Origin of the sequence: Streptomyces sp. TSRI0107 (genome assembly GCF_001905845.1) — a bacterium.
Lineage (GTDB): Bacteria > Actinomycetota > Actinomycetes > Streptomycetales > Streptomycetaceae > Streptomyces.
In genome coordinates this window covers 676,314-731,359 of sequence record NZ_LIVZ01000004.1, presented here as the reverse complement: position 1 = coordinate 731,359, position 55,046 = coordinate 676,314, and the positions used below count along the sequence as shown (strand labels likewise).

Annotated in this window: 53 protein-coding genes (1 of these 53 only partly in view); 35 read left to right on the top strand and 18 right to left on the bottom strand. The window is 71.6% G+C overall.

Annotated elements, in window-relative coordinates; genetic code table 11:
* Positions 1-68 precede the first annotated feature (68 nt).
* From AMK31_RS13785 to AMK31_RS13750, 8 genes are all read left to right on the top strand, one after another.
* On the top strand, positions 69-719 hold the full coding sequence (locus AMK31_RS13785) for an HAD family hydrolase (protein WP_073940737.1): 651 nt from the start codon (positions 69-71) through the stop codon (positions 717-719).
* A gap of 60 nt (positions 720-779) precedes the next feature.
* On the top strand, positions 780-2,009 hold the full coding sequence (locus tag AMK31_RS13780; RefSeq protein WP_073940736.1) for an MFS transporter: 1,230 nt from the start codon (positions 780-782) through the stop codon (positions 2,007-2,009).
* On the top strand, positions 1,960-3,132 hold the full coding sequence (locus AMK31_RS13775; protein ID WP_073940795.1) for an acetoin utilization protein AcuC: 1,173 nt from the start codon (positions 1,960-1,962) through the stop codon (positions 3,130-3,132). The genes AMK31_RS13780 and AMK31_RS13775 overlap by 50 nt, the downstream gene beginning before the upstream one ends.
* A 374-nt stretch (positions 3,133-3,506) precedes the next feature.
* The gene (locus AMK31_RS13770; RefSeq protein WP_073940735.1) at positions 3,507-4,322 is read left to right on the top strand and encodes a phosphatase; all 816 of its coding nucleotides are present in this window, start codon (positions 3,507-3,509) and stop codon (positions 4,320-4,322) included.
* A gap of 129 nt (positions 4,323-4,451) precedes the next feature.
* Positions 4,452-4,664: a helix-turn-helix domain-containing protein gene (locus tag AMK31_RS13765; RefSeq protein ID WP_158074536.1), complete on the top strand. Its 213-nt coding sequence runs from the start codon at positions 4,452-4,454 to the stop codon at positions 4,662-4,664.
* Positions 4,665-4,817: 153 nt separating this feature from the next.
* Positions 4,818-4,916 carry a 30S ribosomal protein bS22 gene (locus AMK31_RS13760; protein WP_003948845.1) on the top strand — a complete coding sequence of 33 codons (99 nt, stop codon included), beginning with the start codon at positions 4,818-4,820 and terminating at the stop codon, positions 4,914-4,916.
* Between the two features lie 233 nt (positions 4,917-5,149).
* Positions 5,150-6,229: an NAD-dependent epimerase/dehydratase family protein gene (locus AMK31_RS13755; protein ID WP_073940733.1), complete on the top strand. Its 1,080-nt coding sequence runs from the start codon at positions 5,150-5,152 to the stop codon at positions 6,227-6,229.
* 14 nt (positions 6,230-6,243) lie between these two features.
* Positions 6,244-7,305 carry a lysophospholipid acyltransferase family protein gene (locus AMK31_RS13750; RefSeq protein ID WP_073940732.1) on the top strand — a complete coding sequence of 354 codons (1,062 nt, stop codon included), beginning with the start codon at positions 6,244-6,246 and terminating at the stop codon, positions 7,303-7,305.
* Between the two features lie 118 nt (positions 7,306-7,423).
* On the opposite strand, the gene AMK31_RS13745 is transcribed toward AMK31_RS13750, so the two are convergent.
* From AMK31_RS13745 to AMK31_RS13735, 3 genes are all read right to left on the bottom strand, one after another.
* Complete coding sequence (locus tag AMK31_RS13745; RefSeq protein ID WP_073940731.1) at positions 7,424-8,653, bottom strand: DUF5667 domain-containing protein; 1,230 nt, start codon at positions 8,651-8,653, stop codon at positions 7,424-7,426.
* Positions 8,654-8,896: 243 nt separating this feature from the next.
* The gene (locus AMK31_RS13740) at positions 8,897-9,667 is read right to left on the bottom strand and encodes an ECF subfamily RNA polymerase sigma factor, BldN family (RefSeq protein ID WP_073940730.1); all 771 of its coding nucleotides are present in this window, start codon (positions 9,665-9,667) and stop codon (positions 8,897-8,899) included.
* A gap of 416 nt (positions 9,668-10,083) precedes the next feature.
* Positions 10,084-11,010 (bottom strand): HAD family hydrolase, encoded by a 927-nt coding sequence (locus tag AMK31_RS13735; protein WP_073940729.1) that lies wholly within the window; start codon positions 11,008-11,010, stop codon positions 10,084-10,086.
* A 106-nt stretch (positions 11,011-11,116) separates the two neighbouring features.
* On the opposite strand from AMK31_RS13735, the gene AMK31_RS13730 reads away from it, so the two are divergent.
* The 6 genes from AMK31_RS13730 (at position 11,117) to hemB (ending at position 17,865) form a co-directional block, all read left to right on the top strand.
* The gene (locus AMK31_RS13730; protein ID WP_073940728.1) at positions 11,117-11,404 is read left to right on the top strand and encodes a glutaredoxin family protein; all 288 of its coding nucleotides are present in this window, start codon (positions 11,117-11,119) and stop codon (positions 11,402-11,404) included.
* A gap of 189 nt (positions 11,405-11,593) precedes the next feature.
* A complete protein-coding gene (locus AMK31_RS13725) occupies positions 11,594-12,355 on the top strand; it encodes a redox-sensing transcriptional repressor Rex (protein ID WP_073940727.1) in 762 nt (253 codons plus the stop codon).
* Positions 12,352-14,058, top strand: coding sequence for a glutamyl-tRNA reductase (locus AMK31_RS13720; RefSeq protein ID WP_073940726.1), 1,707 nt, complete (start codon positions 12,352-12,354; stop codon positions 14,056-14,058). Before AMK31_RS13725 ends, AMK31_RS13720 begins: the two co-directional genes overlap by 4 nt.
* Entirely contained in the window at positions 14,055-15,014 is a 960-nt protein-coding gene (hemC, locus tag AMK31_RS13715) for a hydroxymethylbilane synthase (RefSeq protein ID WP_073940725.1), read from the top strand. Before AMK31_RS13720 ends, hemC begins: the two co-directional genes overlap by 4 nt.
* Positions 15,011-16,726: a uroporphyrinogen-III synthase gene (locus tag AMK31_RS13710; RefSeq protein WP_073940724.1), complete on the top strand. Its 1,716-nt coding sequence runs from the start codon at positions 15,011-15,013 to the stop codon at positions 16,724-16,726. The genes hemC and AMK31_RS13710 overlap by 4 nt, the downstream gene beginning before the upstream one ends.
* 146 nt (positions 16,727-16,872) lie before the next feature.
* Entirely contained in the window at positions 16,873-17,865 is a 993-nt protein-coding gene (hemB, locus tag AMK31_RS13705; RefSeq protein ID WP_073940723.1) for a porphobilinogen synthase, read from the top strand.
* A 22-nt stretch (positions 17,866-17,887) separates the two neighbouring features.
* Here hemB and AMK31_RS13700 read toward each other — a convergent pair whose 3' ends face one another.
* A complete protein-coding gene (locus AMK31_RS13700) occupies positions 17,888-18,598 on the bottom strand; it encodes a DUF4232 domain-containing protein (RefSeq protein ID WP_073940722.1) in 711 nt (236 codons plus the stop codon).
* 214 nt (positions 18,599-18,812) lie between these two features.
* On the opposite strand from AMK31_RS13700, the gene AMK31_RS13695 reads away from it, so the two are divergent.
* Positions 18,813-20,198 carry a transcriptional regulator gene (locus AMK31_RS13695; RefSeq protein WP_073940721.1) on the top strand — a complete coding sequence of 462 codons (1,386 nt, stop codon included), beginning with the start codon at positions 18,813-18,815 and terminating at the stop codon, positions 20,196-20,198.
* A 102-nt stretch (positions 20,199-20,300) separates the two neighbouring features.
* Entirely contained in the window at positions 20,301-21,512 is a 1,212-nt protein-coding gene (locus AMK31_RS13690) for an aminotransferase-like domain-containing protein (protein ID WP_073940720.1), read from the top strand.
* Positions 21,513-21,519: 7 nt separating this feature from the next.
* Here AMK31_RS13690 and AMK31_RS13685 read toward each other — a convergent pair whose 3' ends face one another.
* Positions 21,520-22,347, bottom strand: coding sequence for a DUF4253 domain-containing protein (locus AMK31_RS13685; protein ID WP_073940719.1), 828 nt, complete (start codon positions 22,345-22,347; stop codon positions 21,520-21,522).
* Positions 22,348-22,451: 104 nt separating this feature from the next.
* Entirely contained in the window at positions 22,452-24,224 is a 1,773-nt protein-coding gene (gene argS / locus AMK31_RS13680; protein ID WP_073940718.1) for an arginine--tRNA ligase, read from the bottom strand.
* A 131-nt stretch (positions 24,225-24,355) separates the two neighbouring features.
* On the opposite strand from argS, the gene lysS reads away from it, so the two are divergent.
* Positions 24,356-26,098 carry a lysine--tRNA ligase gene (gene lysS / locus AMK31_RS13675; RefSeq protein ID WP_073940717.1) on the top strand — a complete coding sequence of 581 codons (1,743 nt, stop codon included), beginning with the start codon at positions 24,356-24,358 and terminating at the stop codon, positions 26,096-26,098.
* Positions 26,099-26,166: 68 nt separating this feature from the next.
* On the opposite strand, the gene AMK31_RS13670 is transcribed toward lysS, so the two are convergent.
* The 3 genes from AMK31_RS13670 to AMK31_RS13660 form a co-directional block, all read right to left on the bottom strand.
* Positions 26,167-27,420, bottom strand: a complete 1,254-nt coding sequence (locus tag AMK31_RS13670) for a DUF2637 domain-containing protein (RefSeq protein ID WP_241842635.1) — start codon at positions 27,418-27,420, stop codon at positions 26,167-26,169.
* 133 nt (positions 27,421-27,553) lie between these two features.
* Entirely contained in the window at positions 27,554-28,429 is an 876-nt protein-coding gene (locus tag AMK31_RS13665) for a DUF3558 family protein (RefSeq protein WP_073940715.1), read from the bottom strand.
* A gap of 105 nt (positions 28,430-28,534) precedes the next feature.
* Positions 28,535-29,365: a hypothetical protein gene (locus AMK31_RS13660; RefSeq protein ID WP_073940714.1), complete on the bottom strand. Its 831-nt coding sequence runs from the start codon at positions 29,363-29,365 to the stop codon at positions 28,535-28,537.
* Positions 29,366-29,546: 181 nt separating this feature from the next.
* Between AMK31_RS13660 and AMK31_RS13655 the strand changes: the two genes are divergently transcribed.
* Entirely contained in the window at positions 29,547-30,740 is a 1,194-nt protein-coding gene (locus AMK31_RS13655) for an RtcB family protein (protein WP_073940713.1), read from the top strand.
* Here AMK31_RS13655 and AMK31_RS13650 read toward each other — a convergent pair.
* The 4 genes from AMK31_RS13650 to AMK31_RS13640 form a co-directional block, all read right to left on the bottom strand.
* Positions 30,737-32,002 carry a GNAT family N-acetyltransferase gene (locus AMK31_RS13650; RefSeq protein ID WP_073940712.1) on the bottom strand — a complete coding sequence of 422 codons (1,266 nt, stop codon included), beginning with the start codon at positions 32,000-32,002 and terminating at the stop codon, positions 30,737-30,739. The two genes, AMK31_RS13655 and AMK31_RS13650, sit on opposite strands and share 4 nt — an antisense overlap.
* Positions 32,003-32,028: 26 nt before the next feature.
* A complete protein-coding gene (locus tag AMK31_RS40670; RefSeq protein ID WP_158074535.1) occupies positions 32,029-32,202 on the bottom strand; it encodes a hypothetical protein in 174 nt (57 codons plus the stop codon).
* Positions 32,199-32,969 carry an SDR family NAD(P)-dependent oxidoreductase gene (locus tag AMK31_RS13645; RefSeq protein ID WP_073940711.1) on the bottom strand — a complete coding sequence of 257 codons (771 nt, stop codon included), beginning with the start codon at positions 32,967-32,969 and terminating at the stop codon, positions 32,199-32,201. The genes AMK31_RS40670 and AMK31_RS13645 overlap by 4 nt, the downstream gene beginning before the upstream one ends.
* 129 nt (positions 32,970-33,098) lie before the next feature.
* The gene (locus AMK31_RS13640; protein ID WP_073940710.1) at positions 33,099-33,434 is read right to left on the bottom strand and encodes a YnfA family protein; all 336 of its coding nucleotides are present in this window, start codon (positions 33,432-33,434) and stop codon (positions 33,099-33,101) included.
* 143 nt (positions 33,435-33,577) lie between these two features.
* Between AMK31_RS13640 and AMK31_RS13635 the strand changes: the two genes are divergently transcribed.
* From AMK31_RS13635 to AMK31_RS40665, 8 genes are all read left to right on the top strand, one after another.
* Entirely contained in the window at positions 33,578-34,045 is a 468-nt protein-coding gene (locus AMK31_RS13635) for a hypothetical protein (RefSeq protein WP_241842634.1), read from the top strand.
* A gap of 87 nt (positions 34,046-34,132) precedes the next feature.
* Positions 34,133-35,158 (top strand): permease, encoded by a 1,026-nt coding sequence (locus tag AMK31_RS13630; protein WP_073940708.1) that lies wholly within the window; start codon positions 34,133-34,135, stop codon positions 35,156-35,158.
* A complete protein-coding gene (locus AMK31_RS13625) occupies positions 35,155-35,913 on the top strand; it encodes a TIGR03943 family putative permease subunit (RefSeq protein WP_073940707.1) in 759 nt (252 codons plus the stop codon). Before AMK31_RS13630 ends, AMK31_RS13625 begins: the two co-directional genes overlap by 4 nt.
* A 99-nt stretch (positions 35,914-36,012) precedes the next feature.
* Positions 36,013-37,098 (top strand): LLM class flavin-dependent oxidoreductase, encoded by a 1,086-nt coding sequence (locus AMK31_RS13620; RefSeq protein WP_073940706.1) that lies wholly within the window; start codon positions 36,013-36,015, stop codon positions 37,096-37,098.
* Positions 37,095-37,697, top strand: coding sequence for an FMN reductase (locus tag AMK31_RS13615; RefSeq protein ID WP_073940705.1), 603 nt, complete (start codon positions 37,095-37,097; stop codon positions 37,695-37,697). The genes AMK31_RS13620 and AMK31_RS13615 overlap by 4 nt, the downstream gene beginning before the upstream one ends.
* Before the next feature lie 145 nt (positions 37,698-37,842).
* Positions 37,843-38,577, top strand: coding sequence for a response regulator transcription factor (locus AMK31_RS13610; RefSeq protein WP_073940704.1), 735 nt, complete (start codon positions 37,843-37,845; stop codon positions 38,575-38,577).
* Positions 38,578-39,984 carry a HAMP domain-containing sensor histidine kinase gene (locus AMK31_RS13605; RefSeq protein ID WP_073940703.1) on the top strand — a complete coding sequence of 469 codons (1,407 nt, stop codon included), beginning with the start codon at positions 38,578-38,580 and terminating at the stop codon, positions 39,982-39,984.
* 25 nt (positions 39,985-40,009) lie between these two features.
* On the top strand, positions 40,010-40,156 hold the full coding sequence (locus AMK31_RS40665; protein WP_158074534.1) for a hypothetical protein: 147 nt from the start codon (positions 40,010-40,012) through the stop codon (positions 40,154-40,156).
* 6 nt (positions 40,157-40,162) lie between these two features.
* Here AMK31_RS40665 and AMK31_RS13600 read toward each other — a convergent pair whose 3' ends face one another.
* Positions 40,163-40,810, bottom strand: coding sequence for a peroxiredoxin-like family protein (locus AMK31_RS13600; protein ID WP_073940702.1), 648 nt, complete (start codon positions 40,808-40,810; stop codon positions 40,163-40,165).
* Positions 40,811-40,942: 132 nt separating this feature from the next.
* Between AMK31_RS13600 and AMK31_RS13595 the strand changes: the two genes are divergently transcribed.
* The gene (locus AMK31_RS13595) at positions 40,943-41,560 is read left to right on the top strand and encodes a TetR/AcrR family transcriptional regulator (RefSeq protein ID WP_073940701.1); all 618 of its coding nucleotides are present in this window, start codon (positions 40,943-40,945) and stop codon (positions 41,558-41,560) included.
* Between the two features lie 38 nt (positions 41,561-41,598).
* On the opposite strand, the gene AMK31_RS13590 is transcribed toward AMK31_RS13595, so the two are convergent.
* Together AMK31_RS13590 and AMK31_RS13585 are read right to left on the bottom strand one after the other, a co-directional pair.
* On the bottom strand, positions 41,599-42,444 hold the full coding sequence (locus AMK31_RS13590; protein ID WP_073940700.1) for a class II glutamine amidotransferase: 846 nt from the start codon (positions 42,442-42,444) through the stop codon (positions 41,599-41,601).
* A 196-nt stretch (positions 42,445-42,640) separates the two neighbouring features.
* Complete coding sequence (locus AMK31_RS13585) at positions 42,641-43,267, bottom strand: hypothetical protein (RefSeq protein ID WP_198948478.1); 627 nt, start codon at positions 43,265-43,267, stop codon at positions 42,641-42,643.
* A 262-nt stretch (positions 43,268-43,529) separates the two neighbouring features.
* Here AMK31_RS13585 and hemL point away from each other — a divergent pair, with 262 nt between their 5' ends.
* From hemL to AMK31_RS13545, 8 genes are all read left to right on the top strand, one after another.
* Positions 43,530-44,846 (top strand): glutamate-1-semialdehyde 2,1-aminomutase, encoded by a 1,317-nt coding sequence (hemL, locus tag AMK31_RS13580; RefSeq protein WP_073940699.1) that lies wholly within the window; start codon positions 43,530-43,532, stop codon positions 44,844-44,846.
* Complete coding sequence (locus AMK31_RS13575; RefSeq protein WP_073940698.1) at positions 44,843-45,529, top strand: histidine phosphatase family protein; 687 nt, start codon at positions 44,843-44,845, stop codon at positions 45,527-45,529. Before hemL ends, AMK31_RS13575 begins: the two co-directional genes overlap by 4 nt.
* Positions 45,530-45,868: 339 nt before the next feature.
* The gene (locus AMK31_RS13570) at positions 45,869-47,095 is read left to right on the top strand and encodes a polysaccharide deacetylase family protein (RefSeq protein ID WP_073940697.1); all 1,227 of its coding nucleotides are present in this window, start codon (positions 45,869-45,871) and stop codon (positions 47,093-47,095) included.
* Between the two features lie 66 nt (positions 47,096-47,161).
* Positions 47,162-47,761: a TlpA family protein disulfide reductase gene (locus tag AMK31_RS13565; protein WP_073940696.1), complete on the top strand. Its 600-nt coding sequence runs from the start codon at positions 47,162-47,164 to the stop codon at positions 47,759-47,761.
* 1 nt (position 47,762) lies between these two features.
* Complete coding sequence (locus tag AMK31_RS13560) at positions 47,763-48,530, top strand: cytochrome c biogenesis CcdA family protein (RefSeq protein WP_073940695.1); 768 nt, start codon at positions 47,763-47,765, stop codon at positions 48,528-48,530.
* A 4-nt stretch (positions 48,531-48,534) separates the two neighbouring features.
* Entirely contained in the window at positions 48,535-50,235 is a 1,701-nt protein-coding gene (gene resB / locus AMK31_RS13555) for a cytochrome c biogenesis protein ResB (RefSeq protein WP_073940694.1), read from the top strand.
* Entirely contained in the window at positions 50,232-51,344 is a 1,113-nt protein-coding gene (ccsB, locus tag AMK31_RS13550; protein WP_073940693.1) for a c-type cytochrome biogenesis protein CcsB, read from the top strand. The genes resB and ccsB overlap by 4 nt, the downstream gene beginning before the upstream one ends.
* A 75-nt stretch (positions 51,345-51,419) precedes the next feature.
* A complete protein-coding gene (locus AMK31_RS13545) occupies positions 51,420-51,839 on the top strand; it encodes an SRPBCC domain-containing protein (RefSeq protein ID WP_073940692.1) in 420 nt (139 codons plus the stop codon).
* A 4-nt stretch (positions 51,840-51,843) separates the two neighbouring features.
* Here AMK31_RS13545 and AMK31_RS13540 read toward each other — a convergent pair whose 3' ends face one another.
* Complete coding sequence (locus AMK31_RS13540) at positions 51,844-53,385, bottom strand: hypothetical protein (protein WP_073940691.1); 1,542 nt, start codon at positions 53,383-53,385, stop codon at positions 51,844-51,846.
* Positions 53,385-55,046, bottom strand: the 3' portion of a protein-coding gene (locus AMK31_RS13535; RefSeq protein WP_073940690.1) for a hypothetical protein. Its footprint extends 432 nt past the window's final position; 1,662 of the gene's 2,094 nt are visible here — the last part of the coding sequence; its start codon lies beyond the right edge, outside the window — the gene reads right to left on this strand; its stop codon occupies positions 53,385-53,387. Before AMK31_RS13535 ends, AMK31_RS13540 begins: the two co-directional genes overlap by 1 nt.

Genomic DNA, 55,046 nt, shown 5'->3' with positions numbered 1-55,046 from the left:
CCGAACAATTTTTGGGAAAACCCCCGTGCCATTCGGCACGGGGGTTTTCTGCGTTTAGGGTCTAGAGCATGCGCTATGACCTTGTCATCTTCGACAACGACGGTGTTCTCGTCGACAGTGAGCCGATCTCCAACCGGCACCTGGCGGCCTATCTCACCGAACTGGGACATCCGACGACGTATGAGGACTCCATTCGGGACTACATGGGCTCCGCCATGCACCGGATCCATGAGCTGATCGCCGAGCGGACGGGGCAGCGGTTGCCCGAGGAGTTCGACGATGTCTTCCACGCCCGGGTGTTCGCCGCGTTCGAGCGGGAGTTGAAGGCGGTGAGCGGGGCCGACGAGGTGCTGGGAAAGCTGGCCGCGGACGGGGTGCCGTACTGTGTGGCCTCCTCCGGGAGCCATGAGCGGATCCGGGTGGGGCATCGGGTGGCCGGGCTGGGTCGGTGGTTCGACGAGGGGCGGATCTTCAGCTCGCAGGACGTCGGGCGGGGGAAGCCGGCGCCGGATCTGTTCCTGTACGCGGCGGAGCGGATGGGCGTGGCGCCCGAGCGTTGTGTCGTCGTGGAGGACAGTCCGCTGGGCGTGCAGGCGGCTGTCGCGGCGGGCATGGACGTGTACGGGTTCACGGCGATGACGCCGGCCGCGAAGCTGGCGGGGGCCACGGGGCTGTTCTCCGACATGGGGGAGCTGGTCGGCCTGCTCGGTTCAAGCTGAGGGAAATTCATCTTTGGCTGGATATACCCAGCCGTACGACGGGGCCCTACGCTCGCCGCCATGACTGATGTGCTGCGGCGCGGCAGGGCCTCGTTGGCGTTCGGTTTCTTCGCTCAGGGCGTCGCGTTCGCGCTGCTCGTCACGCGGATTCCGGCGATCCAGGACCGGTACGGGGTGTCGGACGCGCTGCTGCCGGCGTTCCTCGCGGCGGTACCGGTGCTGGCCGGGGTCGGGAGCGTGGCGACCGAGTGGCTGGTGCGGCGGGTCGCTCCCAGTGCGGTGCTGCGGTGGTCGCAGCCCGTCGTGCTCCTGGCGCTCCTCGGGGTGGGGGCGGGGGAGCGGATGGGGGAGTTGGCGGTCGCGCTGGCGGTGTTCGGGCTGGCGGTGGGGGCGTTGGACGCCTCGATGAACATGCTCGGGGTGAGCCTGCAGCGGTCGTACGGGCGGAGCATCATGCTCGGCTTTCATGCCGCGTACAGCCTGGGCGGGATTCTGGGGGCCTCGCTGGCGTGGGTGGGGGCGCGGTGGGATCTGGCGCTGTTCGTGTCCTATCTGCCGGTGGTGGGCGTGCTGTTGCCGCTGTGTCTGGTGGGGAGCCGGTGGTACGTCGACGGGGGTGCGGAGTCGGAGGGCGGCCGGGCGGAGAAGGGGAAGGGGGAGGGCGGAGGCGGTGGGGTCGCGCTCAAGGCGTTGCTTCCACTGTGTCTGGTCATGACGTTCGCCTACATCGGCGACTCGACCGTCTCCAACTGGAGCGCGAAGTACCTCCAGGACGTGCTGGGGAGTTCCGAGCAGCTGGCGACGGTTCCGTACAACGTCTACATGGTGACCACGTTGGTGGGGCGGGCCATCGGGGACCTCGGGGTGCGGCGGCTCGGGGCCGTGGCGGTCGTACGGGGTGGGGCGCTGGTGGCGGCGGTGGGGTTCGCGGTGGTGGCCGGGGCGCCTGGGGCGTGGGCGGGGATGCTCGGGTTCACGCTGGTGGGTGTCGGGCTGTGTGTGCTGGTGCCGCAGACTTTCGCGGCGGCGGGGCGGTTGTTCCCCGGGGCTTCCGATGCGGCCGTCGCACGCCTGAACGTTTTCAACTATGTGGGCTTTTTGATCGGTTCGCCGTTGGTGGGGGTGCTGGGGGACGCGTTCGGCTACCGGGGGGCGATGCTCGTGCCGATGGTGTTGGTCCTGGTGACGCTCGTGTACGCCCGGTCGTTCGCCGCTCAACCTGACCGATACGGTGGCGGGCATGAGCGGCCGCGCACAGCTGATGTGGGACGAGGCAGTAACGGGGTATGACTTCGGGCCGGGGCATCCGATGGATCCGGTCCGGCTGGCCCTGACCCGGCGACTGATCGAGGCGTTCGGGCTCGACCGGGAGATGGAGGTCGTGGCGGCGAGGCCGGCGGGCGAGTCGACGCTGCGGCTCGTTCACCGCGAGGACTACATCGCTGCCGTGAAGGCGGCCTCGGCGGATCCGAAGTCGGCCGACGGGTCGTACGGGCTCGGGACGATGGACGATCCGGCGTTCGCCGGGATGCACGAGGTGTCCTCGCTGATCGCCGGGCTGTCCGTGGGGGCGGCGGAGGCGGTGTGGCGGGGTCAGGCGCTGCACGCGGTGAACTTCGCGGGCGGGCTGCATCATGCGATGCCCGGGAGCGCGGCGGGTTTCTGCGTCTACAACGACGCGTCGCTGGCGATCGCGCGGCTGCTGGAGCTGGGGGCCGAGCGGGTCGCGTACGTGGACGTCGACGTGCATCACGGGGACGGGGTGCAGGCGGCGTTCTGGGAGGATCCGCGGGTTCTCACCATCTCGATGCACGAGCATCCCCGGACGTTGTTCCCGCAGACCGGGTGGCCGGAGGAGACGGGGGCGGGGGCCGGGGAGGGCAGCGCGGTGAATCTGGCGTTGCCGGCGGGGACCGGGGACGCGGGGTGGCTGCGGGCGTTCCACGCGGTGGTGCCGGAGCTGATCGCGGACTTCCGGCCGCAGGTGCTGGTGACGCAGCACGGGGCGGATACGCACTTCGAGGATCCGTTGGCGCATCTGGCGGTGTCGCTGGACGCGCAGCGGGCGGTGCAGGTGGCGTGCCATGAGCTGGCGCACGAGTACGCGGACGGGAAGTGGGTGGCGCTCGGGGGCGGGGGGTACGCCGTGGTGGAGGTGGTGCCGCGGTCGTGGACGCATCTCGTGGGGATCGCGGCGGGGCGGGAGATCGCGCCGGAGACGGTGATTCCGGAGAGTTGGCGGCGGGAGGCGTTCGCGCGGACTCGGGAGTTGGGGCCGGCGCGGATGACCGATGGGCGGTGGCCGGTGGCTTGGGGGGACTGGGAGGCGGGGTACGACCCTGCGGATCGGTTGGACCAGGCGGTGCTGGCGGTTCGGCGGGCGGTGTTTCCGTTGCGGGGGTTGTTGGCGTAGGGGGTGTTGGGGTTCGGGGGCGCCGGTGTTTTGCGGTGCCCGGCGTGAGGTTTGCTGAGGCGCCGGTGCTCTTGCCGTGCTCGGCGTCGGGGCCGGCCGGGGGGTGTTCGCGCGGCCCGGCGCCGGCGGGGTGCCGCCGCGCCCACCCGTGCCGCCCTTGGCGGCACGTATGCCCGCGGCTCACCGGAGCTGGTGCGGGGCCGGGAGCTTGGCGGCACGTATGCCCGCGGCTCACCGGAGCTGGTGCGAGGCCGGAGGCTTGCCTGCGGCTGAGCGAACTGGTGCGGCCCGGCAGTCCAAGCTCCGTTACGCCGACTGCGCGGTATTCCTGCATTCCCCGGGTGCGGGAAGGTTTCCTCCGGCACCATCGGCGCATGGTGAGTGGCGGGGTTCTGCGGGAGCATCTGCTGGCCGTGGGGCTGGCCGGGAGGGTGGCCACCGGGCGGGAGGAGAGCCTGCGGAGCTATCGGTTGTTCGCTGCTCGGGATCCTCGCGTCGTGATCGGGGTTGATCCGGTCGGGGCTTGGCAGGTGCCGGATTTGGTCGGGTTGATGGCTGAAAGGTGTGGCGTTTCTGGGGACATGGGGTGCGTTTCGGGTCCGGATCTGATTGATCCGGAGCTGACCGTCGCCGCCCTGGACGCCTTCGCCGAGCGGGTCGGCGCGGCCGCGCGGCGGCGGGCGCCCGTGCTGTTGGGGACCGGGCACCCGCACCGGCTGCTCGGCTTCTACGCCGCCTTGGCCGACGCCCTGTCGGCGGCCGGCTGTGCTGTCCTCACACCGGCGAAGGGTCGCTGTGTCGACATAACGACCCGGTTCGGGCTACGCACGCACAACCTCGACTACGTACGAGGAGTCGCGCTGGTGCGGGAACCCGGTGCCCGTGGCCGCGGTTGTGCGACCGGCGCACACACCCACTCCCCGCTCCCGATTCGTACCGCGCTGGCCGCTGCCGCGGAGGCCGGCGGGCCGCTTCCGGAGCTGGTGATCGGGGACCATGGATGGGTCTGCGGAGCAGGTCAGCTGGGGTTTGAGGCCATTGGGCTGGCTGACACCGACGACCCCGCGCTCTTCGTGGGGCAGGCGGAGGGGTGCGTGGCCGTCGTCGTTCCGGTTGATGACGCTGTGCGGTCTGATTACTACAGGCCGCTTACCCGCTACGTACTCAATCGAGCGTGTCTGTCACAGTAGGCCGCCGATGGGTGCACCTCTTCCCCACTTGCATCACCCGCCCCTACATTGGGGAGTGAGCACGCAGCGACGAAGAGTCACCGGAAGGGGAAGCCGGTGGCCGTCGAGTGCGGAAGGTTCAGGTGTGTCATGGCTGCAGCTGGCGAGAGGCCTCTGAGCGAGGTTCAGTTCCTTACCGTGGCGGAAGTCGCCTCGGTGATGCGAGTGTCGAAGATGACCGTGTACCGCCTGGTGCACAGCGGTCATCTGCCCGCGATCCGGGTCGGAAGGTCCTTCCGGGTCCCGGAGAACGCGGTTCACGAGTACCTTCGCGACAGCTACGTGGGGGTGGAATCGGCCTGACGGCGATCCGGGGGGATCATCACAGGGCACTTTTCGATCTCCCCGGTCCCCCGATTACGACCTCAGCGCTCGGGCGGGTAGGCTAGCCCCTCGTAGGTCGTGTGGGCCCATGGCGCCCAAACACCGAGTGATGAGAAGTGAGCGAGGGTAGTCGTGGGCTCTGTTATCAAGAAGCGGCGCAAGCGGATGGCCAAGAAGAAGCACCGCAAGCTGCTCAAGCGCACGCGCGTTCAGCGTCGTAACAAGAAGTAAGGCGACGCACCACAACGCTGCGACAGCGTGTCTGTGGCCCTCCACCGTTTCCGGTGGGGGGCCACTCGCGTTTCGCGCGTGTTTTTCTCGCATGTTTTCCGCCGCGTCACGCCTCAGGCGGTCGTCACAGGGCCACGTCGACCCGCTAAGTTGGCCGACAGCGGGGAACGCGGCAGGGTACGAGCGAAGACGCAGGTACGGCAGTACGGCACGTACGAAGGAAGGCGCTGATCTTGGGCAAGGTCGTGCTCGTCACCGGAGTGGCCCGCCCGCTGGCGGGCCGGTTCGTACGGCGCATCCAGCGTGATCCGGAGGTGGACCGGGTCGTCGCCGTGGACGCGGTGCCGCCCGAACACCATCTGGGCGGGGCCGACTACGTCCAGGCGGACATCCGGCAGCCCACGATCGCCCGGGTCCTCGCGGAGACCGGCGCCGACACGGTCGTCCACATGGACGTCACGGCCACCGCGCTGGGCAGCGGCAGCCGGACCACGGTCAAGGAGACCAACGTCATCGGGACGATGCAGCTGCTCGGCGCCTGCCAGAAGTCCCCGTCGGTGCAGCGGCTGGTGGTGAAGTCCAGTACGAACGTGTACGGGTCCGCGCCGCGCGATCCGGCCGTGTTCAGCGAGACCACCCCGCCCAAGTCGCTGCCCAGCGGCGGCTTCGCCAAGGACACCGTCGAGGTCGAGGGGTACGTCCGCGGGTTCGCCCGGCGGCGTCCGGACGTCGCCGTGTGCGTGCTGCGGTTCGCCAACATCCTGGGCCCGAGCGCGGACTCGCCGCTCGCCTCCTACTTCGCGCTGCCGGTGCTGCCGACCGTGTTCGGCTACGACCCGCGGCTGCAGTTCGTGCACGAGGACGACGTCATCCAGGTGCTGCGGCTCGCCTCGCACGAGCCGGCCCGGGGCACCCTCAACAGCGGCACCTTCAACATCGCCGGCGACGGCGTGCTGCTGCTCTCCCAGTGCTCGCGGCGTCTCGGGCGGCCCACGGTGCCGCTGCTGCTGCCCGCGGTGACCTGGGCGGGCTCGCTGGTGCGGACGCTGGGGATGACGGACTTCTCACCCGAGCAGATCCGGCTGCTCACCCATGGCCGGGTGGTGGACACCACCCAGATGCGCGAGACGCTGGGGTTCCGGCCGAAGTACACCAGCGCGGAGACGTTCGCGGACTTCGCCCGGGGCCATGGTCCCGGACTCCTGCCGCCGGAGGCCCTCGCGGGGGCCGTGGACCGGCTCGCCGCGGCGCTGCCCGAGCCGGGCGTCACCCACTACTCCCCGAGCCACCCCCCGACGCACAGCGCCAACTGAGGAGCGCAGCAACGATGGCGGACGCCAAGGTCATTCCGTTCGACGACGACCGGTCCCGCGGGGGCGCCGTGCAGCGGCCGCCGCGGCGCCGGATTGCGGGGAGCCGGCGCGGCGGCGGGGAGCCGGCGCGGGCGCGCGAGGCCGGCGAGGTCGGTGAGGTCCAGGCCCTGCCGACGCGGGGGGCGGCACCGGAGGACGTACCGGAGGTGCCCGTGGCCCGGGCGGACGGGGACGACGGGAGCCTGGAGCGGCGGATCGCGGGCGGGCTCGCCTTCCTGCGGCGCCGGCTGACCGGCGACTACGAGGTCGACGACTTCGGGTACGACGAGGAGCTGACCGACCAGGTCCTGATGTCGCTGCTGCGGCCGGTGTACGAGAAGTACTTCCGGGTCGAGGTGAAGGGCATCGAGAACATCCCGGCGGAGGGCGGTGCGCTGATCGTCGCCAACCACTCGGGGACGCTGCCGCTGGACGGGCTGATGATGCAGGTCGCCGTCCACGACCACCATCCGGCCGGGCGGCATCTGCGGCTGCTCGCCGCCGATCTGGTCTTCGTGCTGCCGGTCGTCAACGAGCTGGCCCGCAAGCTGGGGCACACCCTGGCGTGCGCGGAGGACGCGGAGCGGCTGCTGACGCAGGGCGAGCTGGTCGGGGTGATGCCGGAGGGCTTCAAGGGCATCGGGAAGCCCTTCAGCGAGCGCTACAAGCTCCAGCGGTTCGGCCGGGGCGGTTTCGTCTCGACGGCGCTGCGGCAGGGCGCTCCGATCATCCCCTGCTCGATCGTCGGGGCGGAGGAGATCTACCCGATGATCGGCAACGCGAAGACGCTGGCGCGGCTGCTGGGCTTTCCGTACTTCCCGATCACGCCTACGTTCCCGTGGCTGGGGCCGCTGGGGGCGATCCCGCTGCCGACGAAGTGGACGATCCAGTTCGGGGAGCCGATCCCGACGGACGGGTATCCGGCGGAGGCGGCGGACGATCCGATGCTGATGTTCAACCTGACGGACCAGGTCAGGGAGCAGATCCAGCACACGCTGTACAAGTTGCTGGTGCAGCGGCGCTCGGTGTTCTTCTGAACGAACGGTTCTTCTGAACGCGTGCTTCTCTGAACGCGTGCTTCTTCTGAGCGAGTGGGTCTTGTGAACGCGACGGGGGCGCCCCGGTGAAAGGGGCGCCCCCGTCGCGTCCGTCGTCCTACTCCGCGTCCTCCGCCTCGATGCCCAGGCCGGGCAGCAGGCCCGGCAGGAGCGGCGGGAGGGTGACGTCGGGTTCGGCGGTCGGCGCCTTGCTCTGCGGTGGGGAGGCGCTGCCGGTGTCCTGCGGCGGGTCGAGCAGGCCGCCGGTGTTGCCGCCGAGCAGGCCGTCGCTCTCGCCGCCGGAGTCGGCGGACTGGCTGGGCCGGCTGCTGCTGCCGGTGTGGCCCGTGTCGGCGGTGCCGCTGCCGCTGCCGGTGCTGGGCGTCGAGGAGCGGCCGGTGCCGGAGGCGCCGGAAGACTGTCCCGCGCCCGGGCTCCGCTGGGTGCCGTCCGTGCCGCCGCCCCGGGCCGGGGGCTGCGGGAGCAGGGACTGCAGCGGGGCGACCTCTTGGTCTATGGCGTCGAATACCGACGACACCTGTTCGCTGACGTCTCCGAGCTGGAGCGGCAGCTTGTCGCGGAGCGCGCCCCAGGCCTCGCGGTGGGAGCGGGAGAAGGCGGAGAGCGCCTGGATGGGACCCAGGGACTCGGGGTCGCGCTGGTAGGCCGCGCTGAGCAGCCGGTGGCCTTCGGAGGCGTCGTGCTGCATGCCGGACAGGGCGCGGCGGACCTCGCCCAGGGATTCGTGGTCGAGGTGGCCGCCGCGGCCGCGTTCCATCAGCCTGCGGGCTTCGTTCAGGCGGGTGGACGCCTGGTCGAGGTACATCTCGCCGCGTTCGTCGTCTCCGTCGGCGAGGTTGAGCTTGAAGTCCTCGATGCCGCGTTTGAGGCCGTAGAGCGAGTCACCGGGCAGGGCGTCCGAGCTGGCAGCGGCGACTCCGCCGAAGGCGCCGGCGGCCACACCCACGCTGAGGCCGCCGGCGGTGAGGCCTTTGGCCAGCCGGGTGCGCGGCCGGAGCTTTCCCAGTGAGGTCGCCCGGTGTGCGCCGCGGGGGCGCCGCTGTTCGGGCACCGAAGGGTTCGCCGCCTGGTCGCCCTCCTGCAGCATGGCCTCCATCGCGGCCACCAGCTGGGCCCGTTGGACGACCTTGACCTCGGGGTCCAGCTCCGGTTTGGGCAGTTCGCCGAGACTGGTCGCGAGGGCCAACAGGCGGCCCTGCTCGGTCGGTTCCGCGGCCACCGGTGCGGATGCCGCGGACTGCTCGGCCGCCGTGTCCCGGTCGGGCTGCTCCTCCAGAGCCTGGGCGAAGGCGTTCGCCCGCCGGTGCGCCGATACGTTCGCGATCACTGGCGGCACCTCCTCTCGTCATGACGGTCGACTCCCCAGGGGGTCCTGAGGGTTGCACACCCCGGCCACGACGACACGAACGAGCGATCGGAGACGGCCGGGGAGTGACCACAGGGAGCCTGCATCCCGCACAACGAGCGGCGCGGCACTTGGGTTACGGACGGCGGATGATCGGACCGAGAAGCCAACGGACTTTCACCGATGGTGAGTTGGGGACAGCGGAGCGTGCGGGCGTACGGGGGCTCAGCGCGCGTCGTCCGGGAGCAGCCGGGCGAGGGTGCGTACGGCGCGGTACTGGAGGGTCTTGATGGCGCCCTCGTTCTTGCCCATGACCCGGGCGGTCTCGGCGACCGAGAGGCCCTGGAGGAAGCGGAGCGTCACGCACTCCTGCTGCTGGGGGTTGAGCCGCCGTACGGCGTCGAGGAGGGCGGCGTTGGAGAGGGACTCGAGGACGGACTCCTCGGGGGAGCGCTCGACCTCGTTGGCGTCGAGCATCTCGCCGGTGGTCACTTCGAGCCGGAAGCGGCTCGACTTGAAGTGGTCGGCGACCAGGTTGCGGGCGATGGTGACCAGCCAGGCGCCGAAGTCACGGCCCTGCCAGGTGAACGTGCCGATGCGGCGCAGGGCGCGCAGAAAGGTCTCGCTGGTCAGGTCCTCGGCGGTGGCCTTGCCTCCTACGCGGTAGTAGATGTACCGGTACACGGTGTCGCTGTACTGGTCGTAGAGACGGCCGAAGGCTTCGGCCTCGCCGGCCTGGGCGCGCTCCACGAGGTCCATCATCCGGGCGCTGTCGCTGTCGGCGGCCGGGCGGCGCGCGGTGGCGGCGCCGGTTGAACGTCCTCGTCTGCCGACCGCGGCGCTGCCGTCGGCCAGTGCGTAGCACGGGCCGACGGGTGCGGCGGAGGCGAAGACGGGGACGGCGTACGCGGTGGGGACGAAGTCGCGCAGCAGTCGTTGGACTGTTGCGCGCAGCGTAGCCAGGCCCGAGGCGTCAACCCCGACGTGTGGGTACACGGGACTCCCAGAGGCAGAGCTTCCATCACGTGCAGTGCGGGACCGTTCACCCGTCGTAGCGACGGAGGGGTACCGGATTGCGTCTGAGGAGAATAACGCTTCGTGCAGGCGCTGCTACGCCCAGTTGCTCAAATCATCGATTACGTCGCTTCTGTAACCGATTGACGCTCACTCGAGTGCCGCAGAGTGACAGGTTCTTGATCGGAAAGGTTCGGGTTCCGGGTGGGTCCGAGGCGTGTTGTGGCCGGGTGCGGGCAGCCGTGACTGGCCGGGCGTCCGGCTGGGTACGACTGGTGGATTGGCCCCGTCCAGACGGCGTGTCGGCACGCCCCCGGGGCCGGGCGAGGCTAGGCCCCGTCAACCGGATGGGCGCGAGGGCGGCGCAGGCGGCGCAGGCGGCGTCGGCGGGTGGGCGGCTAGCGCCGGCGGCGGTGCATCGCGATGGCGGCGGCCGTGCCGCCGGCCACCGCGCCGACGCCCGCCGCGGCCGGGATGCCGACCTTCGCGGCCTTGCGGCCGGTGCGGTAGTCGCGCAGCCGCCAGTCCTTCTCGCGGGCGTGCTTGCGCAGCTTGCTGTCGGGATTGATCGCGTAGGGGTGGCCGACGAGCGAGAGCATCGGGATGTCGTTGTGCGAGTCGCTGTAGGCGGCGCAGCGGGAGAGGTCCAGGCCCTCCGCGGCGGCCAGCGCGCGCACCGCCTCCGCCTTCGCCGGGCCGTGCAGGGGCTCGCCGACCAGCTTGCCGGTGTAGACGCCGTCGACGGACTCCGCGACGGTGCCGAGCGCGCCGGTGAGGCCGAGGCGGCGGGCGATCACCGTGGCGATCTCCACCGGCGCGGCGGTGACCAGCCACACCCGCTGGCCGGCGTCCAGGTGGGCCTGGGCCAGCGCCCGGGTGCCCGGCCAGATCCGCTCGGCCATGTACTCGTCGTAGATCTCCTCGCCGATCGACCTCAGCTCGGCGACGCGGTGGCCCTTGACGATGGACAGCGCCGAGTCGCGGGCGTCCTGCATGTGCTCGGGGTCCTCGACGCCGGCCAGCCGGAACCAGGCCTGCTGCCAGGCGAACCGGGCGAGGTCGCGGGTCTCGAAGAACTTGCGCTTGTACAGGCCCCGCCCGAAGTGGAACAGGGCGGCGCCCTGCATGACGGTGTTGTCCAGGTCGAAGAAGGCGGCGGCCTTCTCGTCGCCGGGCACCGGGAACTCCGGCTCCTTGCCGGAGACCTCGGGGGTCTCGGCGACCTCGGCGGACTTGCGGGCGGCCTCCGCCGAGGCCTCGCCTGCCAACACGCTCCGCGCCGTGGCGGAGCGCCTACGGGGGGTGAGCCATCCGAGAGCGGCCATGGCGTGAGCATAGCCAGTTTGTTCGGGAGTTCCGTCCGGGGCGAGGTTGGGAGGTTGTGAACTCTCCGGGTCCGAGCCGTTAAGCGGGGGCTCCGGGCGGGCGAGAATGGCCGGTATGAGTCCCATCTTTCGGCGCAGGGCCGCAGCCGCCCCACAGGACCGTCTGGTCACCCTGATCCGCAAGCCCGGCTGCCATCTGTGTGATGACGCACAGATCGTCGTCGAGAAGGTCTGCGGGGAGCTGGGCGTTCCCTGGGAGCAGAAGGACATCACGCAGGACGCTGACCTGCACGAACGCTACTGGGAGCAGATCCCGGTGGTGCTCGTGGACGGGGAGCAGCACACCTTCTGGCGGGTTGGTGAGGAGCGCCTTCGCAAGGCGCTCACGGCTTAGGATCCATGGCTGTCGTGGTCTCGGGGGCGTGGATCGTGAGGAGAGTATTCGGTCGTGACCCCCGTCACGTTGGCCGGGCAAATCGGACACCATCTTTGTGCACGCGTTCACAAAGACATAGCCTGCTTTCGACGGGGCGGTCTGGGGACGCATGACCGCCTGCAGCCCCGCTCTACCCGCAGGAGCACCGTGGCAACTGGCCGAACTCACCGACCGGCGACCCGTAGCCGAGGGATTCCCGAGGCCACCGTCGCCCGGCTTCCGCTGTACCTCCGCGCACTGACCGCGCTCTCCGAGCGCTCCGTGCCGACCGTCTCCTCCGAGGAGCTGGCCGCCGCGGCGGGGGTCAACAGCGCGAAGCTGCGCAAGGACTTCTCGTACCTGGGCTCCTACGGGACGCGTGGCGTGGGCTACGACGTCGAGTATCTCGTGTACCAGATCTCCCGTGAACTCGGCCTCACCCAGGACTGGCCGGTTGTCATCGTCGGTATCGGTAACCTCGGCGCCGCGCTCGCCAACTACGGCGGCTTCGCCTCCCGTGGTTTCCGTGTCGCCGCGCTGATCGACGCCGACCCGGGCATGGCCGGCAAGCCCGTCGCCGGGATCCCCGTGCAGCACACCGACGACCTGGAGAAGATCATCCAGGACAACGGCGTGTCGATCGGCGTGATCGCCACCCCCGCCGGTGCCGCCCAGCAGGTCTGCGACCGGCTCGTGGCCGCCGGGGTCACCTCCATCCTGAACTTCGCGCCGACCGTGCTGTCCGTCCCGGACGGTGTCGACGTGCGCAAGGTGGACCTCTCCATCGAACTCCAGATCCTGGCCTTCCACGAGCAGCGCAAGGCCGGCGAGGAGGCCGCGGGCGAGGCCGCCGTACCCACCGCCGCGAAGCGTGGCGACTCCGCCGACCAGGGGCCCGACGGGGACGTACCCGCCGTGATGCCGGCATGAGCCTCCTCGTCGTCGGTCTGAGCCACCGCAGCGCCCCGGTCAGCGTGCTGGAGCGGGCGGCGCTGAACGCGGACGCGCAGATCAAGCTGGCGCAGGACACCGTCGCCGCCGAGCCGGCCACCGAAGCCGCCGTGCTGGCCACCTGCAACCGCATCGAGCTGTACGCCGACGTGGACAAGTTCCACGCCGGTGTCGCCGAGCTGTCCACGCTGCTCGCCCAGCACAGCGGGGTCGGGCTCGACGAGCTCACTCCGTATCTCTATGTGCACTACGAGGACCGGGCCGTCCACCACCTGTTCTCGGTGGCCTGCGGACTGGACTCCATGGTCGTCGGCGAGGGCCAGATCCTCGGCCAGATCAAGGACTCCCTGGCCCGCGCCCAGGAGCTGCACACCGCCGGCCGGCTGATCAACGACCTGTTCCAGCAGGCCCTGCGGGTCGGCAAGCGCGCGCACTCCGAGACCGGCATAGACCGCGCCGGGCAGTCCCTGGTCACCTTCGGGCTGGAGCAGCTGGCCGTCGGCACGCCCGTCGAGGACTGGGCGCGCGGCAAGAAGGCCCTGGTGATCGGAGCCGGGTCGATGTCCTCGCTGGCCGCCGCGACGCTCGCGCGTGCCGGGGTCGCCGAGGTCGTCGTCGCCAACCGCACCCAGGAGCGCGCCGAGCGCCTGGCGCAGATCCTCACCGAGGCCGAGGACACGGACGTGTCGGCCCGCGCGGTACCGATGGACGCGGTGCCGGCCGAGCTGACACGTGCCGACATCGCCGTCTCCTGCACCGGCGCGACCGGTCTGGTGCTCGGCGCCGAGACGGTCGCCGCCGCGGTCGAGGGCCGCACCGGCGCGCCGGCGGCGGACGCCGGCCCGGACCGCCGTACGACGGACAAGGCGGCGGGCGTACGGCCCGCCACCCCGCTGCCGCCCACCAGCGTCGGCACCGAGGACGGATGTCCGCTGGACCTGTCGGCGCCCGGCTTCTCCGTGATGGGCGAGGCCGCCGTGGCCGGGATGGACGCGGCGACGCTGGAGCAGCACGCCGCCTGGGTCGCGGGTGCCCCGGCCGAGCGCCGGGACACCGTCCGGCGGAGGCCCGAGGCGGACGCCGAGCTGATCGGCGCGCTGGCCGCGACGGCCGCGACCGTCGGCCGGATCCCGGAGCGGCGCAAGCCCGAACCCGTGGCCGCCGAGCGCCCCGAGCCCGTGCTCTTCCTGCTCGACCTCGCCATGCCGCGCGACATCGACGCGGCCGTGCACCGGCTGGCCGGGGTGCGGCTGGTCGACATCGAGTCGCTGGCGGAAGCCTCCGCCGACGCCCCGATGGCGGCCGACGTCGACCAGGTCCGCCGTATCGTTTCGGACGAGGTGGCGGCCTTCGGCGCGGCGCTGCGGGCCGCGCACATCACCCCGACCGTCGTCGCGCTGCGCACGATGGCCGCCGATGTCGTCGCCGCGGAGATCGCCCGGCTGGACGGGCGGCTGCCCGGCCTCGACGACAAGCAGCGCGGCGAGATCCGGCAGACCGTGCACCGCGTCGTCGACAAGCTGCTGCACGCGCCGACCGTCCGGGTCAAGCAGCTCGCGGCCGAGCCCGGCGGCGCCGGGTACGCGGACGCGCTGCGCACCCTGTTCGACCTCGACCCCGAGACGGTGGCCTCCGTCTCCCGCGCCGAGGACAGCACCGAGAAGAACCGAGGGCCACGATGAGTGAGAAGGCGCTGAGGCTCGGGACCAGGCGGAGCAAGCTCGCCATGGCCCAGTCCGGGCAGGTCGCGGACGCCGTGAGCCAGGTGACCGGGCGGCCCGTCGAACTGGTCGAGATCACCACGTACGGCGATGTCTCCCGTGAGTCGCTGGCGCAGATCGGCGGCACGGGAGTGTTCGTGACCGCGCTGCGCGACGCGCTGCTGCGGGGCGAGGTCGACTTCGCGGTGCACTCGCTGAAGGACCTGCCGACCGCGCAGCCCGAGGAGCTGGTCATCGCCGCCGTACCGGTGCGCGAGGACCCGCGTGACGTGATCGTCGCCAAGGACGCGCTGAAGTTCACCGACCTGCCGCGCGGCGCGCGCATCGGCACCGGTTCGCCGCGCCGCATGGCGCAGCTGAACGCGTACGCCCGCGCCCACGGACTCGACATCGAGTGCGTGGCGATCCGCGGGAACGTCGACACCCGGATCGGATTCGTCCGGAACGGTGAGCTGGATGCCGTGGTGCTGGCCGCCGCCGGAATGAACCGGATCGGCCGCAGCGAGGAAGTGACCGACTTCCTGTCGGTCGACACCGTTTTGCCCGCCCCCGGCCAGGGGGCCCTGGCGATCGAGTGCACCGCGGACAACGCGGACCTCATCGCCGCGCTCGCGGAACTCGACGACCCGCACACGCGGGCCGCCGTGACCGCCGAGCGGTCACTGCTCGCCGCCCTGGAGGCCGGCTGCAGCGCCCCGGTGGGCGCGCTGGCCGACCTTCTGGCCGACGGGCAGATTGTCAAGGAAATGCGCCTGCGGGGCGTCGTCGGCACGACCGACGGCACCGCGCTGGTGCAGCTGTCCACCACCGGTCCCGTGCCCCAGACGCACGACCAGGCAGTGGCGCTCGGCCGTGACCTCGCGGACCGGATGCTTGCCCAGGGCGCGGCCGGTCTGATGGGGGAGCGAGCACAGTGAGCCCCACCACCCTTCCCGCCGGTCCGGAACACGGGCACGTCACCTTCCTGGGTGCCGGACCCGGAGATCCGGGACTGCTGACACTGCGCGCCGTGGAGGCGCTGGCGAACGCGGACGTCCTCGTCGCCGAGCACGATGTGCTCGACGTCGTACGTGTCCACGCCAGGCCGGGCGTGTCCGTGGTGAACACGGACACGGACCCCGCGGATCCTTCCGCGGACCAGCGTCCGGGCACGGGCACGCCTCAGCTGACGGTCGTTGACGGCACGTCAACAACCGTCGGGGTCCCCGCAGAACGGGATGCGGCACATCTTGTCATGGAGGCCGCACGGGGCGGCAGGCGGGTCGTGCGTGCGGTGTCCGGCGACCCCGGACTCGACGCGTACGCCGCCGAGGAGATGCTCGCCTGCGCCGCCGCCGGGGTGCCCTTCGAGGTGGTGCCCGGCGTCGCCGCCGCCGTCGGCGTGCCCGCGTACGCCGGTGTGCCGCTGCGCGACGCGCAGGGCGCGGACGTGCGGTTCGTGGACGCGCGCACGGCGTCGGACCGGTGCTGGACGGAGGTCGGCGCGTCCGACGGGACCGTGGTCGTGTCGACCACGCTCGACTCCGTGGCCGCGGCGGCGGGAGAGCTGGTGGCCGCGGGCCGCAAGCCCGATACGCCGCTGACGGTGACGGTCGCCGGTACGACGACCCGGCAGCGCACCTGGACCGCCACCCTCGGCACCATCGCCCAGACGCTGAAGCAGGCCAAGGTGCTGCCCTCGCCCGAGGGCGGCCGGCCGGTGATAGCCGTGGTCGGTGAGCGTTCCGCCGCCGCCCAGCGCGACCAGCTGTCGTGGTTCGAGTCCAAGCCGCTGTTCGGCTGGAAGGTGCTCGTGCCGCGTACGAAGGAGCAGGCGGCGTCGCTCTCCGACCAGCTGCGGTCCTACGGTGCCGTGCCGCACGAGGTGCCGACCATCGCGGTCGAGCCGCCGCGCACGCCCCAGCAGATGGAACGGGCGGTCAAGGGTCTGGTGACCGGCCGCTACGAGTGGATCGCCTTCACGTCGGTCAACGCGGTGAAGGCCGTCCGGGAGAAGTTCGAGGAGTACGGGCTCGACGCCCGTGCCTTCGCCGGGATCAAGGTCGCCGCAGTCGGCGAGCAGACCGCGAAGGCGCTGATCGCCTTCGGCGTGAAGCCGGACCTGGTGCCGAGCGGCGAGCAGTCGGCCGCGGGCCTGCTGGAGGACTGGCCGCCGTACGACCCCGTGTTCGACCCGATCGACCGCGTCTTCCTGCCGCGTGCCGACATCGCGACCGAGACGCTCGTCGCCGGGCTCATCGAGCTGGGCTGGGAGGTCGACGACGTCACCGCCTACCGGACCGTGCGCGCCTCGCCGCCGCCGGCGGAGACGCGTGAGGCGATCAAGGGCGGCGGGTTCGACGCGGTGCTGTTCACGTCGTCGTCGACCGTGCGGAACCTGGTCGGCATCGCCGGCAAGCCGCACAACGTCACGGTGATCGCCTGTATCGGCCCGGCCACGGCGAAGACGGCCGAGGAGCACGGGCTGCGGGTCGACGTCATGGCGCCCGAGCCGTCCGTCCACAAGCTGGCCGAGGCGCTGGCCGCGTTCGGGATGCGGCGGCGCGAGGCTGCGCTGGAGGCCGGGGACCCGGTGACCCGGCCTAGCGAGCGGCGGCCGGGGGCGCGGCGACGGAGGTCCACGACCTAGGCCGGGTCCGCGGGGCCGGATGCCTGACCGAGGCTGCGTGACAGCTCGTACCGCTGTCGCGCGGTCTTGGCGTGTCTGGGTGCCGGGTGGCCGCTGCCGACGTCGCGTCGGCAAAGGTGCCGGTGGGCGGGCGTAGCGTAGACGGCATGACGAAGTACGGATCCTTCCCCGGGACGCGTCCGCGTCGGCTGCGTACCAGCCCCGTCATGCGGCGCATGGTCGCCGAGACCCGGCTGCATCCGGCCGACTTCATCCTGCCCGCGTTCGTGCGGGAGGGTGTGAGCGAGCCGGTTCCGATCGCCGCGATGCCGGGGGTCGTCCAGCACACGCGGGACAGTCTCAAGAAGGCCGCCGCCGAGGCGGTGGAGGCCGGGATCTCCGGGATCATGCTGTTCGGCGTGCCGGAGGAGGCCAAGAAGGACGCGGTCGGGACGCCGGGGACCGACCCCGACGGGATTCTGCAGGTCGCCATCCGCGACGTGCGGGCCGAGGTCGGGGACGAACTGCTCGTCATGTCCGACCTGTGCCTCGACGAGACCACGGATCACGGGCACTGCGGAGTGCTCGACGAGCACGGCCGCGTCGACAACGACGCCACCCTCGAGCGGTACGCCGAGATGGCGCAGGTCCAGGCCGACGCCGGGGCCCACGTGGTCGGCCCCAGCGGGATGATGGACGGCCAGATCGGCGTCATCCGGGACGCGCTCGACCAGATCGGCCGTGAGGACGTCGCCGTCCTCGCGTACACCGTGAAGTACGCCTCCGCCTTCTACGGCCCCTTCCGGGAGGCCGTCGCGTCCTCGCTCCAGGGCGACCGCAAGACCTACCAGCAGGACCCCGCCAACGTGCGCGAGTCGCTGCGCGAGCTCGCCCTCGACCTGGAGGAGGGGGCCGACATGGTGATGGTCAAGCCCGCCGGGCCCTACCTCGACATCCTGGCGCGGGTCGCGGACGCGGTGGACGTGCCGGTCGCCGCCTACCAGATCTCCGGCGAGTACTCGATGATCGAGGCCGCCGCCGAGAAGGGCTGGATCGACCGGGACCGGGCCATCCTGGAGGCGCTGACCGGCATCAAGCGGGCCGGCGCGCGCAACATCCTCACCTACTGGGCCACCGAGGTGGCCCGCAAGCTGGACTGACGCCCCGGGTCCGGGACCGGGGTCAGTTCAGGGCGTCCTCCATCGAGGACTGCCAGTACGTCACCGCCAGCGAGCTGTCGTAGTAGAGGCCGTCGGCGGGCAGCGACGGGGTCGCGGAGGCGCCTCCGTCGCTGTTCGGCGTGCCGCCCTGGAAGGCGACGGTCAGCTTGTGGCCGGTCGTGCCGCCGTCGCCGCTGCCGTCCGCCGCGGAGAGCCGTACGCCCGCGTAGCCCGACTCGCCCGGGGCGAGCGTCGGTACGGCCTGCGGCTTGGTCTCCGGCCAGGCCTGGGGCACCCACTGCATCTCGTCGAAGCGGAGCACCGGGTAGTACATCAGGTTGCAGGGCTTCGAGCCGGTGTTGGTGACCGTGATCAGCATGTGGTTCAGGGGGCGCGGGACGGGCTGCGCGGTGACCTTGGTGTTGGAGCCGTTGCAGATCGTGCGCACCGGGCCGTCGTCGCCATCGGCGGCGGGGCTGGGGGTGGCGGCAGGCGTCTGCTTCGGGGTGCTCTCCGGCTGCCCGGGCTTCGTCGCGTCCGGGGCCTCCTGCGTCGCCTCCGGCGCCTTTGCGGTGCCCGACGGTCCCGACGGGGCCGACGGGTTCGCCGTCGAGGCCGGCGCCGACGCGCCCTCGTCCCGTGCTCCCGTGCCGTTGTCGCAAGCGGTGAGCGCGAGGGCGGTGAGGGCGGCGCCGGTGGCGGCGAGGACACGGGTGCGGCGGAAGATGCGCATGGCTGATTCCTTTGCATGCAAGTGAGTTGAGGCGAGCCGCTCGACCGGGTGCCGGGAGCGGCGTGCTTGGATGACTGAAGCCTGCGCGGCGATCCGTCCCGGCTGCCAGACCCGGCGGACGATCAGGGACGCTGGAACGCTCGCAATGGCTCTGACCTGGGGGAACGGTCATTCCCTGGAACGCGGGAATGGGACATGGGGGAGCGGAGGAACGGTGTCGGAGGACTTCGCGGCGCTGCTGCGCGAGCTGAAGGAGCGCTCGGGGCTCAGCTACGGGACGCTCGCCAAACGGCTCCACATGAGCACGTCGACACTGCACCGGTACTGCAACGGGGACGCCGTCCCGGCCGACTACGCGCCCGTGGAGCGGCTGGCCCGCGCCTGCAAGGCGTCACCGGAGGAACTGGTCGAACTGCACCGGCGCTGGGTGCTGGCGGACGCGACCCGGAGGCGCAGGGCGGCTCCCGCCGAGGTACGGCAGCCGGAGCGGCCGGCGGACGCCCAGCGGACCGCGAGCGCCGAGCAGCCTGTGAGCGGCGAGCAACCTGCGAGCGTCGAGGAGCCGGTGCGCGTCGGGGAGCCCGCGACCGCCGACGAGCCCGCGCGCGTCGCGGAATCCCCGAGCGGCGAGCAGCCGTCCGCGCCGAGCGCCGAGCGGCCTCGCTCCCGTCGCCGTACCGCGCTCCTCGCCGGCGTGTCCGTGGCCGCCGTGCTCGGTGCCGTCGTGCTCGCCGTGAGTCTGCCGGCCGGGGACGCGGACGACGGGCGGGGCAGGTCCGTCGGTGCCGCCTCGTCCGCCGACGGTGGGGCGCGGGCGTCCGCGGAGCCGTCCGGCACCGCCTCGCCCTCGGCGTCCCGCTCCGCCGGGGAGAAGGACGGCCGCGAGAAGGAGGACAAGCCGGCCTCCTCGGGCGGCTCCAGCCCGTCCGCGAGCGCCGGTTCCGGTGCCGGTGCCGGTGTCGCGCCCGCGCAGGGCGACGAGCCCGCGTCCGGCGTCCCGCTCACCGTCGTCACCCGCCCGTACGCCTGGGAGGACCCCTGCTCCCAGCACTATCTGATCGACAGCCCTCCGGACGCGGTGCATCCGCCGCCGACGGAGCAGGACGCGCCCGCCTGGGTCGCGGCGGAGCGGGCGGTGTCGTCGGGTGAGCAGTATGTGACGCTCACCGTGCAGGGCACCGGTGCGGAGACGGTCGTCCTCGACAGCCTGAAGGTGCGGGTGGTGGGCCGGGGCGCGCCGCTGCCCTGGAACGACTACGCGATGGGCGTCGGCTGCGGCGGGAGCGTGCCGAAGCGGCCGTTCACCATCGCGCTGGACGCGGCACGGCCGACGGTCGAGGCCGTGGCGGGCGGCCGGGACTTCCCGCTGAAGGTGAGCGAGTCGGACCCGGAGGCCATCCACATCACGGCCGACGCCTCGGCGTACGACGTGCGGTGGTACCTGGAACTGGCCTGGAGCAGCGGATCGCGCAGCGGCACGCTGCGGATCGACGACGAGGGCAAGCCGTTCCGCACCAGCGGCAACAACGGCCGTCCCGCGTACGACTTCCCGCTGGGCGGCTCCGGCTGGGGCGAGGCGGCGGTGGAGAACGGAGAGTAGGCGTCCGTATCGCGGAAACACATGTGTAGACGGCAGCTATCTCTCTAGGGTGCGGTTCCAGGACTTGAAACCGTCGTTCCGACGTACCCAAGGAGCCGCACCGTGAGCCTCGTCGCCGAGTCAGCGTCCACCGCGTCCGTCCCGCCCCTCGCCGCCCGGGTGAGCGCCGTCGGCGGTTCGCCGGTACGGGACATCCTGGCGGTCACCGCCCGTCCCGAGGTGATCAACTTCGCGGGCGGGCTGCCGGCACCGGAGCTGTTCGACGCGGAGGGCGTCGCGGCGGCCTACCGGGACGTCCTGGCCGAGACGCCCGCGCGGGCGCTGCAGTACTCCACGACCGAGGGCGAGCCCACGCTGCGGGCCGCGCTCGCCGCCCGGACGAGCCGGCGCGGGCTGGCCACCGGCCCCGACGACGTGCTCGTCACCACCGGTTCGCAGCAGGCGCTGTCCCTGCTGGCGACCGCGCTGATCGAACCGGGGGACACCGTCCTGGTCGAGAACCCCTGCTACCTGGCGGCCCTTCAGGTGTTCGGCTTCGCGGGCGCCCGGGTCGTGCCCGTGCCGGGCGACGCGGACGGGATGGACCCGCGGGCGCTGGAGGAACTGGTGGTGCGGGAGCGGCCCAAGCTGCTCTACACCGTGCCCACCTTCCAGAACCCGACCGGCCGCACCCTGCCCGCCGACCGCAGGGCCGCGATCGCCGCGGTCGCCGCCCGCCGGGGCCTGTGGATCGTCGAGGACGACCCGTACGGCGAGCTGCGGTTCGAGGGCGAGCGGGTGCCGTGGATCGCCTCCTACGAGGACGCCGCGGACCGGACCGTGCTGCTCGGCTCCTTCTCCAAGGTCATGGCGCCGGGCCTGCGGCTCGGCTGGCTGCGGGCGCCCGCCGGGCTGCTGCGGGCCTGCGCGGTCGCCAAGCAGGCCGCCGACCTGCACACCCCGACCGTCAACCAGCTCGCCGCGGCCCGCTACCTGGCCGACCGCGACCTCGACGCCCATGTGGCGCGGGTGGCCGGGGCCTACGGCGAGCGCCGCGACGCGATGCTCGCCGGGCTGCCGGACGCGCTGCCGGAGGGCTCGGTCTGGAACCGGCCCGAGGGCGGCATGTTCCTCTGGGCGCGGCTGCCGGAGCCGTACGACACGACCGCCCTGCTGCCGAAGGTGGTCGAGCAGGACGTGGCCTACGTGCCCGGCGCCCCCTTCCACGCCGGTGAGCCCGACCGGTCGACCCTGCGGCTGTGCTTCGTGACGCAGACGCCGGAGGAGATCGGGGAGGGGCTGCGGCGGCTGGGCCGGGGGCTCGGGGTGGCCTGAGCGCGGGTCAGTCCCACCAGAAGGACCAGGTGCGGGCGCCGGTCAGCTCCTCGGCGTAGGCGCCCACACTGCGGGAGTGGGCGAGGTTGTCCGGGCAGAACGCGAAGTGCTCGGCGGCCAGGGCCTCGGCGTCCGCCCGGGTGACGGGCGGGGCGGCGACGGACACGACGAGGGTGTCGAAGCCGAGCGCGACGACGCGTATCCCGAAGCGGTCCTCCCAGGAGCGCAGGACCGCGCACAGGCGGGCGACGTCGTTGTCGTGGTTGAGCGGGCCGGACCAGCCGACGGCGGCGGGGATGTCGGCCGAGCGGCGGGCCGGGACGAGGGCCAGGTGCGGTGCGCGGGGCCAGTCGCGCGAGCCGTCGGACAGCGTGTCGGCGACCTGGGCGGCGCAGGTGCCGGGGTCGATGGTGAGCCGGCCGGCGGGGGCGAGGCCGGGCCAGTCCGGGCCGAACGGCGCCAGGAAGTCCCGCGGTTCGGAGTCTTCGGAGTCCTCGTCGTCCTCGTCGCCCTCCCAGTACTCCGCGAGCACGTCCTCCGCGTCGTGGTCACCGGGATACGACACGTCGGCCGGCGCCAACTGCCACTTCTCCGGGCCACCCTGACGGTCGCCCAGGTCGACGAGGACCGGCAGCAGCCCCACGCGTGCCGCCGGTCCGCCGAGCGCGGTCCAGTGCCCGGGCGCGGCGGGCGTGTCGGCGTGCCACAGCAGCGGCTCGGGCCACGGCCCGTCGTCCGTCGCGTCGATCAGCCTGCCGGGCGGCAGTTGAAGCCCCAGGGACCGCCCGCTGGGGTCGGTGGTCAGCCGGGGCAGTGGGTTCGGAAGCGTCGCCATGCCGAGGACTGTAGGGCCGCCCACTGACAACGGCCTCGAACGCCGAACGGCGCGGTGACCGACCGCCGGTCACCGCGCCGCTTCCAGGCTTCACAAGGCCGGGATCAGAGCCGTTCGGGCGTCCGGATGCCCAGCAGGGCCATGCCCCGGTGGAGGGTGCGGGCGGTCACGTCACACAGGAACAGCCGGTTCTCGACCTGCTCCGGCGTCTCGGCCTTCAGCACCGGGCACTTGTCGTAGAACGAGGTGTACAGGGAGGCGAGCTGGTAGAGGTAGGCGGCCAGCTTGTGCGGGGCGTACTCCGTCGCCGCCTCGTTCACCGTCTCCGCGAACCCGTCCAGGTGCAGGCCCAGCGCCCGCTCCGCCGCGTGCAGCTCCAGCTCCGGGCGGGCGGCGGGGCGGACCTCGCCGGCCTTGCGGAGGATGGACTGGATACGGGCGTACGCGTACTGCAGGTAGACGGACGTGTCGCCGTTCAGCGAGACCATCTGGTCCAGGTCGAACTTGTAGTCCCGGTTCGCCGACGTCGACAGGTCCGCGTACTTCACCGCGCCGATGCCCACCTGGGCGCCCCGCTCGGCGATCTCCTCCTCGGAGAGGTCCTGCGCCTTCTCCCGCACGACGGCGGAGGCGCGGTCGACAGCCTCGTCGAGCAGGTCGACCAGCCGGACCGTCTCGCCCTCACGCGTCTTGAACGGCTTGCCGTCCTTGCCGAGGACCGTGCCGAAGGCCAGCTGGAACGCCTTCACGTCGTCGTTCAGCCAGCCGGCCCGGCGGGCGGTCTCGAAGACCATCTTGAAGTGCAGGGACTGCCGGGCGTCGACCACGTAGACCAGCGAGTTCGCCTTCAGGTTGAAGACGCGGTCGCGGATCGCGGACAGGTCGGTCGCCGCGTAGCCGTAGCCGCCGTCCGACTTCTGGACGATCAGCGGGACCGGGTTGCCGTCCGGGCCCTTGACGTCGTCGAAGAAGACGCACAGGGCGCCCTCCGAGCGGACCGCCACGCCGGACTCCTCCAGGAGGCGGCAGGTCTCCGCGAGCATGTCGTTGTAGCCGGACTCGCCGACGATGTCCGGGTCCCGGACCTCCATGTCCAGCTTCTCGAAGACGGAGAAGAAGTAGATCTTCGACTCGTCGACGAACTTCTGCCAGATGGCCAGCGTGTGCTCGTCGCCGGCCTGGAGGTCGACCACCCGGCGCCGGGCGCGGGTCTTGAACTCCTCGTCGGCGTCGAACTTCTTCCGCGCCGCCTTGTACAGCCGGTCCAGGTTCGACATGGCCTCCTCGCCGGAGGCCTGGAGGTCGTCGCTCGCCTTGTGGTCCAGCTCGTGCGGGTGCTCGTCCAGGTACTGGATGAGCATGCCGAACTGGGTGCCCCAGTCGCCGATGTGGTGCCGCCGGATCACGTTCTCGCCGGTGAACTCGAGCAGCTGGACGACCGAGTCGCCGATCACCGCGGAACGCAGGTGGCCGACGTGCATCTCCTTCGCCACGTTCGGCTGGGCGTAGTCGATGACGGTGGTGCCCGGGTGCTCCGCCTGCGGCACGCCCAGGCGGCCCGTGTCGTCGGCGTAGCGCGCGGCGAGGTTCCGCGTGATCGCCTTGTCGGCGATCGTGATGTTGAGGAAGCCGGGGCCGGAGACCTCGACGTCCTCGATCACCTCACCGGTGACGATCCGGGAGACGACCTGAGTCGCCAGCTCCCGCGGGTTCGCCTTCGCCTTCTTGGCCAGCGCCAGGATGCCGTTGGCCTGGAAGTCGGCCCGGTCGCTTCGTCGCAGCAGCGGGTCCGCGCCGGCGGCCTCCGGCAGGGTGGCCGAGAGGGCGGACGCGAGGTGCTGCTGGACGGAGTCGCTGAGGGACGTGACCGAGGCCATAGGTGGGGTGCCGTTCTCCTCGAGGGGATCGATAGACACGGCCAGTATCCCATGGGGGGTAAAGCCGTTTTCCCGGGCACGAGGCGGTCTGGGAGAATGGGTCAACCATCAAGCCTTCAGTAAAAGAGGACGTGCCGATCGTGGCTCAGAGCACCGAGACCACCGACTGGGTCTCCCGTTTCGCGGATGAGGTCATCGAGGAGTCGGAGCGTCGGGCCCCGGGCAAACCGGTCGTCGTCGCGTCCGGGCTGTCCCCGTCCGGCCCCATCCACCTGGGGAACCTGCGCGAGGTCATGACCCCGCACCTGGTCGCCGACGAGATCCGGCGGCGCGGCCGGCAGGTCCGCCACCTGATCTCCTGGGACGACTACGACCGCTACCGCAAGGTGCCCGCCGGTGTCACCGGCGTCGACGAGACCTGGGCGGAGCACATCGGCAAGCCGCTGACCTCCGTGCCGGCGCCGAAGGGCTCGCCGTACCCGAACTGGGCCGAGCACTTCAAGGCGGCCATGATCGAGGCGCTGGGCGAGCTGGGCGTCGAGTTCGACGGGATCAGCCAGACCGAGCAGTACACCTCCGGCGTGTACCGGGAGCAGATCCTGCACGCCATGAAGCACCGCGGTGACATCGACGCGGTCCTCGCGCAGTACCGGACCAAGCCGAAGGCGGCGAAGAAGCAGTCGCAGAAGCCGGTCGACGAGGCAGAGCTGGAGGCCGCCGAGGGCTCCGGCGCCGCGTCCGAGGACGACGGCAGCTCCGGCTCCGCCGGGTACTTCCCGTACAAGCCGTACTGCGGCAACTGCGAGAAGGACTTCACCACCGTCACCGCCTACGACGACACCACCACCGAGCTGACGTACGCCTGCACCACCTGCGGCTTCTCGGAGACCGTCCGGCTGAACGAGTTCAACCGCGGCAAGCTGGTCTGGAAGGTCGACTGGCCGATGCGCTGGGCGTACGAAGGCGTGATCTTCGAGCCGAGCGGTGTCGACCACTCCTCCCCGGGCTCCAGCTTCCAGGTCGGCGGCCAGATCGTCGGCATCTTCGGCGGCAAGCAGCCCATCGGCCCGATGTACGCCTTCGTCGGCATCTCCGGCATGGCGAAGATGTCGTCGTCGAAGGGCGGCGTGCCCACCCCCGCCGACGCGCTGAAGATCATGGAGCCGCAGCTCCTGCGGTGGCTGTACGCCCGGCGCAAGCCCAACCAGTCCTTCAAGATCGCCTTCGACCAGGAGATCCAGCGGCTCTACGACGAGTGGGACAAGCTCGACGCCAAGGTCGCCGACGGCACCGTGCTGCCCGCCGACGCCGCCGCGCACTCCCGCGCGGTGCGCACCGCCGCCGGTGAGCTGCCGAAGACGCCGCGCCCGATGCCGTACCGGACCCTCGCGTCCGTCGCCGACATCACCGCCGGCCACGAGGACCAGGCGCTGCGCATCCTCAGCGAGCTCGACCCCGAGCAGCCGCTCGGCTCCCTCGACGAGGTGCGGCCCCGGTTCGACAAGGCCGAGTCCTGGATCAACACCCAGGTGCCCGCCGACCAGCGGACCATCGTCCGTGACGAGCCCGACCTCGACCTGCTGAAGTCCCTCGACGAGCAGGCGCAGGGCTCGCTCCGGCTGCTGCTCGACGGGCTCGCCGAGCACTGGTCGCTGGACGGCCTCACCCACCTCGTCTACGGCGTGCCGAAGGTGCAGGCCGGGTTCTCCGCCGACGCCACGCCGAAGGAGCTGCCGCCGGAGATCAAGACGGCCCAGCGGTCGTTCTTCGCGCTGCTGTACCACCTGCTGGTCGGCCGGGACACCGGTCCGCGGCTGCCCACGCTGCTGCTGGCGGTGGGACAGGAGCGGGTGCGGCGCCTGCTCGGCGAGTAAGCCGTTCTGCACGAAGGAGGGGGCGCCCGGTGTTCGCCGGGCGCCCCCTCCTTCGTCGTGTGCGGGCGTTACGCGATGTGGTCCTCTTCCAGCTCCGCGTTGAAGCGCTGCTGGAAGCGGTCCGAGAGCGCCTTCAGGGCACTCGGGGCCAGCTTGATGCCGTACGTCGCCTCGATGTTGTCGCCGAGGACGCCGGGCGTGGGGAAGCTGCCGTCTATCGACTGGCGGAACACCTGGTAGTACGCCTCCTCGTCCGGCTCCGGCGTGCCGCCGCCCTCGCCGAGTTCGCGGGTGCGGCCCGGGACGACCGGGATGGGGAAGCTGCCGGTGTCCTCCGGGGCGGGTAGCGGGTCCGGCTCCTCCTGGTACTGGTCCTCGTACTCCTCGGCCTGCCGCTGCTCCTCGTACCACTGGGCGTACGCGGCGTCCGGGTCGTAGTTCGGGTCGTAGCCGCCCTGGTACTGCACCGCCTGCGGGTCCCGGGCCTGCAGCCACGGGTTCTGGTCGGCCGCGGGGTCGCCGGGCTGCTGCCCCGCGCGGCCGTTGCCGACCAGCTCCGGGCGCTGCCCGCCGGGCACCGCGCCCATCCGCGCCGGCCCGTCGCCGCGACTGCCCGCGGCGACCTCGGCCGGCTGCGGCGCCGACGGGATCAGGGCCGGTTCGATGCCGGCCGCCGCCAGGCCCGCCGGGGCGGTCTCCGCGAGGGGCACGCCGTAGCGGGCCAGGCGCAGCGGCATCAGGGACTCCACCGGGGCCTTGCGGCGCCAGCTCCGGCCGAAGCGGGAGCGCAGCCGGGCCTGGTAGACGAGACGTTCCTGCTCCAGCTTGATGACCTGGTCGTAGGAGCGCAGCTCCCACAGCTTCATCCGGCGCCACAGCAGGAAGGTGGGCACCGGCGAGAGCAGCCAGCGGGTGAGGCGGACGCCCTCCATGTGCTTGTCGGCCGTGATGTCGGCGATCCGGCCGATCGCGTGCCGGGCCGCCTCGACCGCCACCACGAACAGCACCGGGATCACCGCGTGCATACCGACGCCCAGCGGGTCCGGCCAGGCGGCGGCACCGTTGAAGGCGATGGTTGCCGCGGTCAGCAGCCAGGCCGTCTGCCGCAGCAGCGGGAAGGGGATCCGGATCCAGGTGAGGAGCAGATCCAGGGCGAGCAGGACGCAGATGCCCGCGTCGATGCCGATCGGGAACACATAACTGAAGTTCCCGAAGCCCTTCTTGATGGCGAGCTCGCGCACGGCGGCGTACGAACCCGCGAAGCCGATGCCCGCGATGATCACGGCACCGGCCACGACCACGCCGATGAGAACGCGGTGCATCCGTGTCAGCTGTATGGGCGCGGCCACCCGTACTCCCCTCCCACTGCGTGTTGTTGCGCGCAACAGAGTGGCACACCTGTGCGGAGAACGAGTGGCCGGACCGTGCGGGGCTGCGCTTTCGTGACCTCGGGGGTCAGCTCTTCTTCGCCGGGGTCTTGGACGAAGTGGCCGCCTTGGACGGGGACTTCGACGCGGACTGGGACGGCGCCTTGGACGCGCTCGGCGCCTTCGACGAGGTGCTGCCCTTGCCCGTCTCGGCCTCGTTCGCCTCGGTCACGGCGGCGACCACCTCCTTGGCGGCCTTCGTCGCGTCCTTCATCAGCTCGCCGGCGTCCGGGGTCTTCTCGCCGGCCAGGCCCGCGCCGTTGTAGTCGAGGGTGACGACCACGTTCTCCACGCGGACGACGATCGTCTGCTGCTTGAAGGAGCCTTCCTTCTTCTTCAGGTCGTAGCGCACCGCCGTCGCCTGGTCACCGGTGCCGGTGAGCGGCTCGGCCTTGGTGTTCTTCGCGTCCTTCACCGACCGCGCGTCGGTGACCTGCTTCGCGTAGTACTCCCGCGCCAGCTCGTCCGCCGAGCCGCGCGTCGCGTCGGACTCGAAGCGCAGCAGGGAGACGTTCAGCCAGCGGAACTGCGAGCCGTCCACGCCGTTGTTGTCGAGGCTGTCCCAGGAGCAGTTGCTCCGCGACGAGGTGTCGTCCGAGTTGCCTTCCTTGCCCGACTTCGCACCCTTCGGGACAAGTTCGCCCAGCGTCTTCTTCGACAGCACGTCACACGGATCCGGCAGCGTCCGGTACGCCGCCGCCTGCACCGTCGGCGACGGGCTCGCCGACGCGCTCGCGCTCTCGGACGCCTTCTTCGCGTCGTCGCCGGAGCCGGAGTCCGAGGAGCAGCCGGCGGCGAGCAGGATCGCGGGGACGGCGGCGGCGGAGACAAGGACGCGGTTCAGACGCCCGGCTCGTACATCACGCTGGTGCTGTGCTCGTCGCTGCATGGTTCCTTCACTCATGACGCTCTGTTCCTGCCGTCGGATCGGGTCCGAGGGGTCACGGTACGCGGTGAGGGAACCGCGCGGTTCCCGTTCGGCTGATGAGCCGACCGCCGGGGCGGGCCGTCAACCGGCCAGCGAGTCGTCCAGTTGAGAGGCCAGTTTCCGGGCCCTGTCCTGCATTTCCTCGCTGTCCGGGACCATGCCGACGGTCGCCGCCTGCTCCTCGTACTTGACGGTCACGATGACGTTCGACGTGCGGAACACCACAGTCACCGTCCGCTGCTTGGCCGTCGAACCGGCGCTGCTCAGCTCGTCGTCCAGGAACGCCTCGTCACCGAGGTCGTCGAGGACGCGGGGCTGAAGACCGGTCGGGGTGGCGCTCGGCGAAGGGCTGGAGGAGCCGGAGGGTGACGCGGACGCGGAGGACGCGGAGCTGGACGCGCTCGGCTTGCCGGAGGGGCTGCCGGACGGGCTCGAGGGTGCCTCCGACGGGGCGGACGTCGTCGGCGCCGGCAGGTCGGCCTCCGCCTGGCGTGCCGCGAAGAGCTGCTGGGCCTGGTCGTCGTCGCTGACCGCGTTGTCGTACGACACCACCCGCTCCAGGTCCACGAACAGATGGTCCGTGGCCGTCGCGGACGGCACCTGCCAGCGGCAGCCGATCTTGCGGTCGTTGTCGAAGGTGAGCGTGGCCTCGCCCGCGTAGGCCTTCTCGCGCTGCTCCTCGTCGGCGATCTGCGGGATGCCCGGCAGCAGGGAGTCGAGGGTGTCCTCGTCGACCCTGCACGGCTCCGGCAGGGTGCGGTAGCGGCCCGGCTCGGCGGTCTGGGTGACCGCGGAGCCGCCGTCGGGGTTGGCGTCGTCCGTGCCGCCGCCGTCGTCCGAGCCGCCGGTGCAGCCGGCCAGCAGGGCCGCGAGGAGCGCGGCGATGCCGGATACGTAGGCCTTCCGCTGCACGGTCAGGCTCCTCTCGACGGTGGTAAATCGGTTGCCGGGCCGATGACTGCCCTGGACACAATGTGTATCGCACGCACAGCCGTGGACGCCGGTCCGTTGCCCCTTTCATCGACCTTGGCACCGGTTTTTGCGATTCGAGAATTCCATTTGCTTTGTCGTATCTGACGGGGGATGAGCAGTTATGTCGTATGTGGAGATACCGGGCGCGAAGGTGCCGATCCGGATGTGGACCGACCCCGCGACGGTCGAGGAGGGCGCCCTCCAGCAGCTCCGCAACGTCGCCACCCTGCCGTGGATCAAGGGCCTCGCGGTCATGCCGGACGTCCACTACGGCAAGGGCGCGACCGTCGGCTCCGTCATCGCCATGCAGGGCGCCGTGTGCCCCGCGGCGGTCGGCGTGGACATCGGCTGCGGGATGTCGGCGGTGAAGACGTCGCTGACCGCCAACGACCTCCCGGGGGACCTGTCCCGGCTGCGGTCGAAGATCGAGCAGGCGATCCCGGTCGGGCGGGGGATGCATGACGACCCCGTCGACCCCGGTCGGCTGCACGGGTTCGGCACGGCCGGGTGGGACGGGTTCTGGGGGCGGTTCGACGGAGTGGCCGAAGCGGTCAAGTTCCGTCACGATCGCGCCGAGAAGCAGATGGGAACGCTCGGATCGGGCAACCATTTTGTCGAGGTGTGTCTCGACACGACCGGTGCGCTCTGGCTGATGCTCCACTCCGGCTCCCGCAACATCGGCAAGGAACTCGCCGAGCACCACATCGGCATCGCCCAGAAGCTCCCGCACAACCAGGGCCTGGTCGACCGCGACCTCGCCGTCTTCGTCGCGGACACCCCGCAGATGGCGGCCTACCGCAACGACCTGTTCTGGGCGCAGGAGTACGCCAAGTACAACCGCTCGATCATGATGGCGCTCCTCAAGGACGTGGTCCGCAAGGAGTTCAAGAAGGCCAAGCCGACCTTCGAGCAGGAGATCTCCTGCCACCACAACTACGTGGCGGAGGAGCGGTACGAGGGCATGGACCTGCTCGTGACCCGTAAGGGCGCGATCCGGGCCGGCTCCGGCGACTACGGGATCATCCCGGGCTCGATGGGCACGGGCTCGTACATCGTGAAGGGCCTCGGCAACGACAAGTCCTTCAACTCCGCGTCCCACGGCGCGGGCCGGCGCATGAGCCGCAACGCGGCCAAGCGCCGGTTCACGACGAAGGACCTGGAGGAGCAGACGCGGGGCGTGGAGTGCCGTAAGGACTCCGGTGTGGTGGACGAGATCCCGGGCGCCTACAAGCCGATCGAGCAGGTCATCGACCAGCAGCGGGACCTCGTCGAGGTCGTCGCGAAGCTCAAGCAGGTCGTCTGCGTGAAGGGTTAGCCGAGCCGCTTCTCCAGCAGGGTCACCGCGTACGGGCTGCCCGAGCCGTCCGTCTTGGCCTGCTGTTCGCCGACCGTCGTGTAGCCCGCCGACTCGTAGTACGCGCGCAGGCGGGGGTTGGTGGTCAGGCAGTCCAGGCGGCTGTAGGGGCGGGACGCGGCCTCGATGCGGGACTCGGCGTGGGCGAGGAGGGTGCGGCCCGTGCCGGGTGGGGCGAGGTGGGGGACCGTCATCAGGCGGTGGATGTAGCCGGCGTCCGCGGGGCGCGGGCCCCAGGCCGCCGGGTCGGTCCACCACAGCTCGTAGGCGCCGGCCAGGTGGCCGTCGGCGTGGGCCAGCCAGACCTCGCCCTCGCTCACACGGGTACGGAAATGGGCCTCGTCCTTCTCGCCGGGCTTCCACTGGTCGATGCCGCGGGCCAGCTGCCACAGGGCGGCCGTGTCGCGCAGGCGGACCAGGAGGGGCGCGTCGGCGTCCGTCGCCCGGCGGAAGCTGAGGGCCGGGTGGTCGGCCGGGGGTGCCTCCAGGAGGTGGGTGCGGAGGGTCGCCGCGAGGGCGTCCGCGTCCAGGGAGAGCGACTTCTCGACGTAGTTCTCGACCGAGCCGTACCGGTCCTTCAGGGCTGCCAGGAACAGGCGCATCACCGCTTCAGGGGCGCGGGCGAAGCCCGGCCAGGTGGGGGTGCGGCCCTCGTTGCGGGCCGACCACTCCGCGAGGAGCGCCGGGGTCGCCAGTTCGGTGAGGCTGAAGTCCTCGACGACCGTGGGCTCGTCGACGCCGAGCAGGGTCAGGACGAGGGCCGCGATCTCGCCCGTGCGGTCCTTGCCGGAGGCGCAGTGGAAGACCAGCGGGGTGTCCGAGCGCGCCGCGTCGGCGATGACCTCCAGCGCCCGGCGGATCTCCTCGGTGCCGTCCTCGGCGACCTCCATGAACCGTTCGGCGAGGTAGGGCCCGGGGTCGATGTCGGCGGTCAACGCGGCCTGGTCGTACGGGCGGTGCTCGATGCTGAGGTTGTGGTAGGCGAAGGACGGGTGCTCGGGGATCCGGCCGCGGGCGTCGATCTCCCAGGGGTGGCGCAGGTCGATCACCGCGCCGACGCCCAGGGACAGGAACCGGTCCCAGTCGGGGGTGCCGGGGGTGAGCTTGCCGAGGGAGTCGGAGCGGTAGAGGCGGCCGGGGCGGACGCGCAGGCCGTCCGCTGTCGAATAGCCGCCCAGGTCGCGGAAGTTGTGCAGACCGGCGAAAGGTATGTGTCTGTCCACGAGTGGTGAGCCTACGGGCCCGTCGATCACTTGGACGTGGCGTGGGTCACCGCGTAGATCATCACGAAGGCGATGAAGTGGATGCCGAAGAGGAAGTAGGCGAGCCACATCCACATGTGGCGCTCGCCGTACTTCTCCCTGGAGCGGCGGGCCGCCCGCTGCTCCTCCGGTTCCGGTCCGGGCGGCCCGTCGGTTGTCACGGGGTTTCCCGGTGCAGCTTGGTGTTGGACGCCTGGGCGCGGGGGCGGACGACCAGCAGGTCGATGTTGACGTGGCTGGGGCGGGTCACCGCCCAGGTGATGGTGTCGGCGACGTCGTCCGCGGTCAGCGGGTCCGCGACGCCCTCGTAGACCTTCGCCGCCCGCTCGCTGTCGCCGCCGAACCGGGTGAGGGCGAACTCGTCGGTCTTGACCAGGCCGGGCGCGACCTCGATGACGCGGACCGGGCGGCCGACGATCTCCAGGCGCAGGGTCTCGGCGAGGACGTGGGCGCCGTGCTTGGCGGCGACGTAGCCCGCGCCGCCCTCGTACGTGCCGTGGCCGGCGGTCGAGGACACGACCACCACCGTGCCGTCGCCGCTCGCCTCCAGCTTGGGCAGCAGGGCCTGGGTGAGGTTGAGGGTGCCGATGACGTTGGTCTCGTACATCTGCCGCCAGTCGGCGGGGTCGCCGCTCTCCACCGGGTCGAGGCCGAGCGCGCCGCCCGCGTTGTTGACCAGGACGCCGACGCTCTTGAAGGCGGTGGCGAACTCGTCGACGGCCGCGCGGTCGGTGACGTCGAGCTGGTAGGCGGTCGCGGAGTGGCCGGCCGCGGTGATCTCCTCGGCCAGCGCCTCGATGCGGTCCTTGCGGCGGGCGGTCAGTACGACGCGGTAGCCGGCCGCGGCGAGCTGCCGGGCGGTGGCGGCACCGATTCCGCTGCTCGCCCCGGTGACGACGGCGATGCGGGACGCGGCGGCGGGGGTCATACGGCTGCTCCTCTGACGGGGTGTGCGGTGCGGTGGCCGGCGGTGCGGGAGGTGCTTCCGGCCAGGATAGGCGGGGTGCCCGGCGGGGGTGCGGGGGGCCGGTCCCGGCGCGGGCCGGGGCCGTGCGGTTCACTCGCCGCGCGGCGCCCACATGATCACGGCCATGCCGGCGAGGCAGATCAGCGCTCCGACGACGTCCCAGCGGTCGGGCCGGTAGCCGTCGGCGATCACGCCCCACAGGATGGATCCGGCGACGAAGATCCCGCCGTACGCGGCGAGGACGCGGCCGAAGTGGGCGTCGGGCTGGAAGGTGGCGACGAATCCGTACGCGCCGAGGGCGAGCACGCCGCCGGTCACCCACAGCCAGCCGCGGTGCTCCCGCAGGCCCTGCCAGATCAGCCAGGCGCCGCCGATCTCGAAGAGGGCGGCGACGACGAAGAGGGCTGCGGAGCGGAGGACGAGCATGCCGGTCAGCTTGGCACGGCCCCGCGTGCCGGGGTCCGGCCGGTGTCACCTGTTGGAGGGCGCCTGCCGGGTCCGCCGCGTGGGATACATCCGTCCTGGGAGCCGTACGGCGGCGCCATGAGCGGCGGATGAGGAGTGGTGGCATGGGCGCGCGAGGGTTCGTCGCGGGTACGGCGGTGCTGGCGGCGCTGGCGGTGGCCGCGCCCGGTGTCGCGCGGGCGGGGGAGGCGGAGGCGGACCTGGCGTATCACGGGGCGGCGGTGCTGGCCGGCGGATGGCTCGACGTGCGGTTCGTGCCGCGCAACCACGGTCCGGCGGCCGTGCCGGAGGCGACGGTGCGGCTGCGCTGGTCGGCGGCGCTGGAGGACCGGCAGTGGCTGCCCGGCGGCTGTGCGCGGGCGGGGGAGCGGACGGTGCTGTGCCGGATCGCCGCGGTGCCGGCGCAGGGGCTGGGCGAGCAGCTGCGGCTGCGGGTGCGGCTGGCCGGGGAGCCGTCCGAGGTGCTGGCGGAGATCGACACGGTGTGGGGCGGCGGCACGGTGGACCCGAACCGGGACAACGACCGGCGGCGGGTGCTGGTGCTGGACACCGGGGACACGTACTACTTCTGATGTTTTACCGCTGATCGCTTCCGGGCGGTTTACTGGGGCCGACGGACAGGTGGGGCAGGCGGGGTCGTGGGGAGGGCTGGTCCAGAGATGCGGGCCATCGAGGACACCGGCATACGGGCGCGGGAGGCGGACCCGGCGGACGAGGAGCCGGCGCGCGGGCTGCCCCGGAACTGGCTGTTGCTGCTGGTCGGCGCGGCCGTGCTGCCAGGTACCGCGCTGGTGCTCGTCGGGCGGTCGCTGGACGAGCCGGCCGTGCAGGCGTGGCGGACGGTGTGTCTGGCGGTGACCGTGCAGGCGATGCCGTTCCTGCTGCTGGGCACCGCCCTGTCGGGGGCGATCAACGCGTTCGTGCCCGCGCGTGTCTTCAACCGGCTGCTGCCGAAGCGGCCCGCGCTCGCGGTGCCGGTCGCGGGGGCCGCGGGAGTGGTGCTGCCGGGCTGCGAGTGCGCGTCGGTGCCGGTGGCGAACAGCCTGATCGGCCGGGGTGTCACGCCGGCCGCGGCGTTCGCGTTCCTGCTGTCCGCGCCCGCCGTGAACCCGATCGTGCTGACCGCCACGGCGATCGCGTTCCCGGGCAGCCCGGAGATGGTGCTGGCCCGGCTGCTGGCCTCGCTGGTCACGGCGTCCGTGATGGGCTGGCTGTGGCTCTGGCTGGGGCGCGCCGAGTGGCTGAAGCCCGCCGTGCGGCACACCGGGCACCGGCCGGGGCACAGCCGGTGGACGGAGTTCCGGCGCGGTTTCCAGCACGACTTCCTGCACGCGGGCGGCTTCCTGGTGGTCGGGGCGATGGCCGCGGCGACCTTCAACGTGGCGGTGCCGCGCTCGGTGGTCGACGCGTTCGCCGACTCGCCGTGGCTGTCGGTGCTGTTCCTGGCGGTGCTGGCGATCGTGCTGGCGGTGTGCTCGGAGGCCGACGCGTTCGTGGCGGCCTCGCTGAGCGGGTTCTCGCCGGTGGCCCGGCTGACGTTCATGGTGGTCGGGCCGATGGTGGACCTGAAGCTGTTCGCCCTGCAGGCGGGGACGTTCGGGAGGGCGTTCGCGGTGCGGTTCTCCGCCGCGACGGCCGTGGTGGCGGTGGTGTGCAGCGTGCTGGTGGGAGGGGTGCTGCTGTGATGCGGTTCGTGCGGGTGGGGCTGCTGGCGCTGAGCGGTGTGGGGCTGCTGCGGGTCTCGCTGTTCACGGACGCCTACCTCCGCTACGTGAAGGAGGGCATGCGGCCGCTGCTGATCGCGTCGGGGGTGCTGCTGGTCGCGCTGGGCGCGGCGGAGGCGGTGTCCTGGTGGCGGGAGCGGGACCATGCCGAGGGGCACGGGGACGGCCACGGAGACGACGACGGCCACGGTCATGACCACTCCGGTGTGCCGCGCGTCGCCTGGCTGCTGCTCCTGCCCGCGCTGAGCCTGCTCCTCTACGCGCCGCCCGCCCTCGGCTCGTACACGGCGTCCCGCGGGGCGCCGAAGGCCGTCGCCGTCGTCGAGGAGGACGGTTTCGAGCCGCTGCCCGCGACCTCGCCGTTGCCGATCACGCTCACCGACTTCACCCAGCGGGTGCAGCAGGACACCGAGCGGGCCATCGAGGGGCGCACGGTCCGGATGACCGGGTTCGTGACGCCCGCCGACGACGGTGACGGCTGGTATCTGACACGGCTCATGCTGTCGTGCTGCGCCGCGGACGCCCAGTCGGTGAAGGTGCGGGTCTACGGGCCGGCGGCTCCACCGGCCGACACCTGGGTGACGGTGACGGGCACCTGGCACGCGGGCGGCGAGCTGGGCACGTCGTCGGCGGCGGTCGCGCTGGACGCGCGGGACGTCGAGCGGGTGGAGCGGCCGGTGAACGGATACACGGACGCGCTGCCGCTGCCGTCCTGAGGGCGGTTCGGCGGGCTCGGAAGCACACGGGAATAGGGGCGGCGGGGGTGTCGTTCAGCGGTATAGTTGAACGGTCAACCACTTGGAGGGTGAGCGACCATGCAGTTCGGGATCTTCAGCGTCGGGGACGTAACCCCGGACCCGACCACGGGCCGTACGCCGACGGAGCGCGAGCGGATCAAGGCCATGGTCGCCATCGCGTTGAAGGCCGAGGAGGTCGGACTCGACGTCTTCGCGACCGGTGAGCACCACAACCCGCCGTTCGTGCCGTCGTCCCCGACCACCATGCTCGGCTACATCGCGGCCCGCACCGAGCGGCTGGTCCTGTCCACGTCCACCACGCTGATCACCACCAACGACCCGGTGAAGATCGCGGAGGACTTCGCGATGCTCCAGCACCTGGCCGACGGCCGGGTGGACCTGATGATGGGCCGCGGCAACACCGGCCCGGTCTACCCCTGGTTCGGCCAGGACATCCGCCAGGGCATCAACCTCGCCATCGAGAACTACGCCCTGCTGCACCGGCTGTGGCGCGAGGACGTCGTCGACTGGGAGGGCAAGTTCCGCAGCCCGCTCCAGGGCTTCACGTCCACGCCCCGCCCGCTGGACGGCGTACCGCCGTTCGTCTGGCACGGCTCCATCCGCTCGCCGGAGATCGCCGAGCAGGCCGCGTACTACGGCGACGGCTTCTTCCACAACAACATCTTCTGGCCGGCCGACCACACCAAGCGGATGGTCGAGCTGTACCGGAGCCGGTACGCCCACTACGGGCACGGCACCCCCGAGCAGGCGATCGTCGGGCTCGGCGGGCAGGTGTTCATGCGGAAGAACTCCCAGGACGCGGTCCGCGAGTTCCGGCCGTACTTCGACAACGCGCCGGTCTACGGGCACGGGCCGTCCCTGGAGGACTTCACCGACCAGACCCCGCTGACCGTCGGCACGCCGGAGCAGGTGATCGAGAAGACCCTGAGCTTCCGCGAGTACGCCGGTGACTACCAGCGCCAGCTGTTCCTGGTCGACCACGCCGGGCTGCCGCTGAAGACCGTGCTGGAACAGATCGACATGCTGGGCGAGGAGGTCGTGCCCGTGCTGCGCAAGGAGTTCGCGGCGCGGCGTCCGGCGGGAGTGCCGGACGCGCCGACCCACCAGTCCCTGCTCGCCGCCCAGGAGGTGACCACCGTATGAGCGACCGTACGAAGCTCGTCGTCGTCTCGGCGGGGCTGAGCGTCCCGTCGTCCACCCGGCTGCTGGCCGACCGGCTGGCGTCGGCCGTCGTCCGGCGGACCCCGGCGGACGTGGAGGTCGTCGAGCTGCGCGACCTCGCCGTCGAGATCGCGCACAACCTCACCAACGGCTTCCCCGGCCGGAAGCTGGCCGCCGCCATCGACTCGGTGACCGGCGCGGACGGGCTGATCGTGGTGACGCCGGTGTTCTCGGCGTCGTACAGCGGACTGTTCAAGTCGTTCTTCGACATGATCGACAAGGACGCGCTGACCGGGAAGCCGGTGCTGATCGCCGCGACCGGCGGCACCGCCCGGCACTCCCTGGTGCTGGAGCACGCCCTGCGGCCGCTCTTCGCCCACCTGCGGGCCGTCGTCGCCCCGACCGGCGTCTACGCCGCCTCGGAGGACTGGGGCGCGGAGGGGCTGCCGGAGCGGATCGAGCGGGCGGCGGGGGAGCTGGCCGCGCTGACGGCCCGGCTGCCGGCCGCCCGCCCCGCCCGGGACGACCTGGCGGTCACACCGTTCGAGGAGCAGCTCGCCGCGCTGCGCGGGAGCGGGTGAGAGGCCTGGGCCTGGACCGGGTGAGAGGCCTGGGCCCGGACCGGGTGAGAGGCCTGGACCCGGACCGGGTGAGAGGCCAGTAAGAAGCGGGGCCGGGCGTCCACCGTGCGGTCGTACGGAAGTACGGCTTTGCCACACTGGACGCGTGGCCCCGACTGTTCTGCTCGCCGAAGACGACCGCGCGATCCGGCACGCCCTGGAGCGGGCCCTGACCCTGGAGGGCTACCGGGTCACCGCGGTCGCCGACGGCGTCGAGGCACTGGCGCAGGCCCACCGCACCCCGCCGGACGTGCTGGTCCTGGACGTGATGATGCCGGGCATCGACGGCCTCCAGGTGTGCCGGGTGCTGCGCGCCGAGGGCGACCGGACGCCGATCCTGATGCTGACCGCGCTGGTGGAGACCGCGGACCGGATCGCGGGCCTGGACGCCGGCGCCGACGACTACGTGGTGAAGCCCTTCGACGTCGAGGAGGTCTTCGCCCGGCTGCGGGCACTGCTGCGGCGCACCGCCGCCCCGGCCGGGGCCGACGCGCCCGCCCCGCCCGCGCAGCCGCTGCCGCCGGTCAGGCCGCCCGAGGGACGGACCGTCGAGGCCGCCGGGCTGCGGCTGGACCCGCAGGCGCGCCGCGTCTGGCGGGGCGAGCGCGAACTGGAGCTGACCCGCACCGAGTTCGAGCTGCTGGAACTGCTGGTGCGCAACGCGGGCATCGTCCTCGACCACTCCACGATCTACGACCGCATCTGGGGCTACGACTTCGGGCCCGGCTCCAAGAACCTCGCCGTCTACGTCGGCTACCTGCGCCGCAAACTCGACCAGCCCGGCGCGCCGCAGCTGATCCACACGGTGCGCGGCGTGGGCTACGTGCTGCGGGAGGACTGAGTGGGGTGGCGGCCGCGGCTGGTGTCCCTGCGCACCACGTTCGCGGTGTCCTTCGCGACGGTCACGGCCGCGGTGACCCTCCTGGTCGGCTTCCTGTCCTACACCGCCGCCGCGCGGCTGGTCCGGGTCGACCAGGTGTCGGTGTTCGACGAGGTCGTACAGGACCTGCGGGGCGAGGTACGGCAGTACCGGATGAGCCCGGCGGACTTCTCCTCCTCCGCGCCGGGACACGACCTCGTCCGCCCCGCCCGCACGGACGTGCAGGTGCTGGGCCCGGACGGCGGCGTCGTCGACAAGGGCAGCCCCGGACTGCCGGTGACCGGCCCCGACCGCGAGATCGCGGCCGCGCGCACGGCGGGGCAGCTCGTCGTGCACAAGGACGTCGACGTCGGCAACGACATCTACCGGGTCGCCACCGTCTCGCTCGGCGGCGGCCGGGGCGCCGTACAGGTGGCGCAGGAGTTCAGTGACACCGAGGACCTGCTGCGGGCGCTCCAGCAGCGCACGCTGCTGTTCATGGCGGCGGTGGTGGTCGGCGCCGGACTGTTCGGCTGGTGGCTGGCCCGGCGCATCACCCGCCGGCTGGTGATCCTCACCGACGCCGCCGAGGCCGTCGCCCGCACCCGGCGGCTCGGCATCGAGGTGCCCGTCACCGGCCACGACGAGGTGGGCCGGCTCGGCCGCGCCTTCGACCGGATGCTCGGCCGGCTCGCCCAGTCCGAGGAGGACCAGCGCCGCCTCGTCCAGGACGCGGGCCACGAACTGCGGACGCCGCTCACCTCCCTGCGCACCAACATCTCCCTGCTCCGCCGCATCGACGAACTCCCGCCCGCCAGCCGGGAGGAACTGGTCGCCGACCTGGGGCAGGAGGCCCGCGAACTGACGGACCTGGTCAACGAGTTGGTGGACCTGGCGGCCGGTCAGTCCGACGCCGAGCCGCCGCAGCGGGTCGACCTCGCCGAACTGGCCGAGGACGTCACGGGCCTGGCCCGCCGCCGCACCGGCCGCGAGATCGCCCTGCGCGTCACCGGCGACACGACGACCGAGGGGCGGCCCGGGATGCTGAGCCGGGCCATGTCCAACCTCGTGGAGAACGCGGCGAAGTTCGACCGCACGGGCACGGCACCGATCGAGCTGGTGGTGTCCGGCCCGGACCCGGGCTGCCGCGGCCCGGTCCGCGTCGAGGTCCTCGACCGGGGACCCGGCATCGCCGACACCGACCTCGACCGCATCTTCGACCGCTTCTACCGCGCCCCCGACGCCCGCTCCCTGCCCGGATCCGGGCTGGGCCTGTCCATCGTGCGGGAGGTGTCTCTGGCGCACGGGGGAACGCCGTTCGCGTGCCCGCGGGACGGGGGAGGGGTGGCGATCGGGTTCACGGTGGGCGGGGGCGGGGAGACGGCCTGAGCCGGGGCGGACGGGCATCCGGGACGTGTACCGGCTGCTGGCCGGGCACTACGGACTGAGCCTGCCCCGCAGGACGATCGCCGACGACGACCTGGTCGGGGTGTTCACCTCCCCGCGCGTCTACGCGAGCGGCGAGCCGAACACCCGGTACGGCAACCTCCACCTGCCCTGACCCGGTTCAGCGGAGGGCGTCCAGCGCGGCAAGCACGTCGGCGGGTTCGGCCCGGTTGACGTAGTCGGTGTCGGCGAAGGCCCAGCGGATCACCCCGTCGCGGTCGATGACGTACGTCGCGGGCAGCGGGAGCGTGCGCGGGTGACCGCCGTTGACGCGCTGGAGGTCGAAGCCGAGCTTGTCGTAGACGGCGGCGAGGTCTTCGGGGAGGTCGAAGGCGAGGCCGTACTGCCTGGCGGTGCCGGAGCCGACGTCGCTGAGGACGTCGAAGGCCAGCTCGTGCTTCTCGGTCAGGGAAAGCGCCTCGTCGGGGACCTGCGGGGAGACGGCCACGAGCCGGGCGCCGCGTTCGGTGATGGCGGAGTGGTGCTGCTGGAGGGCGCGCAGGGCGATGTTGCAGAACGGGCACCAGGCGCCGCGGTAGAACGTCAGCACCACCGGCCCGGCGGCGAGCAGGTCGTCCAGGGCGACGATCCGCCCGGTCGCGGAGGGCAGGGCGAAGAGCGGGGCGCGGGCGCCGGCCGCGAGGGCGCGGTCGGCCTGGCCGGAGTCGGCGAGCTCCTTCGCGGCCCGGTGCATGACCTCGCGGAACTCGGCGGGGATGTGCTGCCGACGGGACTCGAAGAAGGCGCGTAATTCGGCGTTGAGCGACATGGGAACGGTCCTCCTGGACGCACGGCACATGGATCGATCGGTCGGCTCGGAGCGGCAACTCGGAACGACCGTTCCAAGATAACTGCGGCGGGCGTATCCTGGAACCCTCGTTTCAAGATTGGTCGGTGAGGCATGCCGGACATCAAGCACTTCGACCCGGACGCGGCTCTGGAGACCGTGGTCCGGCTGTTCTGGCGCCGAGGTGCCGCCTCGACCGGCATCCAGGACGTGGTGACCGCGACCGGCCTCAACCGCTCCAGCCTCTACGCCACCTTCGGCGGCAAGCAGGACCTCTACCACGCCGCCCTGCGCCGCTACGTCGAACGCCACTCCCACCCGGCCTTCCGTCACCTGGCGGAGGACGGACGGGGCCTGCCCGCCGTCGAGGACTTCTTCGCCGGCCTGATCGAGATCCGGTGCTCGGGGGAATTCGCCCGCTGGGGCTGCATGGTGGTCAACGCCCATGCGGCGGCCGAGGACGCCGATCCCGAGGTCCGCGACCTCCTCGACCGCCACCACCGGCAACTGCGCGACGCCCTGCGCGCCGCGCTGGCCACCGCCGAGGCCCGGGGACAACTCGCTCCGGGAACCGACCCCGCAAGCGCCGCCGAACTGCTCGCCCTGCTCGCCTACGGCGTGAACCTGCGCTCCCGCGCGGGCGCGCCGGCCGAATCACTGCGGGCGACCGTGAGCACCGCGCTGGAGGCACTCGGCGACACGTGCGCCGACGGTCCGGGCGCGGTCGGCTGAGACGCACCCCGGGGAGGGCTTCAGCTCGCCGGTCGGCTTCAGGCCGGGTCGCCTTGCAGGGCGGGCCGGAAAGTACGGAGCACGTCTCCGCCCGGCTGGACGATGCCGTAACTGCTCTCCGGCACCTCGTTCCAGACGCCGGGGAGGGTGCCCAGCGGTTCGGAGACGACGAGGCGGGTCTCCTCGGAGATGTCCCGCAGGAACGCGGCATCCGGGTGGAGCGCGCGCAGGGTGTCCACCCTGGTGCTGTAGAACAACGACCGCGAGCGGCCCTCGCTGGAGTAGCGGAAGGTCCATACGCGATCGCCGTCGGCCACCGCGATGGTCATCTGCAGCGGGTTGGGGACGCCGTGCGCGTGCCCCGCCTTCTCGATCAGGCCGGCCATGCGCGCCACGGCACCGGGAGGATCCTCCCTGAGACCGAACGTGAGAGCCAGGAAGAACATGAGCTCGGAGTCGGTGGAACCCTCGATGTCGGGATACAGGGCCGGATCGACGGCCAGGGCGAGGTCACGCCGGAGGCGGTGGAATTCGCTGATCGCCCCGTTGTGCATCCACATCCAGCGCCCGCTCCGGAAGGGGTGGCAGTTGGTCTGCTGCACGGCCGTCCCGGTCGAGGCCCTGATGTGCGCGAAGAACAGGCCCGAGCGGACGTGGTGGGAGACCTCCAGCAGATTGCGGTTGTTCCAGGCCGGACCGACGTCCCGCAGAACCGCCGGAGTGTCCGTTTCCCGCGTGTACCAGCCGATGCCGAAGCCATCGCCGTTGGTCGTCTCCACCCCCATGCGGGAGTGCAGGCTCTGGTCGATCAAGGAGTGTTCCGGCTGGAACAGGACCTGGCTGAGAAGGATGGGCGTACCCGAGTACGCGATCCAGCGGCACATCTTGGGCCCCCGAGCTCGCTCAGGACCTGCTCCGGCTCTCGGCTTCCTTTTCGGCCATCGCCTCGGCCGTCATGGCGGAGCCGACACGCGCCACCCGCGGTGACCACGGGAACCTCTCACGCGTCGGCGTTACTCATCCACGGTAGGAGCCGCGCGAACCGGGCGCATGTCGGCCTGAACAGGTGATCGCTGCAGCTCAGGGCCAAACCAGGCAATAAGGCTGATGCCCCGCCTCATGCAGCCGATGGCTGAAGTCCTGCCACTCGTGCAGCAGCTGGTACACGTTGAACGCGTCCCGCGGTCCGCCCCGGTCCGGGACCGTCGACCAGATGAACGCCGCCGCGCCGACCGCCTCCTCGCCGATGCCGCGGAGCGGGTCGACGACGGTCATCGGGAGTTTGACGACCGCGTAGTCGGGATGCAGGACGACGAGTTCCAGGGGCGGCACCTTGTGGAGGGGGACGCCCTCGATGCCGGTGAGGACCATCGCGGCCATCGTCTCCGGCTTGATCTTGGTGAACATGCCGTTCATGCCGAGCTCGTCGCCGCCGAGTTCCTCGGGACGCATCGAGATCGGGACGCGGGCCGCGGTCGCGCCGTCCGGCGCACCGAAGTACTTGTACGTCACCCCCACCCGACCACCATTCCTGCTCCCCGCCCTCAAACCGTCGACCGTGCGGTCGACGCGCTCGGGCTCCCTCGGTCCACCATGTGCCTGACGTGCTTCGGTCGTGTCCTCCGCGTCGCGTCGGTGCCTTCCCCGCCGGGCACGTCGAGGACCCAGGTCATCAGTCCCCTCGCCCAGTCCGCCACCGCGATGCATATCTCCACCCGACTGCTTTTCTAGGACGCGTGGCCCCCGCCGCGCAACCCGATCATCGTGTCAGTGACCTCCCCCACGGCCGCGCGCCGAAACGTGCGGGGGCCACCTGTCCGCAGGATCCATGCGCCCGGGGGCCGGTCCCTCTGACCAAGCCATGCCCAGTTTCGCAGATGGGTGGGGCCGACGCCGGGTTCTCCGGACGCCTACCCTGAGGAGGTCACCCCAGCAACCGGAGTCCGAGAAGTCGGAGAAGTCGCAGGTCATGAGCGAACTGCCCTATTCATACGAAGCGCCTGTCTCACAGGCTCTATTCGACCGTGCGGCCGCCGTCACACCCGGCGGCGTGAACTCCCCGGTGCGCGCCTTCCGCGCCGTCGGCGGCACGCCCCGGTTCATGGTGTCCGGCCGGGGGCCGTATCTGACGGACGCGGACGGGCGCGAGTACGTGGATCTGGTGTGCTCCTGGGGCCCCATGATCCTCGGCCACTCGCACCCCGAGGTCATCGCCGCAGTCCAGGAGGCCGTCGCCCGCGGCACCTCCTTCGGCACGCCCGGTGAGGGCGAGGTCGCGCTCGCCGAGGAGATCGTCGCCCGGGTCGCGCCGGTCGAGCAGGTGCGGCTCGTCTCCAGCGGCACCGAGGCCACCATGTCGGCGATCCGGCTCGCCCGCGGGTTCACCGGCCGGTCCAAGGTGATCAAGTTCGCCGGCTGCTACCACGGGCACGTCGACGCGCTGCTGGCCGCCGCCGGCTCCGGCGTCGCCACCTTCGCGCTGCCCGACACGCCCGGCGTCACCGGTGCGCAGGCCGGCGACACCATCGTGCTGCCGTACAACGACCTCGACGCCGTGCGGGCCGCCTTCCAGGCGCACCCCGGCGAGATCGCCTGTGTGATCACCGAGGCCTCGCCCGGCAACATGGGTGTCGTGCCGCCGCTGCCCGGGTTCAACCAGGGGCTGAAGGACGTGTGCGCCGAGAACGGCGCGCTGTACGTCTCCGACGAGGTCATGACCGGCTTCCGGACCAGCCGCGCCGGGTGGTTCGGCGTCGACGGGGTGGTCCCGGACCTGATGACGTTCGGGAAGGTCATGGGCGGCGGCTTCCCCGCCGCCGCGTTCGGCGGGCGTGCCGACGTGATGGCGCACCTCGCCCCGGCCGGGCCCGTCTACCAGGCCGGCACCCTCTCCGGGAACCCGATCGCCACCGCCGCGGGCCTCGCCCAGCTGCGGCTGCTCGACGACGCCGCGTACACCAAGGTCGACGCGGTGTCGCAGCAGATCCAGGCGCTGGTGAGCGAGGCGCTGACGAAGGAGGGTGTGACGCACACGCTGCAGAACGCCTCCAACATGTTCTCCGTCTTCTTCACCGACCGCCCGGTGCGCGACTACGAGGACGCCAAGGCTCAGGAGTCGTTCCGCTTCACCGCGTTCTTCCACGCGATGCTGGCGAACGGCGTCTACCTGCCGCCGTCCTCCTTCGAGTCCTGGTTCGTCTCCACGGCCCACGACGAGCGGGCGGTGCAGCGGATCGCCGACGCGCTGCCGGCGGCGGCCCGGGCGGCCGCGGAGGCGACGGCATGAGCGGCACCCGCAGGGACATCACCGTCGTCCACCTGATGCGGCACGGCGAGGTCGCCAACCCGGACGGGATCCTGTACGGGCGGCTGCCCGGCTACCACCTGTCCGACCTGGGACGGCGGATGGCCGACCGGGTCGCCGAGCACCTGGCCTCCCGTGACGTCACCCACGTCGGCTCCTCCCCGCTGGAGCGGGCGCAGGAGACGGCGGCGCCGATCGCCAAGGCGCACGGGCTGGACGTCGCCACCGACGAGCGGCTGATCGAGGCCGACAACGTCTTCCAGGGCAAGACCTTCGGTGTCGGCGACGGCGCCCTGAAGAAGCCCGACAACTGGAAGCACCTGGTCAACCCGTTCAAGCCGTCGTGGGGCGAGCCGTACATCGACCAGGTGGTGCGGATGATGGGGGCGCTGGACGCCGCCAAGGACGCGGCCCGCGGCCACGAGGCGGTGCTGGTCAGCCATCAGCTGCCGATCTGGATCGTGCGGTCGTACGTGGAGCGGCGCCGGCTGTGGCACGACCCGCGCCGCCGGCAGTGCACCCTCGCCTCGCTGACGTCCTTCACCTACGACGGCGACCGGATCGTCTCCGTCGGCTACAGCGAGCCGGCCCGCGATCTCGTCCCGCCGCACCTCCTCGCCGGTGCCAAGCCGGTGAAGGGAAAGGACAAGGCGTTCGGGGCGTGAGCCCCGGCCCGGTCGCGTCCCCCGCACCGACTTAGGCCCTGTCGTTTGGATCATCCCGGCGTCGCGGGGTCTGGCACGCACATCTGCCGCGTTGTCGTCAGTCGCCGACGCGCCGCGTCGACTCCCTCCTCCGCCTTGCAGCTGCACGCACCAGACCCCGCTCGACTCGGCCAGGACGCACCGTCCCTCACAGCCGGGCTGATCCAAACGACAGAGCCTAGGCGCCATCGCCGTCTCCCCGCATTTGTTACGAAAAGCGGATGATTCGGGGGGAACCTCCCCGTCCGTCGTGCCCTCTGACTGGGTGACCACCACAGAGCACGACGGACGGGGGACGGCATGCGTCACATCAGCCGACGGGGAGCGATCGGACTCGGGGCGGGAGCCGCCGCCGCGCTGGGCGTCGCGGGGTGCGGGACCCACACCCCCTCAGACGGCTCCTCCCATGCCGGGGGTTCCGGCAAGGGCAAGCCGAGCGCACCCGCCGCCCGGCCGATCGGGGACGGCTCCACCGCCTACACCGGCAAGCAGCCCCACCAGCCTCCCGCCCCGGAGCCGTTGGAGCCGGGTCAGACGCCGCCGCAGTTCGTGGTGTTCTCCTGGGACGGGGCCGGCGAGGTCGGCAACGGGCTCTTCCCGCGCTTCCTGGACCTGGCGAAGGAGCACGGGGCGCACATGACCTTCTTCCTCTCCGGGCTGTATCTGCTGCCCGAGTCGAAGAAGCGGCTCTACGACCCGCCGAACAACCAGCGCGGCGCCTCCGACATCGGCTATCTCACCGACGCCCACATCAAGGACACGCTGAAGAACCTCCGCCGGGCCTGGCTGGACGGCCACGAGATCGGCACACACTTCAACGGTCACTTCTGCGCCGGTTCCGGGTCGGTCGGCAACTGGACGCCGCAGCAGTGGCGCAGCGAGATCGAGCAGGCCAAGTCCTTCGTGAAGGAGTGGCGCACCAACACCGGCTGGAGCGACCTGCCGTCCCTGCCCTTCGACTACGACAAGGAACTCGTCGGCGGCCGTGCGCCCTGTCTCCTCGGGCAGGAGAACCTGCTGCCCACCGCGCGGGAGCTGGGCTGGCGTTACGACGCCTCCTCGCCGGGCGGCCGGCAGGTCTGGCCGGACAAGAAGCAGGGGATATGGGATCTCCCGCTCCAGCAGATACCTTTCCCCGGGCGTTCGTTCGAGGTCCTGTCCATGGACTACAACATGCTCGCCAACCAGTCCCTGAACTCGACGAACGCGCCCGCGCACAACTACCCGGCCTGGCGCGAGCAGTCGACGCAGGCGTACATACAGGGATTCAAGCGGGCGTACGAGACAAACCGGGCACCCTTCTTCGTCGGCAACCACTTCGAACAGTGGAACGGCGGCATCTACATGGACGCCGTCGAGGAGGCGCTGAAGCACATCGCGCGGGAGAAGGAGAAGGGCGAGGACGTACGCCTGGTCTCCTTCCGGCAGTTCACCGACTGGCTGGACGTACAGCGGCCCGAGGTGCTGGCCAAGCTGCGCACACTGGAGGTGGGACAGGCGCCGGCCGGGGGCTGGAAGCGGTTCTGAAATGGGGGTTTCCGCCTGTAAGGGGGGTGCCCAAGATCCCCGGAACGGGCATGCGAAACTTTTCACATGACTGCCGCCAGCCGTACCACTCTGCTCGCCGCCGGTGCCGTCGTCACCGCGCTGGCGCTGTCCGCGTGCACGTCCGGGGGAACATCGGGCGGCGGCGGCAACACCAACCTCGTCACCGGCAAGGAGGGCATCGCCACCGCTGCTCAGGGCAAGCGTGCCGAGGCCCCCGAGCTGTCCGGGAAGACCATCCACGGCAAGCAGCTCAGCACCGACGACTACCAGGGCAAAGTCCTCGTGGTGAACTTCTGGGGCTCCTGGTGCGGGCCCTGCCGGATCGAGGCGAAGAACTTCCAGAAGGTGCACGAGGACCTCAAGGACGAGGACGTCCAGTTCGTCGGCGTCAACACCCGCGACACCAGCCTCACCCCGGCCCTCGCCTTCGAGGAGGAGCAGGGGATCACCTTCCCGAGCCTGTACGACCCGACCGGCAAGCTGATGCTCCGCTTCGAGAAGGGCACCCTCAACCCGCAGCTCGTCCCCTCCACCCTGGTCATCGACCGGGAGGGGAAGATCGCGGCCCGTGCCCTCTCGGCGCTCAGCGAGGAGAAGCTGCGCGGCATGATCGAGCCGGTGCTCGCGGAGAAGTCGGGGAAGTGACGTGACCGTCACGCTCGCCGCGGCCACCGACCCCAACCAGACCGTGCTCAACGGGGCGCTGCTGCTCGCCCTGCCGATCGCCGTCCTCGGCGGTCTCGTCTCCTTCTTCTCCCCGTGCGTCCTGCCGCTGGTCCCCGGCTACCTGTCGTACGTCACCGGGGTCACCGGCACCGACCTCGCCGAGGCCCGGCGCGGCCGGATGGTCGCCGGCGCCTCCCTGTTCGTGCTGGGCTTCACCGCCGTCTTCGTCTCCGGCGGGGCGCTGTTCGGCTACTTCGGCGAGTCCCTGCGCGAGCAGCAGACCGTCCTGTCGAAGGTGCTCGGCGTGCTCATGATCCTCATGGGCGTCTTCTTCATGGGCCTGATGCCCTGGCTCACCCAGCGTGAGTTCCGCTTCCACAAGCGGCCGGTGACCGGCCTGGCCGGCGCCCCGCTCCTCGGCGCGCTGTTCGGCATCGGCTGGACGCCCTGCATCGGCCCGACCCTCGCCTCCGCGCAGGCCCTGGCGATGCAGCAGGCGAGCGCGGGCCGCGGCGCCCTGCTGACCGTCGCCTACTGCCTCGGCCTCGGCGTCCCCTTCGTGCTCGCCGCGGTCGCCTTCCGCAAGGCCCTCGGCGCCTTCGGCTGGATCAAGCGCCACTATGTCTGGGTGATGCGCATCGGCGGCACGATGATGATCGTCACGGGCGTGCTGCTGCTGACCGGTGCCTGGGACCGCTTCGTGCAGGAGATGCAGGTTTGGTCCAACGGCTTCACTGTGGGGATCTGAATCGATGAGCAAGACGACAACCAGCGCCCCCGAGGGCCAGGACAACGACCAGGACCTCGGCGCCGCCGGCTCCCAGCTGTCCACCGCGCCCCGCGAGGAGACCGCCAACCTGCCCGCGCTCGGCGTGGTCGGCTGGATCCGCTGGTTCTGGCGGCAGCTCACCTCGATGCGGGTGGCGCTGCTGCTGCTCCTGCTGCTGTCGCTGGCGGCGATCCCCGGCTCGCTGATCCCGCAGACCGGCATCGACGCGATGAAGGTCGAGGACTTCCGCGAGCGGCACACCACCCTCGCGCCGGTCTACGACAAGCTCGGCCTCTTCAACGTCTACAGCTCGGTGTGGTTCTCCGCGATCTACATCCTGCTGTTCGTCTCCCTCATCGGCTGTATCGTCCCGCGGACCTGGCAGTTCGTCGGCCAGCTGCGCGGCCGTCCGCCGGCCGCCCCCAAGCGGCTGACCCGGCTGCCCGCGCACACCACCTGGCGCACCGGGGCCAAGCCGGAGGAGGTGCGGGAGGCCGCGCTGGAGCTGCTGAAGAAGCGCCGCTTCCGCGCGCATCTCGCCGGTGACGCCGTCGCCGCCGAGAAGGGCTATCTGCGCGAGGTCGGCAACCTCGCCTTCCACATCGCGCTGATCGTGATGCTGATCGCCTTCGGCTGGGGGCAGCTGTTCAAGTCGGAGGGCAACAAGCTGGTCGTGGAGGGCGACGGGTTCGCCAACACGCTCTCCCAGTACGACGACTTCAAGTCCGGCAGCCTCTTCAGCAACGACGACCTGGAGCCGTTCAGCTTCGACCTGAAGAACTTCACCGGCACCTACGAGGCGTCCGGCCCCAACCGGGGCACCCCGCGCATCTACGAGGCCGACCTGACCTACAGCGCGGGCGCCTACGGCAAGGAGCGCTCGACCACCGTGAAGGTGAACGAGCCGCTGGAGATCGGCGACGCCAAGGTCTACCTGGTCAGCCACGGCTACGCGCCGGTCGTCACGGTCCGCGACGGCAAGGGCAAGATCGTCTACCAGGACGCCGTGCCCCTCCTGCCGCTCGACGGCAACGTCACCTCGTCCGGCGTGGTCAAGGTGATGGACGGCTACAAGGACGCCAAGGGCAAGAGCGAGCAGCTCGGCTTCAACCTGTTCTTCCTGCCGACCTACGGCGGCGGCACGATGCTGTCGCAGTTCCCGGCGCTGGTGAACCCGATGCTCGCCGTCTCCGCCTACCACGGCGACCTCGGCGTCGACTCGGGCATCCCGCAGAGCGTGTACCAGCTGGACAAGAAGCACCTCAAGGAGTTCAAGGACGACAAGGGCGAGCTGCTGAAGAAGCAGCTGAAGCCCGGTGACACCCTGACGCTCCCGAACGGCGCCGGCTCGATCACCTTCGAGCGGGAGGTCCGGGAGTGGGCCGGGTTCCAGATGGTCCAGGAGCCGGGTGGCGGCTGGGCGCTCGGCGGTGCCGTCATCGCGATCCTGGGTCTGTCGGCCTCTCTCTTCGTCCAGCGCCGACGGGTGTGGGTGCGGGCGACCGAGGGCCCCGACGGCGTGACCGTGGTGGAGATGGCCGGGCTCGGCCGCAGCGAGTCCGCGAAGGTGCCCGAGGAGCTGGGCGACCTCGCCGAGACCCTTTACGACAAGGCACCGGGCGCGCCCGATGCCGACGACCCCTCAGAATCCCCCGTACCTGCCGAAGGGTCTGAACAGCAGTGACTCTCGCCGCCGCGACGAACGAAAATCTCGCGAATCTCAGCAACACGCTGATCTACTCCGCGATGGCCGTCTACACCGTGGCCTTCTTCGCGTACATCGCCGAATGGCTCTTCGGCAGCCGCAGCAAGGTGGCCCGCACCGCCGCCGCGCTGACCCCCGAGAAGGCGGCGGCGAAGGCCGGCCCGGCCGTGACCGTGAAGAAGGCCGGCGGCACCGCCGTACTGGAACGGCCGCGGGTCACGGTGCGGGCGCAGGGCGGGGCGCGGGACGTGCCGGACGGGCCTGGGGCGCACGGCGGGAGCGAGAAGGGCGACCTTTACGGGCGCATCGCCATCTCGCTCACCGTGCTGGCCTTCCTGCTGGAGTTCGGTGGCGTGCTCTCGCGGGCCCTCTCGGTGGAGCGGGCGCCGTGGGGCAACATGTACGAGTTCAACATCACCCTCACCACGGTCGCCGTCGGCACGTACCTCGTGCTGCTGGCGCTGAAGAAGAACGTCCGCTGGATCGGGCTGTTCCTGACCACCACGGTCCTCCTGGACCTCGGTCTCGCCGTCACCGTCCTGTACACCGCCAGCGACCAGCTGGTTCCCGCCCTTCACTCGTACTGGCTGTACATCCACGTCTCCACGGCGATCTTCTGCGGTGCGGTCTTCTACCTGGCCGCGGTCAGCACGGTCATCTACCTCTTCCGCGACTCCTACGAGACCAAGCTGGCCCGCGGCGGACAGCCCGGCCGCTTCGCGTCCTCCGTCCTGGAGCGGCTGCCCGCCGCGGCCTCGCTGGACAAGTTCTCCTACCGGATCAACGCCGCGGCCTTCCCGCTGTGGACGTTCACGATCGTCGCGGGCGCCATCTGGGCGGGTGACGCGTGGGGCCGCTACTGGGGCTGGGACCCCAAGGAGGTCTGGTCCTTCATCACCTGGGTCGCCTATGCCTGCTACCTGCACGCCCGCGCCACCGCCGGCTGGAAGGGCCGCAAGGCCGCCTACCTGGCCCTGGGCGCCTTCGCCTGCTGGCTGTTCAACTACTACGGCGTGAACATCTTCGTCTCCGGCAAGCACTCCTACGCCGACGTCGGCCTCGGGGCGCTCCAGGCCGTCGGGTTCTGACCCGCGTACGACTGCGAGCGGGGCGGGCGTCCCTGACCACGTGCGCAACCCTGCGCCAGGGGTCAGGCTGGAATCATGACCGGAACGGCCGGAGCGAGCGGATCCATCGAGCAGGGCACCAGCCAGACCCACGGGAACACGCACATCCTGCACTTCCTGGTCCGGCTGCCGTGTTCCATGGAGTCGGTCTGGTCGGCGCTGGCCACCGCGGAGGGGCTGGCGACCTGGTTCACCCCGGCCGACGAGCTGGAGCACCGGCTGGGCGGGGCGGTCACGCTGCGGGATGTCGGGTCCGGGCGGGTGACCGCGTGGGACGTGGACCGGGTCGCCGAGTACACGGTGGAGGGCGGCGGCCGGATCCGTTTCCATCTGGAGCGGGCCGGTGCGGAGGCCAGCGCGCTCCGCTTCACCCATGAGTTCGAGGGGGAGGGGGAGACGGAGCAGGGCTGGCGCGCCCGCTTCGAACGCCTGATCGAAGTGCTGGGGTCGGGCTGAACGCCTAGGAAGGCGGCAGGCAGTCCTTCCCCGGCGGCTTCCCCTCCGGCCACGCGATCTCCACGAACCGCGCCCGCCCCCGCGGGGTCAGCTCGACGATCGGTACGGCCTTGTCGTACGGGTTGCCGTGCACGTCCAGGCAGATCCACCCGCTCGCCCCGTTCACCCGCAGCGAGCCCTTCACCTGCGGCCACTGCAGGCCGACGTCCGCCAGCGGAGGGTCCGTCCGCCCGTCCGGGGTGGCCTCGCGGATGCCGTGCACCGCGAGCCGCATCGCGTCGTACGCGATGATCAGCTGCCCGTCCTCCAGGTCGATCGGTCCGATCGGCCCGACCGGCTCCCGCACGCCGTCCGTCAGGAGCCCGTCCAGCACCCGGGTGTCGGCCTTGGAGCCGCCGGTCCTCGGCGGGTCCTCGGTGAAGGCGTCGGGGTGGGCGAGCGCGGTGTAGCGCACGGAGAGGTTGCGCAGCGCGCTCCGGTCGAGGTCGTGGTCACCGGTGAGGTAGGAACCCTCGTCGCCGGTGAGGACGGTGAACTTCCGGTCCTGGCAGCCGCGTCCGCCGAGCGCGTTGACGAACTGCCGCAGCTGGGTGTGCCGCCCGGCGAACAGGATGGTGTCGGTGTCCCGGGAGGTGTCGCACACCAGGTGGGTGATCTGCCGGAACGTGTTGGCCGTGGTGCCCTCCTGGCTGCGGTCGGCGGGCGGGGTGAACGGCTGCGGCTCGTACGGCGAACCGTCGATGAGCCGCTCGAACGACTCCTGGAGGGTGCGCGTGTACGGGTCGCCCGGCTTGTCGTACACCAGCAGCGCCCGCCCCGCCGTCACCTTGGCGAACGAGGCGAGCGCGCGGGCCTCGTCGGTGTTGGTGGGGGAGACCCGGGCGAGACCGGGGAACGGGTCGGCGCCGCCCTGCCCGTTGGCGAGGTCGTCGGCGGTGATGGAGGAGCCGATCACGGGGATGCCGCGCCGGGTCAGCTCCCGTACGGCCTTCTTGGTGAAGTCGGTGCTCTGCCCGATCCCCGTCACGGCCCGCAGCCGTTCCGGGCCCTTCGCCAGCCGCTCCAGCTCGTCGACGGTGTGCTCCCAGTGCTCCCCGCCGGCCCCCGGGTTGGCCAGCGCCAGCCGGATCGCCGGGGTCTGCCCGTTCGCGGAGTGGTTGGCCTGGTACTGCGCGAGATAGGTGCCCTGGAGCTGGTGCAGGACGTGGTTGACGGTGTCGCGGTCGGTCGCGGTGAACGGCTCCAGCAGGGCGACGGTGACGTAATCGCCCTCCTTCAGCGACCGGTTCTCCCGGTCGATCGCCCGCAGCAGCTCACGCAGCCGCGGCTGCCCGAAGTCGTACGCCTTCGTCGACACGCCCACGCACTCGTCGCTGCCCTCCAGGCGTACGACGCCGGGTGCGCAGGAGCGGTCCTCGCGGGTGACCGTACGGACGGCGAAGGCCAGCCCGGCGACCAGCGCGGCCGACAGCAGCAGGGCGAGATACCGGCGCAGCGGGATCTCCCAGACGTGCTCGCGCAGCCAGACCCAGAATCCACGTCGCATCACGCACCCCCTGCGTTCTGGTCGTCGTCCTCCGGCAGCCGCAGCGGCCGTCCGGCGAGCGCGTCCTCGGGCCACTCCCGGGACGCCCGCCACAGCAGTTCGTTGCCCGCGGGCCGAAGGTTGGACAGCTGCTCCAGCTCGAACCGCAGCCGGTCCGACACCGTGCTGTCGGGCAGCACCAGCGGGTCGGACAGCTGCCACACCGCGTGCAGCAGCCGCCGCACCCGCAGATGCAGCGTCGGCTCCGCCCCGTCCGGCACGTCGTATCCCGCGTCGGTCCGCCCGAGCGCGACCGCCGCCCGCCCGTCGCCCCGCCCGGTGAAGTCGCGGCCCTGCGCGTCGTGCGCGTGGAAGTAGGGCGCGGAGGCGACGAAGCGCAGGGCGGCGAGCCAGCCGCGGGTGCCGAGGACGGGGAAGGCGTCCCGGAGCCGCGCCACGGCGGGTTCGGTGTCGCCGAGGGCGAGCTGGTGGTGCAGCCGGTAGCCGGTCCCTGCGGTGCCGTCCCCGGCGGACGCGTAGTGCCGGATCAGCGTCTCGTGCGCCAGGCGCCAGCGCGCGTGGTCCGCGTCCAGGTGGTGCAGCCGGAGCAGCAGCAGAGTCCGTACGAAGGGGTCCCCGACGAACTGCCCCGGCGTGGCGGGCAGTCCCTCCTGCGCGAGCCGGGTCTCCAGGGCCCGGACGTCGGCGGGGCCGAACGCGTCGGAGAGGAGCACGGCGGCGAGGGCGCACGCGGAGTCGTGGTCGTGGGCGGCGGCGAGCACGGTCAGCTCGTCCAGGCGGTCGGCGGGGACGAGCCGGTCGAGGAGTTCGAGGTAGGCGGGGGCGCCGGGCTGGTCCTGCGCGAGCCGCACCTCCCCGGTCAGCAGCTCGCCGAGCGAGCCGGCGCCGGGCTGCCGCTGGGCGGCGGCCTCCGCGAGCACGGTGATGCCGAGCGGGTTGCCGCCGGTCAGCCGGTGGGTGGCGTGCGGCAGCTGGGGCGGTACGGCGAGCTCCCCGCAGGCGGCGCCCACGATGTGCAGGGTGTCGTCGGGGCCGAGCGGCGGCAGCGGCACCAGCAGCGCCCGCGACGAGGGCGCCCCCGCGTCCGGCGTCCAGTCCGTGCGCCGCGCCAGCTCGGACAGCTCCCGCCGGACGGCGCTGCGCAGCAGCTCGCCGGTGCCGCGCAGCCCGGCGACGAACACCACCTGGTCGGCGATGTCCTCCGCCCGGTCCCGCAGCACGGCGTCCATGAGGCCCGGCCCCGGCGGGCTCTGCGCGTTGTCGACGAGGACGAGGGGCCGCCCGATGCGCTGCATCCGGGGCAGCACACCGGCGTAGGCCTCGGTGAGGTCGGCGAGCAGCGCCCGCACGAGGTACCGCTCGGCGTGCTGCCGTGAGGTGCCGCCCGCCCGGAAGTGCCCGGAGAGCAGCATCAACCCGCGCCGCGCGTGCCCGCCCGCGTTGGGGTAGTCCCGGTACCAGACGGAGGCCCGCTGGTGCCGCCGGTTGCCGAAGCCCTCGGAGAGCGAGTCGAGGGTGGCCTCGATGGCCGCGGTCAGCAGCTGCCCGGTGCCGCTGACCGCCGTGACCACGTTGGCGGCGACCCGCCCGGCCCACCGCCCGGCGATCCCCGACAGCCACGATCCGCTCTCGTTCAGCAGCAGGATCCGTTCCACCTCGCG

What these genes read in the sequence shown, in the direction of transcription:
- resB (WP_073940694.1), top strand. Translation starts at nt 48,535, where the DNA reads ATGAGCAAGACGACAACCAGCGCCCCCGAGGGCCAGGACAACGACCAG.
- AMK31_RS13735 (WP_073940729.1), bottom strand. Translation starts at nt 11,010, where the DNA reads ATGGCCGCTCTCGGATGGCTCACCCCCCGTAGGCGCTCCGCCACGGCG.
- AMK31_RS13670 (WP_241842635.1), bottom strand. Translation starts at nt 27,420, where the DNA reads ATGCACCGCGTTCTCATCGGCGTGGTCGTGGCCGGTGCCGTGATCATC.
- AMK31_RS13585 (WP_198948478.1), bottom strand. Translation starts at nt 43,267, where the DNA reads ATGCATCGCGGTGGCGGACTGGGCGAGGGGACTGATGACCTGGGTCCT.
- AMK31_RS13620 (WP_073940706.1), top strand. Translation starts at nt 36,013, where the DNA reads ATGCAGTTCGGGATCTTCAGCGTCGGGGACGTAACCCCGGACCCGACC.
- AMK31_RS13655 (WP_073940713.1), top strand. Translation starts at nt 29,547, where the DNA reads ATGTCGTATGTGGAGATACCGGGCGCGAAGGTGCCGATCCGGATGTGG.
- AMK31_RS13600 (WP_073940702.1), bottom strand. Translation starts at nt 40,810, where the DNA reads ATGTCGCTCAACGCCGAATTACGCGCCTTCTTCGAGTCCCGTCGGCAG.
- AMK31_RS13665 (WP_073940715.1), bottom strand. Translation starts at nt 28,429, where the DNA reads ATGAGTGAAGGAACCATGCAGCGACGAGCACAGCACCAGCGTGATGTA.
- AMK31_RS13640 (WP_073940710.1), bottom strand. Translation starts at nt 33,434, where the DNA reads ATGCTCGTCCTCCGCTCCGCAGCCCTCTTCGTCGTCGCCGCCCTCTTC.
- AMK31_RS13645 (WP_073940711.1), bottom strand. Translation starts at nt 32,969, where the DNA reads ATGACCCCCGCCGCCGCGTCCCGCATCGCCGTCGTCACCGGGGCGAGC.
- AMK31_RS13770 (WP_073940735.1), top strand. Translation starts at nt 3,507, where the DNA reads ATGGTGAGTGGCGGGGTTCTGCGGGAGCATCTGCTGGCCGTGGGGCTG.
- AMK31_RS13780 (WP_073940736.1), top strand. Translation starts at nt 780, where the DNA reads ATGACTGATGTGCTGCGGCGCGGCAGGGCCTCGTTGGCGTTCGGTTTC.
- AMK31_RS13720 (WP_073940726.1), top strand. Translation starts at nt 12,352, where the DNA reads ATGAGCCTCCTCGTCGTCGGTCTGAGCCACCGCAGCGCCCCGGTCAGC.
- AMK31_RS13750 (WP_073940732.1), top strand. Translation starts at nt 6,244, where the DNA reads ATGGCGGACGCCAAGGTCATTCCGTTCGACGACGACCGGTCCCGCGGG.
- hemL (WP_073940699.1), top strand. Translation starts at nt 43,530, where the DNA reads ATGAGCGAACTGCCCTATTCATACGAAGCGCCTGTCTCACAGGCTCTA.
- AMK31_RS13785 (WP_073940737.1), top strand. Translation starts at nt 69, where the DNA reads ATGCGCTATGACCTTGTCATCTTCGACAACGACGGTGTTCTCGTCGAC.
- AMK31_RS13685 (WP_073940719.1), bottom strand. Translation starts at nt 22,347, where the DNA reads ATGGCGACGCTTCCGAACCCACTGCCCCGGCTGACCACCGACCCCAGC.
- AMK31_RS13575 (WP_073940698.1), top strand. Translation starts at nt 44,843, where the DNA reads ATGAGCGGCACCCGCAGGGACATCACCGTCGTCCACCTGATGCGGCAC.
- AMK31_RS13765 (WP_158074536.1), top strand. Translation starts at nt 4,452, where the DNA reads ATGGCTGCAGCTGGCGAGAGGCCTCTGAGCGAGGTTCAGTTCCTTACC.
- hemB (WP_073940723.1), top strand. Translation starts at nt 16,873, where the DNA reads ATGACGAAGTACGGATCCTTCCCCGGGACGCGTCCGCGTCGGCTGCGT.
- AMK31_RS13570 (WP_073940697.1), top strand. Translation starts at nt 45,869, where the DNA reads ATGCGTCACATCAGCCGACGGGGAGCGATCGGACTCGGGGCGGGAGCC.
- AMK31_RS13775 (WP_073940795.1), top strand. Translation starts at nt 1,960, where the DNA reads ATGAGCGGCCGCGCACAGCTGATGTGGGACGAGGCAGTAACGGGGTAT.
- AMK31_RS13700 (WP_073940722.1), bottom strand. Translation starts at nt 18,598, where the DNA reads ATGCGCATCTTCCGCCGCACCCGTGTCCTCGCCGCCACCGGCGCCGCC.
- AMK31_RS13545 (WP_073940692.1), top strand. Translation starts at nt 51,420, where the DNA reads ATGACCGGAACGGCCGGAGCGAGCGGATCCATCGAGCAGGGCACCAGC.
- AMK31_RS13615 (WP_073940705.1), top strand. Translation starts at nt 37,095, where the DNA reads ATGAGCGACCGTACGAAGCTCGTCGTCGTCTCGGCGGGGCTGAGCGTC.
- AMK31_RS13565 (WP_073940696.1), top strand. Translation starts at nt 47,162, where the DNA reads ATGACTGCCGCCAGCCGTACCACTCTGCTCGCCGCCGGTGCCGTCGTC.
- AMK31_RS13590 (WP_073940700.1), bottom strand. Translation starts at nt 42,444, where the DNA reads ATGTGCCGCTGGATCGCGTACTCGGGTACGCCCATCCTTCTCAGCCAG.
- AMK31_RS13730 (WP_073940728.1), top strand. Translation starts at nt 11,117, where the DNA reads ATGGCCGGTATGAGTCCCATCTTTCGGCGCAGGGCCGCAGCCGCCCCA.
- AMK31_RS13635 (WP_241842634.1), top strand. Translation starts at nt 33,578, where the DNA reads ATGGGCGCGCGAGGGTTCGTCGCGGGTACGGCGGTGCTGGCGGCGCTG.
- AMK31_RS13630 (WP_073940708.1), top strand. Translation starts at nt 34,133, where the DNA reads ATGCGGGCCATCGAGGACACCGGCATACGGGCGCGGGAGGCGGACCCG.
- hemC (WP_073940725.1), top strand. Translation starts at nt 14,055, where the DNA reads ATGAGTGAGAAGGCGCTGAGGCTCGGGACCAGGCGGAGCAAGCTCGCC.
- argS (WP_073940718.1), bottom strand. Translation starts at nt 24,224, where the DNA reads ATGGCCTCGGTCACGTCCCTCAGCGACTCCGTCCAGCAGCACCTCGCG.
- AMK31_RS13595 (WP_073940701.1), top strand. Translation starts at nt 40,943, where the DNA reads ATGCCGGACATCAAGCACTTCGACCCGGACGCGGCTCTGGAGACCGTG.
- AMK31_RS13540 (WP_073940691.1), bottom strand. Translation starts at nt 53,385, where the DNA reads ATGCGACGTGGATTCTGGGTCTGGCTGCGCGAGCACGTCTGGGAGATC.